55 protein-coding genes, 3 tRNA genes and 1 pseudogene (1 of these 59 cut by a window edge) are annotated in these 56413 nt (G+C 60.9%); 39 read left to right on the forward strand and 20 right to left on the reverse strand.

Annotation, left to right across the window (positions count from 1 at the left end; all coding sequences use genetic code 11):
* Both EQG66_RS15630 and EQG66_RS15765 read left to right on the forward strand, forming a co-directional pair.
* A pseudogene (locus EQG66_RS15630) lies at positions 1–131 on the forward strand (electron transfer flavoprotein subunit alpha/FixB family protein); the annotation flags it as partial.
* A gap of 162 nt (positions 132–293) precedes the next feature.
* The gene (locus tag EQG66_RS15765; protein WP_129404995.1) at positions 294–638 is read left to right on the forward strand and encodes an NIPSNAP family protein; all 345 of its coding nucleotides are present in this window, start codon (positions 294–296) and stop codon (positions 636–638) included.
* 477 nt (positions 639–1115) lie between these two features.
* Here EQG66_RS15765 and EQG66_RS12815 read toward each other — a convergent pair.
* Both EQG66_RS12815 and recJ read right to left on the reverse strand, forming a co-directional pair.
* A tRNA-Glu gene (locus EQG66_RS12815) sits at positions 1116–1190 on the reverse strand.
* Positions 1191–1292: 102 nt separating this feature from the next.
* Positions 1293–3062 (reverse strand): single-stranded-DNA-specific exonuclease RecJ, encoded by a 1770-nt coding sequence (recJ, locus tag EQG66_RS12820; RefSeq protein WP_129404996.1) that lies wholly within the window; start codon positions 3060–3062, stop codon positions 1293–1295.
* Between the two features lie 93 nt (positions 3063–3155).
* Between recJ and EQG66_RS12825 the strand changes: the two genes are divergently transcribed.
* Both EQG66_RS12825 and EQG66_RS12830 read left to right on the forward strand, forming a co-directional pair.
* Complete coding sequence (locus tag EQG66_RS12825) at positions 3156–4118, forward strand: ABC transporter ATP-binding protein (protein WP_129404997.1); 963 nt, start codon at positions 3156–3158, stop codon at positions 4116–4118.
* Positions 4115–4888, forward strand: a complete 774-nt coding sequence (locus tag EQG66_RS12830) for an ABC transporter permease (RefSeq protein WP_129404998.1) — start codon at positions 4115–4117, stop codon at positions 4886–4888. Before EQG66_RS12825 ends, EQG66_RS12830 begins: the two co-directional genes overlap by 4 nt.
* 49 nt (positions 4889–4937) lie before the next feature.
* On the opposite strand, the gene glpX is transcribed toward EQG66_RS12830, so the two are convergent.
* A complete protein-coding gene (gene glpX, locus EQG66_RS12835) occupies positions 4938–5918 on the reverse strand; it encodes a class II fructose-bisphosphatase (RefSeq protein WP_129404999.1) in 981 nt (326 codons plus the stop codon).
* A gap of 144 nt (positions 5919–6062) precedes the next feature.
* Between glpX and EQG66_RS12840 the strand changes: the two genes are divergently transcribed.
* Positions 6063–6722, forward strand: coding sequence for a DUF4919 domain-containing protein (locus EQG66_RS12840; RefSeq protein WP_129405000.1), 660 nt, complete (start codon positions 6063–6065; stop codon positions 6720–6722).
* 153 nt (positions 6723–6875) lie between these two features.
* On the opposite strand, the gene EQG66_RS12845 is transcribed toward EQG66_RS12840, so the two are convergent.
* Positions 6876–8171, reverse strand: coding sequence for a homoserine dehydrogenase (locus EQG66_RS12845; RefSeq protein WP_425470252.1), 1296 nt, complete (start codon positions 8169–8171; stop codon positions 6876–6878).
* Between the two features lie 35 nt (positions 8172–8206).
* On the reverse strand, positions 8207–8929 hold the full coding sequence (locus EQG66_RS12850; RefSeq protein WP_129405001.1) for a hypothetical protein: 723 nt from the start codon (positions 8927–8929) through the stop codon (positions 8207–8209).
* A 378-nt stretch (positions 8930–9307) separates the two neighbouring features.
* Here EQG66_RS12850 and EQG66_RS12855 point away from each other — a divergent pair, with 378 nt between their 5' ends.
* The 5 genes from EQG66_RS12855 to EQG66_RS12875 all read left to right on the forward strand — a co-directional run bounded on the left by EQG66_RS12855 (position 9308) and on the right by EQG66_RS12875 (position 12333).
* On the forward strand, positions 9308–9952 hold the full coding sequence (locus tag EQG66_RS12855; protein WP_129405002.1) for an energy transducer TonB: 645 nt from the start codon (positions 9308–9310) through the stop codon (positions 9950–9952).
* Positions 9953–10038: 86 nt separating this feature from the next.
* Entirely contained in the window at positions 10039–10797 is a 759-nt protein-coding gene (locus tag EQG66_RS12860; RefSeq protein WP_129405003.1) for a MotA/TolQ/ExbB proton channel family protein, read from the forward strand.
* Positions 10798–10901: 104 nt separating this feature from the next.
* A complete protein-coding gene (locus tag EQG66_RS12865) occupies positions 10902–11393 on the forward strand; it encodes an ExbD/TolR family protein (protein ID WP_129405004.1) in 492 nt (163 codons plus the stop codon).
* Between the two features lie 21 nt (positions 11394–11414).
* Positions 11415–11840: an ExbD/TolR family protein gene (locus tag EQG66_RS12870; protein WP_129405005.1), complete on the forward strand. Its 426-nt coding sequence runs from the start codon at positions 11415–11417 to the stop codon at positions 11838–11840.
* Positions 11841–11997: 157 nt separating this feature from the next.
* The gene (locus tag EQG66_RS12875; protein WP_245988085.1) at positions 11998–12333 is read left to right on the forward strand and encodes a PilZ domain-containing protein; all 336 of its coding nucleotides are present in this window, start codon (positions 11998–12000) and stop codon (positions 12331–12333) included.
* Between the two features lie 66 nt (positions 12334–12399).
* Here the strand turns inward: EQG66_RS12875 and EQG66_RS12880 are convergent, their stop codons facing one another.
* Complete coding sequence (locus EQG66_RS12880) at positions 12400–13317, reverse strand: LysR family transcriptional regulator (protein ID WP_129405006.1); 918 nt, start codon at positions 13315–13317, stop codon at positions 12400–12402.
* Positions 13318–13412: 95 nt separating this feature from the next.
* Between EQG66_RS12880 and EQG66_RS12885 the strand changes: the two genes are divergently transcribed.
* Positions 13413–15494, forward strand: a complete 2082-nt coding sequence (locus EQG66_RS12885; RefSeq protein WP_129405007.1) for a malate synthase G — start codon at positions 13413–13415, stop codon at positions 15492–15494.
* 31 nt (positions 15495–15525) lie between these two features.
* Here EQG66_RS12885 and ispZ read toward each other — a convergent pair whose 3' ends face one another.
* The 5 genes from ispZ to EQG66_RS12910 all read right to left on the reverse strand — a co-directional run bounded on the left by ispZ (position 15526) and on the right by EQG66_RS12910 (position 20140).
* Positions 15526–16158, reverse strand: a complete 633-nt coding sequence (gene ispZ, locus EQG66_RS12890) for a septation protein IspZ (protein WP_129405008.1) — start codon at positions 16156–16158, stop codon at positions 15526–15528.
* Positions 16151–17083: a signal recognition particle-docking protein FtsY gene (ftsY, locus tag EQG66_RS12895; RefSeq protein ID WP_129405009.1), complete on the reverse strand. Its 933-nt coding sequence runs from the start codon at positions 17081–17083 to the stop codon at positions 16151–16153. The genes ispZ and ftsY overlap by 8 nt, the downstream gene beginning before the upstream one ends.
* Positions 17080–18324, reverse strand: coding sequence for a tRNA (N(6)-L-threonylcarbamoyladenosine(37)-C(2))-methylthiotransferase MtaB (gene mtaB, locus EQG66_RS12900; protein ID WP_129405010.1), 1245 nt, complete (start codon positions 18322–18324; stop codon positions 17080–17082). The genes ftsY and mtaB overlap by 4 nt, the downstream gene beginning before the upstream one ends.
* Positions 18324–19124 (reverse strand): diaminopimelate epimerase, encoded by an 801-nt coding sequence (gene dapF / locus EQG66_RS12905; RefSeq protein ID WP_129405011.1) that lies wholly within the window; start codon positions 19122–19124, stop codon positions 18324–18326. Before dapF ends, mtaB begins: the two co-directional genes overlap by 1 nt.
* A 62-nt stretch (positions 19125–19186) precedes the next feature.
* Positions 19187–20140 carry a PAS domain-containing protein gene (locus EQG66_RS12910; protein ID WP_129405012.1) on the reverse strand — a complete coding sequence of 318 codons (954 nt, stop codon included), beginning with the start codon at positions 20138–20140 and terminating at the stop codon, positions 19187–19189.
* A gap of 529 nt (positions 20141–20669) precedes the next feature.
* Between EQG66_RS12910 and ffh the strand changes: the two genes are divergently transcribed.
* The 9 genes from ffh (at position 20670) to rplS (ending at position 26181) form a co-directional block, all read left to right on the forward strand.
* The gene (gene ffh / locus EQG66_RS12915) at positions 20670–22142 is read left to right on the forward strand and encodes a signal recognition particle protein (RefSeq protein ID WP_129405013.1); all 1473 of its coding nucleotides are present in this window, start codon (positions 20670–20672) and stop codon (positions 22140–22142) included.
* Between the two features lie 45 nt (positions 22143–22187).
* Complete coding sequence (gene rpsP, locus EQG66_RS12920; RefSeq protein ID WP_129405014.1) at positions 22188–22673, forward strand: 30S ribosomal protein S16; 486 nt, start codon at positions 22188–22190, stop codon at positions 22671–22673.
* Between the two features lie 3 nt (positions 22674–22676).
* The gene (gene rimM / locus EQG66_RS12925) at positions 22677–23159 is read left to right on the forward strand and encodes a ribosome maturation factor RimM (RefSeq protein WP_129405015.1); all 483 of its coding nucleotides are present in this window, start codon (positions 22677–22679) and stop codon (positions 23157–23159) included.
* Between the two features lie 39 nt (positions 23160–23198).
* The gene (locus EQG66_RS12930; protein WP_129405016.1) at positions 23199–23540 is read left to right on the forward strand and encodes an ArsR/SmtB family transcription factor; all 342 of its coding nucleotides are present in this window, start codon (positions 23199–23201) and stop codon (positions 23538–23540) included.
* On the forward strand, positions 23533–24033 hold the full coding sequence (locus EQG66_RS12935; RefSeq protein ID WP_164975686.1) for an SRPBCC family protein: 501 nt from the start codon (positions 23533–23535) through the stop codon (positions 24031–24033). The genes EQG66_RS12930 and EQG66_RS12935 overlap by 8 nt, the downstream gene beginning before the upstream one ends.
* Positions 24034–24080: 47 nt before the next feature.
* Complete coding sequence (locus tag EQG66_RS12940; RefSeq protein WP_129405018.1) at positions 24081–24353, forward strand: AbrB/MazE/SpoVT family DNA-binding domain-containing protein; 273 nt, start codon at positions 24081–24083, stop codon at positions 24351–24353.
* A 2-nt stretch (positions 24354–24355) separates the two neighbouring features.
* Positions 24356–24745: a type II toxin-antitoxin system VapC family toxin gene (locus EQG66_RS12945; RefSeq protein WP_245988086.1), complete on the forward strand. Its 390-nt coding sequence runs from the start codon at positions 24356–24358 to the stop codon at positions 24743–24745.
* A gap of 319 nt (positions 24746–25064) precedes the next feature.
* Positions 25065–25769 (forward strand): tRNA (guanosine(37)-N1)-methyltransferase TrmD, encoded by a 705-nt coding sequence (gene trmD / locus EQG66_RS12950; protein ID WP_129405020.1) that lies wholly within the window; start codon positions 25065–25067, stop codon positions 25767–25769.
* Between the two features lie 40 nt (positions 25770–25809).
* Entirely contained in the window at positions 25810–26181 is a 372-nt protein-coding gene (gene rplS / locus EQG66_RS12955) for a 50S ribosomal protein L19 (protein ID WP_129405021.1), read from the forward strand.
* Positions 26182–26238: 57 nt separating this feature from the next.
* On the opposite strand, the gene EQG66_RS12960 is transcribed toward rplS, so the two are convergent.
* Positions 26239–26826 carry a nitroreductase family protein gene (locus EQG66_RS12960; RefSeq protein ID WP_129405047.1) on the reverse strand — a complete coding sequence of 196 codons (588 nt, stop codon included), beginning with the start codon at positions 26824–26826 and terminating at the stop codon, positions 26239–26241.
* A 133-nt stretch (positions 26827–26959) separates the two neighbouring features.
* On the opposite strand from EQG66_RS12960, the gene EQG66_RS12965 reads away from it, so the two are divergent.
* The 6 genes from EQG66_RS12965 (at position 26960) to EQG66_RS12990 (ending at position 32976) form a co-directional block, all read left to right on the forward strand.
* Positions 26960–28537 (forward strand): peptide MFS transporter, encoded by a 1578-nt coding sequence (locus tag EQG66_RS12965; RefSeq protein WP_425470251.1) that lies wholly within the window; start codon positions 26960–26962, stop codon positions 28535–28537.
* Positions 28538–28605: 68 nt separating this feature from the next.
* The gene (glmM, locus tag EQG66_RS12970) at positions 28606–29946 is read left to right on the forward strand and encodes a phosphoglucosamine mutase (protein ID WP_129405022.1); all 1341 of its coding nucleotides are present in this window, start codon (positions 28606–28608) and stop codon (positions 29944–29946) included.
* Positions 29946–30170, forward strand: a complete 225-nt coding sequence (locus EQG66_RS12975; RefSeq protein ID WP_129405023.1) for a DUF1272 domain-containing protein — start codon at positions 29946–29948, stop codon at positions 30168–30170. Before glmM ends, EQG66_RS12975 begins: the two co-directional genes overlap by 1 nt.
* A 142-nt stretch (positions 30171–30312) precedes the next feature.
* On the forward strand, positions 30313–31068 hold the full coding sequence (thiD, locus tag EQG66_RS12980; RefSeq protein ID WP_129405024.1) for a bifunctional hydroxymethylpyrimidine kinase/phosphomethylpyrimidine kinase: 756 nt from the start codon (positions 30313–30315) through the stop codon (positions 31066–31068).
* Positions 31065–31628, forward strand: coding sequence for a ribonuclease HII (gene rnhB, locus EQG66_RS12985; protein ID WP_129405025.1), 564 nt, complete (start codon positions 31065–31067; stop codon positions 31626–31628). The genes thiD and rnhB overlap by 4 nt, the downstream gene beginning before the upstream one ends.
* A gap of 211 nt (positions 31629–31839) precedes the next feature.
* Positions 31840–32976 carry a site-specific DNA-methyltransferase gene (locus EQG66_RS12990; RefSeq protein WP_129405026.1) on the forward strand — a complete coding sequence of 379 codons (1137 nt, stop codon included), beginning with the start codon at positions 31840–31842 and terminating at the stop codon, positions 32974–32976.
* Positions 32977–33155: 179 nt separating this feature from the next.
* Here EQG66_RS12990 and EQG66_RS12995 read toward each other — a convergent pair.
* The 5 genes from EQG66_RS12995 to EQG66_RS13015 form a co-directional block, all read right to left on the reverse strand.
* Positions 33156–33232, reverse strand: a tRNA-Asp gene (locus EQG66_RS12995).
* A gap of 79 nt (positions 33233–33311) precedes the next feature.
* The gene (locus EQG66_RS13000) at positions 33312–33536 is read right to left on the reverse strand and encodes a DUF2842 domain-containing protein (RefSeq protein ID WP_129405027.1); all 225 of its coding nucleotides are present in this window, start codon (positions 33534–33536) and stop codon (positions 33312–33314) included.
* A complete protein-coding gene (locus EQG66_RS13005) occupies positions 33533–34108 on the reverse strand; it encodes a 5-formyltetrahydrofolate cyclo-ligase (RefSeq protein WP_129405028.1) in 576 nt (191 codons plus the stop codon). The genes EQG66_RS13000 and EQG66_RS13005 overlap by 4 nt, the downstream gene beginning before the upstream one ends.
* 317 nt (positions 34109–34425) lie before the next feature.
* The gene (locus EQG66_RS13010; RefSeq protein WP_129405029.1) at positions 34426–34773 is read right to left on the reverse strand and encodes a cell division protein ZapA; all 348 of its coding nucleotides are present in this window, start codon (positions 34771–34773) and stop codon (positions 34426–34428) included.
* On the reverse strand, positions 34766–34954 hold the full coding sequence (locus tag EQG66_RS13015) for a hypothetical protein (RefSeq protein WP_129405030.1): 189 nt from the start codon (positions 34952–34954) through the stop codon (positions 34766–34768). Before EQG66_RS13015 ends, EQG66_RS13010 begins: the two co-directional genes overlap by 8 nt.
* A gap of 202 nt (positions 34955–35156) precedes the next feature.
* Between EQG66_RS13015 and tkt the strand changes: the two genes are divergently transcribed.
* From tkt to EQG66_RS13035, 4 genes are all read left to right on the forward strand, one after another.
* Entirely contained in the window at positions 35157–37127 is a 1971-nt protein-coding gene (gene tkt, locus EQG66_RS13020) for a transketolase (RefSeq protein ID WP_129405031.1), read from the forward strand.
* A 33-nt stretch (positions 37128–37160) separates the two neighbouring features.
* Complete coding sequence (gene gap / locus EQG66_RS13025; RefSeq protein ID WP_129405032.1) at positions 37161–38171, forward strand: type I glyceraldehyde-3-phosphate dehydrogenase; 1011 nt, start codon at positions 37161–37163, stop codon at positions 38169–38171.
* Positions 38172–38265: 94 nt separating this feature from the next.
* Entirely contained in the window at positions 38266–39429 is a 1164-nt protein-coding gene (locus EQG66_RS13030) for a phosphoglycerate kinase (protein WP_245988090.1), read from the forward strand.
* Between the two features lie 58 nt (positions 39430–39487).
* Positions 39488–40393, forward strand: coding sequence for a fructose bisphosphate aldolase (locus tag EQG66_RS13035; RefSeq protein ID WP_129405034.1), 906 nt, complete (start codon positions 39488–39490; stop codon positions 40391–40393).
* 93 nt (positions 40394–40486) lie between these two features.
* On the opposite strand, the gene EQG66_RS13040 is transcribed toward EQG66_RS13035, so the two are convergent.
* Positions 40487–40576 (reverse strand) — tRNA-Ser (locus tag EQG66_RS13040).
* 216 nt (positions 40577–40792) lie between these two features.
* Between EQG66_RS13040 and EQG66_RS13045 the strand changes: the two genes are divergently transcribed.
* Positions 40793–44134, forward strand: a complete 3342-nt coding sequence (locus tag EQG66_RS13045) for a PAS domain-containing hybrid sensor histidine kinase/response regulator (protein WP_129405035.1) — start codon at positions 40793–40795, stop codon at positions 44132–44134.
* Positions 44135–44249: 115 nt separating this feature from the next.
* On the opposite strand, the gene EQG66_RS13050 is transcribed toward EQG66_RS13045, so the two are convergent.
* Complete coding sequence (locus EQG66_RS13050) at positions 44250–44876, reverse strand: response regulator transcription factor (protein WP_129405036.1); 627 nt, start codon at positions 44874–44876, stop codon at positions 44250–44252.
* 9 nt (positions 44877–44885) lie between these two features.
* Positions 44886–46823, reverse strand: coding sequence for an acetate--CoA ligase (gene acs / locus EQG66_RS13055; protein WP_129405037.1), 1938 nt, complete (start codon positions 46821–46823; stop codon positions 44886–44888).
* A gap of 186 nt (positions 46824–47009) precedes the next feature.
* Here acs and EQG66_RS13060 point away from each other — a divergent pair, with 186 nt between their 5' ends.
* The 8 genes from EQG66_RS13060 to metG all read left to right on the forward strand — a co-directional run.
* Positions 47010–48470, forward strand: coding sequence for a DcaP family trimeric outer membrane transporter (locus EQG66_RS13060; RefSeq protein ID WP_245988087.1), 1461 nt, complete (start codon positions 47010–47012; stop codon positions 48468–48470).
* 30 nt (positions 48471–48500) lie between these two features.
* The gene (locus tag EQG66_RS13065; protein WP_129405038.1) at positions 48501–50168 is read left to right on the forward strand and encodes an MFS transporter; all 1668 of its coding nucleotides are present in this window, start codon (positions 48501–48503) and stop codon (positions 50166–50168) included.
* A 127-nt stretch (positions 50169–50295) separates the two neighbouring features.
* On the forward strand, positions 50296–51381 hold the full coding sequence (locus tag EQG66_RS13070; protein ID WP_129405039.1) for a lytic murein transglycosylase: 1086 nt from the start codon (positions 50296–50298) through the stop codon (positions 51379–51381).
* On the forward strand, positions 51365–52360 hold the full coding sequence (locus EQG66_RS13075; protein ID WP_245988088.1) for a septal ring lytic transglycosylase RlpA family protein: 996 nt from the start codon (positions 51365–51367) through the stop codon (positions 52358–52360). Before EQG66_RS13070 ends, EQG66_RS13075 begins: the two co-directional genes overlap by 17 nt.
* A 51-nt stretch (positions 52361–52411) precedes the next feature.
* Positions 52412–53575, forward strand: a complete 1164-nt coding sequence (locus tag EQG66_RS13080) for a D-alanyl-D-alanine carboxypeptidase family protein (protein ID WP_129405040.1) — start codon at positions 52412–52414, stop codon at positions 53573–53575.
* Entirely contained in the window at positions 53575–54216 is a 642-nt protein-coding gene (gene tmk / locus EQG66_RS13085) for a dTMP kinase (RefSeq protein ID WP_129405051.1), read from the forward strand. The genes EQG66_RS13080 and tmk overlap by 1 nt, the downstream gene beginning before the upstream one ends.
* A complete protein-coding gene (locus EQG66_RS13090) occupies positions 54213–55187 on the forward strand; it encodes an AAA family ATPase (protein ID WP_129405041.1) in 975 nt (324 codons plus the stop codon). Before tmk ends, EQG66_RS13090 begins: the two co-directional genes overlap by 4 nt.
* A gap of 44 nt (positions 55188–55231) precedes the next feature.
* Positions 55232–56413: the 5' portion of a methionine--tRNA ligase gene (gene metG / locus EQG66_RS13095; protein ID WP_129405052.1), read on the forward strand. It continues 408 nt past the right edge of the window; the window shows 1182 of its 1590 coding nt (coding positions 1–1182); it begins with the start codon at positions 55232–55234; the stop codon falls past the right edge of the window.

Raw genomic sequence — 56413 nt, forward strand, 5'->3', positions numbered from 1 at the left:
CCGGCATGAAGGACAGCAAAACCATCATCGCCATCAACAAGGACGAGGATGCTCCCATCTTCCAGGTAGCCGACATCGGCCTCGTCGGGGATCTCTTCAAGATCGTCCCGGAACTCACAGAAAAACTCTGAGCGGCACGCGCTATTATCTTTCAAGCCAAAGGCGCGCTCAATTGGTCGCACTGCAATCTGTGGCAGAGATATCTTCGGACACCCATGCACCAGATCGTAACCGGCAAGATACACCGGTCTACGCCTGCGGCCATCCCACTTATGGTATAAGGGAATATAGGAATGTTACATGAGCTACGTATCTATGAGGCAATGCCTGGGCGGCTGGGCGACCTCCACCGTCGCTTTACAGACGTAACTCTTAGCATCTGGGAACGGCTGGGCGTTCGTCCGCTTGGCTTCTGGAATTGCTTGGTGGGTCCATCGAGCAATAGTCTCTACTATCTGCTTGAATGGACTGATCTTACCGAACGCGATGAAAAGTGGGGCAAGTTCGTCACCGACCCGGAATGGATAACACGCCGGATCGAAAGTGAGCGCAATGGCGCTCTGATCACAAAAGTCCAAAATATATTGCTTACACCGACTAGCTTTTTCGTGGCGCCTGGAAGCGCTTCCTTGATATAACGCTATTCAATGTGCTGAAAAGCAGTTTAGACTAGAGCAGTGGGTGCCCAGCCACTGTGCAATGTATGAATGCGCTAGGTATCTCCGAGGACACTTCCGACAGGGGCTGAAGCGATGGCGTTATTTAGCTGGCGCTTGCGAAGTATTATCGCGATAATATTATTCGTCGTTATTCGAGCCCTTGCTACTATAACTAGAGACAGTGAATTAATTCGTAAAATTAATCAAATATAATTAAAAATTTATTTTATTTTTGATTCAGGCGAGGCTGAAAGGCCAAAATATTACTGGCAATGATATCCCATGTTGCTCACATCAAAAACAATAAGCAGTCAATGCAATCATGGAAACGGAGTTATGCCGTTCAGGTCCAACATAATCCCTACGGGCCTATACAAAAATGTGGGAAAAAGGGTGGTGCCGTTTTGGACTGAGTATATTTTACAGTTTAAAGTCAATACAATAAAATTGCTCAACTGGTGACCCCTACGGGAATCGAACCCGTGTTTCAGCCGTGAAAGGGCCGCGTCCTAACCGCTAGACGAAGGGGCCATGCCGGTGCCGAAGCAACTGCTCGTTCCGAGGCGAGGGCGGCATTAGGGGGAAGCCGCCGCCGGGTCAAGCCGGATAGCGGACTATTTTAACGTAGCCGGATTATTCGGCCCATGCGGCGTCTTCAATATGCAGCTCCGCACTTTTGGCGCCACCCCACTCGTCTGTTTTTATACGCCCGGCAAGCCAGAGCGTGCGCCCCTTCGATCCGCCCAGCAGTTGCTGCCCCAACAGTGTATCAGCCTGACGGAAAGCGACTGCCTTGAGCGATGCACCATCCTGCCCTGACAGGATCAGGCGGACATGGCCGCCGCTGCCGACGACATCAGCCTTGATAATCCGCATCGGCCCGGTGGCTATGCGGGGGGCGGGCCAGCCCACGCCGAATGGCCCGGCCGCTTCCATATCGTTGACGAGCTGGGGGCTGAGACCGCGCGGGCTAAGCAGGCAATCGACGGGCAGGGAGCGCTCAGCCCCTGCCTGCGCTATGCTGGCGCTGAGATGCTCATCAAGAAAATCATGCAATTCCGCAATGCGTCCTTGCGTGACGGTCAAGCCTGCGGCCATTGCATGCCCGCCGCCCGCAACCAGCAGGCCGTGTTCTTTCGCCGCCAGAATTGCAGCGCCAAGATCAACGCCTGTGATCGAGCGACCTGAGCCCTTGCCGGTTCCCGCTTCATCGGTGGCAATGACTATGGCTGGTCTGGCGAATTTTTCCTTGAGCCGCCCGGCTACTATCCCGATGACACCGGGATGCCAGCCCTCGCCGCTGACCAGCAGCACGGAGCGGTTGCCTTGGTGCTCGGCCAGGTGTGTTGCCTGCTCTTGCACGCTAGCCTCGATGGCGCGGCGCTCTTCGTTGAGCCGATCCAGTTCCGCCGCGATGGCGCGGGCTTCCTCCTCGTCCTGCGTAATAAGGAGGCGGACTCCCAGATCGGACTTGCCGACCCGACCGCCAGCATTGATGCGCGGGCCAAGCGCGAAGCCGAGGTCATGGCACAGCGGCGCGCGTGTCAGGCGGCTGACTGAGGCAAGAGTGGCAAGGCCGAGGTTGCGCCGGCGCGCCATCACTTTAAGCCCCTGTGCCACGAAGGCGCGGTTGAGGCCGCGCAGTTGCGCCACGTCCGCCACCGTTCCGAGGGCCACCAGATCAAGCAGATCGAGCAATGCAGGCTCTGTCCGTGCGGAGAAATATCCGCGCGTGCGCAGTTCCCTCACCAGCGCCGCGCCGAGCAGGAAAGCGACGCCGACGGCGGCCAGATGCCCATGCGCGGCTGCTTCAGCGTTCTCATCAAGGCGGTTGGGGTTCACCAGCGCAAGGGCAGGGGGCAGCGCCGTGGCGCACTGGTGATGATCGACGACAATAACGTCAACACCTGCCGCCCGCGCCATCTCCAGCGCTTCGAATGCCTGCGCCCCGCAATCGACCGTGACGATCAGGTTCGCTCCCCCATGCGCAAGCGCCACGAGCGCCGTGCCGGAAGGGCCATAGCCCTCCATCAGCCGATCAGGAATATAATAACCCGCCTCAAGCCCCAGCGCGCGCAGCAGCAAGATTAGCAGCGCCGCACTGCTCGCGCCATCAACGTCATAATCGCCGAAAATAGTGACCTTTTCCTGCTGTTCGATTGCATCGGCAAGGCGGCGGGCGGCTGTGTCCATATCGCGAAAGAGCGATGGGTCAGGCATGAAATGCCGCAACGTAGGCGCTCGCTGTATCTCCAGATCCTCTCGCGGACAGCCCCGTGCCAGCAACAGTTGCGTAACGAGATCGTCGCGCGAGAAGGCGCCATCGTCTGAACCCGCATAGTTCCCGCGCCAGCACCATGTCTGACCCGTGATCGAAGCTGGGATGTTGGCGATGGGGCGCATGAATATGCTCTACGGGCTCAGGCTTGCCTTGTCACGCGCTGCGAATACATTATGTCAGAAGCGCAATAGCGTGTGACCGAGAGTGTCCTTTTCATGAATTCCATCATATCCGTTTCTGGCTTGGGCAAGTCCTATGCCTCTGGCCATGTTGCGCTCCATTCGGTGGATCTCGACATTCGCGAAGGCGAGATTTTTGCGCTGCTCGGCCCGAATGGTGCGGGCAAGACCACGCTCATCAGCATCATCTGTGGCATCGTTTCGCCCAGCGTGGGGCAGGTGTTGGTAAACGGTCGCGATATCATCAGCGATTATCGTCAGACCCGGACTGACATCGGCCTGGTGCCGCAGGAGCTGCATACCGATGCGTTCGAGACGGTGCTCGACACCGTGCGCTTTAGCCGAGGCCTTTTCGGCAAGGCGCGGAACGACGTGTACATTGAAAAACTGCTGCGAGACCTGTCCTTGTGGGACAAGCGCAATGCCAAGATCATGGAACTGTCTGGCGGAATGAAGCGCCGGGTCATGATCGCCAAGGCGCTATCCCACGAGCCGCGCATCCTGTTTCTGGACGAGCCGACCGCCGGTGTGGACGTGGAGCTGCGCAAGGATATGTGGAATATGGTGCGTCATTTGCGTGACACAGGCGTCACGATCATCCTCACCACCCATTATATCGAGGAGGCGGAGGAAATGGCGGACCGGGTTGGCGTCATCACCAAGGGCCGTCTCTTGCTGGTCGAGGAGAACGATGCGCTGATGCGCAAGCTGGGCACCAAGACGCTGACGGTGCATCTGAACGCCCCTCTTGCTGCGCTTCCTGAGGCTTTACGCTCTTGGGATTTGACGATTAGCGAAGACCAGCATGATCTCGACTATCGCTTTGATGCGAGAGGGGGGCAAGGCAGTGTCCCGGCGCTGATGGCGGCTCTGGGCGAAGCTGGTGTCGGCTATCATGACCTCTCGACCCGACAAAGCTCGTTGGAGGATATTTTTGTGGGGCTGGTGCACTCCGGGGATGCGGCCGATGCGCTGACGACACAGGGAGCGGACGCATGAGCGGCAGAATGAACTGGCGCGGCATTGCCGCCATATACATATTTGAGCTGCACCGCTTCCGCCGCACGATCTGGACCAGCCTGATGACGCCGGTGATTACCACGTCGCTCTATTTCATCGTCTTCGGCTCGGCTATCGGCTCGCGGATGACCGAGATCGATGGCACAGACTATGGCGCGTTCATCGTGCCTGGCCTCATCATGCTCTCGATGTTTCAGGAAAGCATTTTTAACGCCAGCTTCGGGATTTATATGCCCAAGTGGACCGGCACGATTTACGAGTTGCTCTCCGCACCGCTTTCACCGCTCGAAACAGTGATCGCCTATGTCGGTGCTGCGGCGAGCAAATCGATGATGATCGGTCTGGTGATATTTGCCACCGCGCATCTTTTTGTCGATGTCTCAGTGGCATATCCGCTGGCGATGCTGGCTTTTATGGCGGTGATTGCCATAAGTTTCTGCATGTTTGGCTTCATCCTTGGCATCTGGGCACAGAGTTTTGAGCAGTTACAGGTCGTTCCGATGCTCATCATCATGCCGATGACCTTCCTCGGTGGCGCCTTTTATTCCATCTCGATGCTGCCGGAACCATGGCGGACGATAACCTTGTTCAACCCGGTGATCTATCTCATCAGCGGCTTCCGCTGGACCTTCTTCGGCAAGGGGGATGTGGACATTGGCATCAGCCTGACGTTTGTAGCAGCTTTGGTGCTGCTGTGCATGGCCGTGATAGGATGGATGTTCAAAACCGGATACCGGCTCAAGAAATAAGGGGCGCCGTTTCCAGCGCCTCCAATAGCCTTAAATGGAATATGACCGCCTACTTGTCCTTGCGGTCGGCGTGATGCTCGCCCTTGATCCAGCGCACCGTGCCGGAGGACGCGCGCATCACGACGCTATCGGTGGTCATCAGGCCTCCGGGCAGGCGCTTCACGCCCTTCAACAGTGATCCGTCGGTCACGCCCGTTGCGGCGAAGATGCAATCGCCGATCGCCAGCTCCTTGAGGTCGTAGATCTTGTCGAGATCGGTGATGCCCCATTTGCGCGCACGCGCTTTCTCATCATCGTTGCGGAACAGGAGGCGGCCCTTGAACTGCCCGCCGACGCAGCGCAGAGCCGCACAGGCCAGCACGCCCTCTGGCGCGCCGCCGCTGCCCATGTACATATCGATCGTGGTTTCGGGGTTGGTGGTTGCGATCACGCCAGCCACATCGCCATCTGGAATCAGCATGATGCCGCATCCCAATGCGCGCAGCTCCGCGATGATCTTTTCGTGGCGCGGGCGATCGAGCACGCAGACGATAATCTCGCTGGGCGATACTCCCTTTGCCGCTGCAACGGCCTTAACATTCTCGGTTGGGGTTTTGGCGAGGTCGATGATGCCTTCTGGGTAGCCGGGGCCGACTGCCAGTTTGTCCATATATACATCCGGCGCGTTCAGAAGACCACCTTCTTCCGAGATCGCAAGAACGGCGAGCGCGTTCGGCCCGGCCTTGGCAGTGATCGTAGTCCCTTCAAGCGGATCGAGCGCGATGTCGATTCGTGGCCCCGTTCCGATTGCGCTGCCCACTTTCTCGCCGATATAGAGCATAGGCGCCTCGTCGCGCTCACCCTCGCCGATGACGACGGTGCCGTCCATATAGAGGTCGTTGAAGGCCAGGCGCATCGCCTCGACAGCAGCAGCGTCAGCGGCCTTTTCATCACCCCGTCCGATGAGCCGCGACGCAGCGATAGCCGCTGCCTCGGTCACGCGGACCATCTCCAAAACCAATACGCGGTCGAGAACCGAACTGGGCTGCATTTTTTCTCTCTTTCCTGGCAAATCATCGAAACGATACTGGCGGGCGATAAGCGCAGAAGATGAAATTGTCGAGTATAGTATTGGTTGTCATTCCGTAGCGGATATGGTCTCAGGCAGACTGAACAAGAATTGAGGGGTGAATGTATGAGGCTGGTGTCAGGATTGATTGTTGGTCTGTCGTTACTCGTTGCACCCGCGGTAGCACTGGCGGATGACAAGCCTGCAACAAGTGATCTACCGTCGCTTGTTCTAAAGCCCGTCGATCCCGCCTTCAAAGCGGCCTATGATGCAGACGTGGCGAAGCTGCGCGCCGGAGAGACGGTTGATATGGCTAGCTTGCGCGCCCGTCATGCCAAAATATTCGGCGGTTATGCGGACGGCGGTGACTGGAAAGGAGCGGTCCTCCAAGCCTTCCAGGCGCAGGAGTGGGGCAAGGGGCTGGAACTGGCGCGGAAACGTCTTGATACGGATTACCTCGATCTCGATGCCCATTTCATGGCGCGATATGCGGCTTCCAAAGCCAATGACGAGAAAAGTGCGAAGGCGCATGACGGCGTAATCAAGCAGTCCCTCAACGCGATAACCGGTGGGCGTACAGGGCGCAGCGCCGATCAGGCATGGGCTGTCATAAGCGTTCGAGAGGAATATCTGATGCTACAGGCATTGGGGCTGGAGCTAAGAAACCAGTCACTCGTGCATAAAGATGGCCATAGCTATGATGTCATGGCAGCATGGAACCCGGCGATAGGGACTGCTGATGAGCTATGGTTCAACATAGATGCCTTCTTTGGGAAGGGCTTTTAGGAGCGCGGCCTAGGGGCTGTTGGGATTCAGCCCATATGGGCCTGCAAAGCGCTATTTTCTGCGCTTCGGTGCTCACGTACCTTTGAGTACGCTGCGCTCCGATGCTCGAAAATCCCCCTTTTCGGCTCCATCTGAACTGAATCCCCACAGCCCCTAACCCAATATCGGCATCACCACTGGCTCAGCGATAAGGTTATCTGAGCCAGCCAATTGATCAAGAGTCTCGCGGATTGCGCGTTCGGCAGTGTCATGCGTGACCACGACGAGGAGAACGGCGCCGTCCTCGTGAGCGCCCCGCTGGATCACGCTTTCGATGGACACGCCGGCATCGCGCATGGCGGCGGCGATTTCGGCCAGCACGCCGGGCTTGTCCTGCACCAGAAAACGCAGATAGACACGGCCGATAGTATCGCCGCTGTTTGCTTTGGGGCGTTTGGCGAGTTGCTCCACCTGCATGGCGAAGGGATCGCCATATTCATCGCGGGCGATGTCGATAAGGTCTGCCACCACGGCAGACGCGGTCGGCCCTTCGCCCGCCCCCCGGCCAGAGAAGAACAGGCTGCCGACAAAATTGCCCTCGGCCAGCACGGCGTTCAAAGACCCTTCTACACTCGCGAGGGGATGATGCATTGGCACCAGCACCGCATGCACACGCTGGAACAGGCCATCCGCACGATTTTCCGCCACGCCGACCAGGCGAATACGATAGCCCAGCGCCGCCGCCTCGCGGATGTCTGCCGCAGAGACGCTGCGGATGCCGCCGATATCCACCGCGCCAAAGTCAATCTGCGTGCCAAACGCGAGGCTGGCGAGGATCGAGAGCTTGTGCGCGGCATCGATGCCGTCCGCGTCAAAGCTGGGGTCCGCTTCGGCATAGCCCAGTTCCTGCGCTTCCTTCAGCACCTCGTTGAAATCGCGCCCCTCACGCTCCATCGTGGTGAGGATGTAATTGCAGGTGCCGTTCAATATGCCATAGACGCTGCTGATCTCGTTGGCCGCAGCCCCCTCTCTCAGCCCCTTGATAACTGGGATACCGCCCGCCACCGCCGCCTCATATTTGAGCGGTATGCCGGATTGTTCGGCCAGCTTGGCCAGCGAAAGGCCATGATGCGCCAGCATCGCCTTGTTGGCGGTAACAAGCGGCTTGCCAGCGCTCAGTACCGCGCGCGCAAGGGCGAGGGCAGGGCCGTCGGACCCGCCGATCAACTCCACCACCACGTCTATGTCGTCGCGCCGGGCCAGCTCCATCATGTCATCTGCCCAGTCGAACCGGGCTATATCGACGCCGCGATCCCGGCTGCGATCCCGCGCGTTGACCGCGCGCACCTCTATAGGACGACCCGCGCGGCGGGCGATCAGCTCTCTGTTCGCATCCAGAAGGCGGATCACCCCGGTGCCCACCGTGCCCAGCCCCACCAGCGCCACGCGCATCGGTCGTTGATCCTGCATCGTCATCCCGTTTCAAATCCAACTGCCAAGGCCAGCTACAATGTGCGGCCGCACCTGCCAAGGCTTTCCATTACGAATCTGTAGTCCCGTCGCGTTGCCTCTGCATCGAGGACGGCAAGTCCGCGTGTTGAGCTGGCTGGCAATGTGTCAGGCAAGCCGCAGGCCAGGCGATACCAGAGCAGCGTGTTGCGCGCAGGAGGAACGGCCGCGTCGTCTACGATCTCGCCAAGCGAGACGCCCCATCGCGTCGCTTCGGCGGGGCGATGGACGATCGAGAGCGAAACGGGCGCGCCGGTTGTGGTTTTCAGGAATATTTGTGTCTCGCTCTCGCCCTCGACCGTGCCGGGTACATGAAATGCGTCTCCCACGGCGAGTATGGCGGGGGCGGGGTTGGCGCTCAGAACCTCGCTTGTGACAGCGCGGGTAACGGTTTCCAGTTCGACACTCCATGGCTGGAGCGCATGTAGCGATATAAGCTGTACGTGGTTTGATTGCTTGCCTGGCCTTGCATACAGCAGAACGGTTGTTCCACTGCGCGGGCGCTGTGAACCTGCGACTGCGAGAAAGCTCACACGCGGGGCGAGGCCGCCCTCGCCGCGAATCAGCGAATCGATCCTGACCGTAATGTTGTGGTAACTTCGGGTTGGGAGGGAGGGAGTATCGCCCTTGATTTCCACACTTTTCACGCTTGCTATTCGCGCCTTGGCAATGATGGGTGCCTCGGTCGCGAGGTCTGCCACGTCTGCATATGACACCATAGCCGCCGCCGGAGCCTTGGCCTTGCCCGGTGCCTGAGAAGGGAGAGAAAAAGCCACCAATATGGACATAAATCTGATTATTTTCATAAGCTTGCGTCCAATTCGGGTGGTATGTAATCTGGCATGGTCAGTCGCCATGTAATCTGCTTTCGATCCGTTCTGTACAGGCCTTTGCAGCCGGTAGTCACAAATTCTCAATCTGTCGCTGCGCAAAGGCGCACAAAGCGTTTGCTTCCGTCCGTATGCCACGATAGGAAGCGGAGGAATAATAGTAAACAAGGGGGTGGGGCTTGAGGCATGTGCGCGCATGTGCTTTGTGCCCCTTATCTGAGTGTCGCAGTTTTAATTACAAGTTGAGTTAAGGAGTGTCGTTGCTGAATGGCCTACGCAGATCACTCGGAGGCATCGAGTAGAACAATCTCGATTATTATCGTCGCCTTGATTCACGTTGTTCTCGGATATGCTTTCGTTACCGGACTTGGCATGAAATATGTCAAGAAAGCCGCAGAACAGCTGAACGTGATCGACGTCAAGGATGAGCCGCCGCCGCCAGACGAACCGCCGCCACCTCCGCCCAAGCCGGCGGATGTGCCACCACCGCCTGTCGTTGCGCCACCTGCCATAGTGCAGACTCCCGCGCCCGCCCCGCAGGTTACGAGTGTGGCGACACCGCCGCCGCCTGCGCCGGTCATATCTGTCCCGACGCCGGCTCCAGCTCCCCCGCGTCCTGTCGCGCGGGCAACGCCTAAGGGTAAACCCGGTGACTGGGTGACGTCTGACGATTATCCCAGTCGCGCTCTGCGCGAGGGCCGCTCCGGCGTTGTCGGCCTGAGGCTTGATGTGGGAGTGGACGGCAGGGTCGCGAATTGCTCGGTTACTTCATCGAGCGGTCATTCCGATCTTGACGCAACGGCCTGTCAGCTTGTGACGCGCCGTGGCCGCTTCAAGCCTGCTACGGGATCGGATGGCAACCCCATGTCCGATAGCTGGTCTAGCCGGTTTGTATGGCGGATACCGGAATAAGGTTTATTTGAAGGGCGGTTGAAGCCGGTTTGGCCATCGCCGCCCATCTTCTTTGGCATTATATTTTGAGAGGGAAGTAGCTAACAATGTTCATTTCTATTGCAGCCGCTGCCGCTGGGGCCGCGCAGGAAAATCCATATGGTCTGAAGGCCGCGCTCGAAGAGGGCGGTATCATTGCTCAGTCCACGTTCGTCATTCTGGTGGGTATGTCGATTTTCTCCTTCTACATCCTGTTCACCAAGCTGATCGAGCAGCAGAAGATCATCAGCCAGGGCAAGAAGGTGAAGCAGACCTTCTGGCGCGCCGCCAGCCTCAAGGAGGCCGCTGGCAAGCTGGAGAAGAACACTGCCTACAAGCAGCTCGTCGATGATGGCCTCGCCGCTCAGGAGCAGCACAGCAAGCTGACCGATCCGGTCGAGGCGCATGACTGGATGCATGGTTCGCTGGATCGCTCGGAAGCTGCGATCAACACCAAGTTGAGCGGTGGTCTCGCGTTTCTCGCAACTGTTGGCGCGACTGCACCGTTCGTCGGCCTGTTCGGCACGGTGGTCGGTATCTATCGCGCACTGATCAAGATCGGTTCTTCCGGTCAGGCGTCGATCGACGCGGTTGCCGGTCCGGTTGGTGAAGCACTCATCATGACCGCGCTCGGCCTCGTCGTCGCGGTGCCTGCGGTGCTTGCGTTCAACTGGCTGCAGAGCCGCAACAAGGCGATCGCCAAGGACCTTAACGGTTTCTCGGTCGATCTGCTGGGCTATCTGATGTCCAACGGTCAGGTTCGCCCGACCGTTGCTGCCGCGCCGACCGCCGCTGCGCGTCCGGCTGCTGCTCCGACCAAGGCCTGACCTGATTGCCGGGTGGTTGTTTCCCCTTGCGGGGAGACAGCCACCGGCTCGCACCGGGCTTTATCAAGCCCATGAGAATGATACGAAAAGTAGGATACTGATCGATGGCAATTAGTGCTGGATCTGGCGGCGGCGATGACAAGCCGATGGCCGACATCAACACGACCCCGCTTGTCGACGTCATGCTGGTGCTGCTCATCATCTTCCTGATCGCGGTGCCGGTCGTGGTCCAGACGATTGAGCTGAATTTGCCCAAGGTGCCGTTTGAACCGACGACGACCAAGCCGGAGAATGTTTCCCTCTCCATTAACTCTGGGGCTGACGGTTCATGCCAGGTGTACTGGAACATGACGAAGGTCAATTCGGATGAGCTGCTCAATCGCGCGGTCGCCAAGCTCAAGAAGGACATTGAGAAGGCCGGGGGTATTGCCAATATGACGGCGGAAGATCTGCCGGAAGTGCATATCCGTGGCGATATCAACACGCCTTGGCGCTGCATTGGCGGCACCATCTATACCATGCAGTTGGCCGGTTTCCCGAAGGTGGGCTTCATATCCCAGCCTGATCCGGGTTCTATCCGCGTTCAGCGTCTCTAAGCGTTTGCAGGAGTATTTCCCATGGCTATGAGTGCCGGTTCAGACGATGGTGAGCCGATGATGGATATGAACACGACGCCGTTGATCGACGTCATGCTCGTGCTCCTCATCATGTTCATCATCACCATTCCGATCCAGACCCACGCGGTGAAGATCGACCTTCCCAATAATAACAACCCGCCGCCGCCAGATGTGATTGACTCGGTCAAGAACAAGGTTGCGATTGATGCCGCCGGAACCATCACCTGGAACGGCAGCCCGATCGACAAGCTGACTCTGCGCCAGTATCTGCGCGCGGCGATGGCGCTGCCGGTTGAGCCGGAGCTTCAGTTCGAGCCGGATCGTCAGACCCGCTATGTGACGGTGGACGAGGTTCTCGCGATCATCAAGGCGTCAAAGGTAACGAAGCTCGGCTTCGTTGGCAACGAGCGCTATTACAACTTCTGATGACGGTTTGGGAGGCTTGAGCCTCCTGCCGCATCACGGATGAGAGGGAGGCTTCGGCCTCCCTTTTTTTGTGATCGACGGTCATGGAAGAAAGGTCTTGTTCGCGCATCTCTTAACGAAATGCTTACGCTGATCTGCGATAGCAGCCCATTGGAGGATGCGCGAGCCAGCGATGACCTATATCGACCAGACATCACTCAGCCCTGAGGATGCGCCCCGCAAGGCGCGCCACACGGTGCTGATCGGCGTCAAGCTGCGCAGGCCGGGCGAGACCTGGTTCACCAGCCGCGTCTCCAATCTTTCTGAGACCGGCTTTCGCCTGCACAGCTTCGTCAATCTCAAGCCGGGCATGACGATTTGGGTAATGTTCTCAGGCTTTGACGGTCGCCGCGCCACGGTTATGTGGACCAAAGGCTCAGAGGCCGGGTGCATGTTTGAGGCGCCACTGCACAAGGCGATCTATGAGCATATCATGCGGGTTAGCACACACTGACATCTATACAGGTTACGGGAAGCGCATGGCCTCTGTGGGATAGTCATCTCACGGTTTATGGTGTTGTCATGCACTCAACGTGCTCTCGGCTTTGTATTCCATATCTTCTATGTCGCCGAACTGCTCCCGCAGATGGGCAAGCAAAGCGCGGATGTTGGCGGATATGTGGGGCGTAGGGGCATGGACTAGATAGATGGCCGCTTGTCGCGCTCCTTCGTAGTGCGGCAGGACTTGCACCAGTTTTCCGCAATCCAGCAGTTCTGCTACATCCCAGAGCGAACGCAATGCGATTCCGCACCCCCCGGTCGCCAACTCGCGCGCCACTTCGCTGGAGTTAGTTTTGACGGCGCTGCGTCCATGAAAGGCAATCTGTCCCTCTGGTCCTTCGATCTGCCAGGGCAGTTGCCCCTCGGCTGCAAGCAAGACGTGGCGCTCCAGATCGGCAAGGCTTTCCGGTTGCCCCATCCGCGCAAGATAAGCGGGCGACGCGCACAACACGCGGCGGCTGCCCATCAGCCTGTGGCCGATCAGTCCGGACCCGACATCTACCGCAATTCGGATGGCAGCATCATAGGGGCTGGTCAGTAAATCGACGAAGCTGTCGGAAAGGTCTATCGTCAATTCTATGTCGGGATAGGCCTCGGTAAAGCGGGCCAGACAGGGTGCAAGGTGCATACGGCCAAACGATGTCGGCGCGGTAAGGCGCAGATCGCCCCTGATCAGTTCATGCCTTCCGCTGATCCGCTCTTCGACCGCCGCAAGCGAAGAACGCAGCGGCAAGAGGGTTTCATACAGGTCCTGCCCGGCAGGGGTAAGGGCTAGGCGCCGTGTCGTACGATTGACGAGGCGTGCCGAGAGACGCTGCTCCAGGCGTGCCAGGCACTTTGACACTGCCGCCGTGGTGAGCCCGCGCGCACGGGCAGCGGCCGATATGGTCCCTGCCTCTATGATGGAAAGAAACAGCTCATAGTCAGGATCGAACATTGTTAACTCATTGGATAGGGTGCGTTAAATTATTTCCTACTACCGCACTTTCGCACAACGCGGTAGGCGGTAAACTAGCTATATCAGGAGGAAGTATGATGACGGCGATGACCACGCGCGCAGGGTTGCAGATAGCACAGGAATTGGCCGACTTCATCGAGCAGAAGGCGCTGCCGGGTACTGGTCTGGCGCCGGAAGGATTTTGGGCGGGCATGGCGGACATTCTTGCCCGTTTCGCGCCGGAGAATGCGGCGCTGCTGGCGAAGCGCGAGGATTTACAGGCTAAGATTGACGCGTGGCATCTGGCCCGCGCGGGAAAGCCGCTGGATCAGACCGAGTATCAGGCCTTCCTGCGCGAGATCGGGTATCTGGTGCCAGAACCCGCGCCGTTCGAGGTGACGAGCGCCAATATTGACGACGAACTCGCCACCATGGCGGGTCCTCAGCTCGTCGTGCCGATCCTGAACGCGCGCTTCCTGCTTAACGCAGCCAACGCTCGCTGGGGCAGCTTGTACGACGCGCTGTATGGCACGGACGCAATCCCCGGCAGTGCCCAGGGCAAAGGCTATGACGCCGAGCGGGGGGCGCAGGTCATCGCCTGGGCGCGCAATTTCCTGAACAGCGCCGTGCCGGGTTGGGAAAAGGCGCTGAGCGGTGAGGAGGGCGCGCCACCATGCGCCCGCTCCGAGAAGGGCTTTCTGTTCAAGCACAATGGCCTCCACATCGAAGTGGTGGTGGACCGCAACCACCCCATCGGCGCGAGCGATCCGGTGGGAGTTGCCGATGTGATCCTCGAATCCGCACTCACCACGATCTGCGACCTTGAGGACTCGGTCGCCGCTGTCGATGGCGAAGACAAGACGCTGGCCTATTCCAACTGGCTGGGCCTGATGAAGGGTGATCTGGAGGACACGTTCGAGAAGAATGGCGCGATGATGACGCGGCGCATGAATACGGACCGCGCCTACACCGCTGCGGATGGCAGCACCTTCACCCTGCCGGGCCGCAGCCTGCTGTTCGTGCGCAATGTGGGCCATCTGATGACCACGCCCGCCGTGCTCCTGCCCGATGGCAGCGAAGCGCCGGAAGGGATCATCGACGGCATCGTCACCTCGATGATCGCGCTGCATGACCTCAACGGCACTGGCGCATACAAAAACAGCCGCACGGGCAGCGTCTATATCGTCAAGCCCAAGATGCACGGGCCGGAGGAGGCCGCGTTCGCCAACCGTCTGTTCGACGCGATCGAGGACATGCTTGGGCTAGCGCGCCATACGCTGAAGATCGGCGTGATGGACGAGGAACGCCGCACCTCCGCCAACCTTGCCGCCTGTATCGAGGCGGTGAAGCATCGCATCATGTTCATCAACACCGGCTTCCTTGATCGCACCGGCGACGAGATGCACACCAGCATGCGCGCCGGGCCGATGATCCGCAAGGGCGACATGAAGACCTCTAGCTGGATCATGGCCTATGAGGATCGCAATGTGCAGATCGGCCTTGCCTGCGGGCTTTCGGGCAAGGCGCAGATCGGGAAAGGCATGTGGGCCGCGCCGGACCGGATGGCGGACATGCTGGATCAGAAAATCGGTCACCCAAAGACCGGGGCGAACACCGCCTGGGTGCCGTCTCCCACCGCCGCCGTGCTGCACTCGACGCATTATCACGCCGTCGATGTGTTTGCCCGCCAGGCCGAGCGCAAGGCCGAGGGCGTGACGGGTCTCGATCCGCTGCTCAGCATCCCGGTCGCGGCGGGCGTAAACTGGTCAGACGAGGAAATCCGCGCCGAGCTGGACAACAATGCGCAGGGCATATTGGGCTATGTCGTGCGCTGGGTCGATCAGGGCGTAGGCTGCTCCAAGGTGCCGGACATCAACGACATCGGCCTGATGGAAGACCGCGCGACGTTGCGCATCAGCTCGCAGCATATGGCGAACTGGCTGCTTCACGGCGTGGTGAGCGCGGCCGACATTGACGCCGCGTTCGCGCGCATGGCCAAGAAGGTCGATGCGCAGAATGCAGGCGATCCGCTGTATCGGCCGATGTCAGGAAATGAGGCCACCAGCCTTGCCTACGGGGCGGCGCGCGACCTCGTGTTCAAGGGCATCGAGCAGCCATCAGGATACACCGAGCCGTTGCTGCATGCCTATCGGTTGAAGCTGAAAGCCGCGGCGTAAAGCTGGAGCAGCGCGCCGCAGCGGGTGAGCGTCACCCCTGCGGCGGCTCGCCTTGCGCGATGGCCTTTTCGGCCTCGGCGGGTGCGCTCTTGTCCAGCACCAGCCCATGCTTCAACAGCATCGGCACATTCGCTGCGGCGAACAGAAACGAGACGATCGTCACGCCCCAGACCTTGAGCGACAGCCAACTGTCGAAGCTGAGGCTGGCGCGCATGATCTCGTTCGCGACGGCCATGACGATGAAGAAGATCGCCCAGTTGCGCGAAAGCTTGGCCCAGCCTTCCTCGCTGAGGCCGTCGTAAGCCGCCTGCAGCAGATACTTGAGCAGCGGCTTGCCCCGCGCCAGCCCGCCGAGCAGCATCAATGCGAAGAAGCTGTAGATGATCGTCGGCTTGATCTGAATGAAGCGCTGATCGTTGAACCAGATCGTCAGCCCACCGAAGAACACCACCAGGACGGCGGAAAGCCAGAGCATGGGCGAGACCTTGCCCAGCTTGACCTTGGAAACAAGCACGGCGAGGCTGATCGCGACCATGAAGGCCGCCGTGCCGGCGACCATGCCCAGAAACTTGTAGCCCAGAAAGAAGACCAGCAACGGCCCAAAATCCAGCGCAAGCGAAAGATTGGGATTGTGGGCGGGCTTGGTCGGTGTAGCTTCAGGCATAGGCGCTTCCTGCTATGGCTCTTGCCATGTCTGCCGGATCAAACGGCCTCAGGTCATCAATGGTTTCTCCGACGCCGATGGCGTGAATGGGCAGGCCGTATTTCTCGGCCGCCGCCACCAGCATGCCGCCGCGCGCGGTGCCATCGAGCTTGGTCATCACGAGGCCCGTCACCTGCGCGACATCGCGGAACACCTCAATCTGAGAGAGGACATTGTTGCCCGATGTTGCATCCAGCACCAGCACCACATCATGCGGGGAGGCGGGGTCCAGCCTGCCTAAGACACGGCGGATTTTGGCCAGCTCGTCCATCAGCTCTGTGCGGTTCTGCAAGCGGCCTGCTGTGTCGACAATCAGTATGTCTATGCCCTGCTCGGTCGCCTGTTGCACGGCAGAAAAGGCGAGGCCCGCCGCATCGCCACCCTCCTTGCCAGAGACGATAGGCACCCCGATGCGCTCAGCCCAGACCTTCAGTTGCCCAATAGCGGCGGCGCGGAACGTGTCGCCAGCGGCCAGCATCACGCTGCGCCCCTGCTCCTGAAAGCGCTTGGCGAGCTTCGCGATGGTCGTGGTCTTGCCAGAGCCGTTGACACCTATAACGAGGATGACCTGCGGACGGGCGGCCTTGAACTCCAGCGGCTTGGCCACTGGTTTCAGCACCTTCTCCACCTCGTCGGCGATCACCTCGCGCACATATTCTTCCGTTATCGGTCGACTGTGGCGGGTGTCCTCCAGCCGATCACGGATGCGCATCGCCATCGCGGGGCCGAGGTCCGAGACGATCAGCGCCTCCTCAATCTCGTCCAGCGTCTGCGCATCCAGCGGCTTGGCAAAAAGGCCGGTGAGGTTTTCGCCCAGCTTTTCCGACGTGCGCTTGAGGCCGCCGAACAGCTTTTCGCGCCAGCTTTTGGGAGGAGTTTCGCTCATGCAGCAATCTCTTGCGCGATAAGAGTGCCATTCTCAACCCCGATGACGCGCGTTGTTACGATTTTGCCGCGCGGGTGCGGGGTGGTGAGGCGCACGGGTGCGAAATTTTCAGCGTGGCCCGATGTGCCGTCACCCTCGGCCAGCACATTCTGCGTCGTGCCGACCAGCGAGCCGAGCCAACGGGCGCGATTGTCGGCGCAGGCCTCGCGCAACCGGGCGGCACGCGCTTTGATCGTTGCGCGCTCGACCTGCGGCATCAAGGCGGCGGGGGTGCCGGTGCGCGGGGAATAGGGGAAGATGTGGCCGTGGACGATCTGGCACTCTTTCACCAGCGCGAGGCTGTTGGCGAACATCGCGTCCGTCTCGGTCGGGAATCCGGCAATGATGTCCGCGCCGATGCTGATCTCTGGACGCGCGGAGAGCAGCCGCTCGACAATGCGAACGGCTTCGGCGCGATCGTGGCGGCGCTTCATGCGTTTCAGTATCATGTTGTCGCCCGATTGCAGCGAGAGGTGCACATGCGGCATCACGCGCGGCTCTTGCGTGAGCAGCGTAATCAGCCGCTCGTCTATCTCCACGCTGTCGATGGAGGAGAGGCGCAGGCGGGGCAGGGCGGGGACGCGGGCGAGGATGCGCTCGACGAGGCTCCCCAATGTGGGGTTGCCGGGCAGGTCCGCGCCATAGCTCGTCACATCGACGCCGGTGAGCACCACTTCCCTGTAGCCCTCGTCAACCAGCGCGCTGATCCGCTCGATCACGGCGCCTGCGGGAACGGAGCGGCTGTTGCCCCGGCCAAAGGGGATGATGCAGAAGGTGCAGCGATGATCGCAGCCATTTTGCACCTCCACGAAAGCGCGGGCATGGTCTGAAAAGCTCGAAATGAGGTGCGGGGCGGTTTCGCGCACCGCCATGATGTCTGAGACGCGGACCTTTTCGGGGGTGGGCGCAAAGGAGCGCGGCTCCATCTTCTCGGCATTGCCAATTACGCGGTCGACCTCAGGCATGGCGGCGAAGAGGGCAGGGTCGGTTTGCGCCGCGCAGCCAGTGACGACAATGCGCGCGTCTGGGCGCGCCCGCTTCGCCCGCCGGATTGCCTGCCGCGCCTGGCGCACCGCCTCGCCAGTCACGACACAGCTGTTGACGATGATGAGGTTCGTGTCATCGCCCGCAAGGCCGCGCATCGCCTCGCTTTCAGCGATGTTGAGGCGACAGCCGAAGGTGATGACCTCTGGTGCGGTCATCAGAACCTTTCCCAGTCTGCCTCGCCAGAGAAAACGAACGTGGCGGGGCCGGTCATCTGGATGTGGCCACCGGCGCGCCAGTCGATCTCAAGGTCGCCGCCGGGCAGAGACACCGTGACTGGGCCAGTTGCCAGCCCCTGCCTGATCGCCGCAACCGCTGTGGCGCAGGCGCCGGTGCCGCAGGCCTGCGTCAGCCCTGCGCCGCGCTCCCACACGATGAGACGGATATGCTGATCGCTCAATATTTGCGCGAAGTTTACGTTGATGCGCGCCGGAAACAGCGGATCATGCTCGATCAGGGGTCCGAGGCGGTCCGTCTCGACCGACACCAGATCATCGACGAAGAAGATCACATGCGGGTTGCCGACATTGACGGCGGCGGGCGCGGGGAGGTCCTCCCAGCTTGTGGGCATGGAGTATGTGTCCATCGCATAGGCAAGCGGTATCGCGTCCCACTCAAATCGGGGCGCGCCCATATCGACGCTGGCGCCATCGCCTGCAAGCCGCGCATCGAGCAGCCCGGCCTTCGTCTCGATCGTCACATCGCGGCCCAGAAACAGCGGAATACAGCGGGTGGCGTTGCCGCAGGCTTCCACCTCAGAGCCATCGGCGTTGAAGATGCGCATTGAGACGTCGGCCTTGCCAGACGTACCCACGAGAATGAGCTGATCACAGCCGATGCCGGTGTGCCGGTCGGCAATGGCGCGCGCGCGCGGCGCGCTGATATCGACCGGACCTTCCCTCCCGTCGATGACCACGAAATCATTGCCAAGGCCGTGCATTTTGGCGAACTTGCTCATAGGCAGCGCATGTAGGGGGGGGCGCGGGAAATGTCCACACGCGGCATAATCGCGCGCGCTGCTTAGGCGTTAGGAAGGGTCAATAAGGCTGTTAGCCCGCTCTGCCTCCATGCCATGTCGAACGAGCCGCGCCGTGCCTGCGTTATGCGATCCATTAATGTGAGGCCTTGTCCGCCCCTCCGCGAATGGTCGCGTACGTCCTGCACACATTCTTCTTCCCACTCGACCTGTATAGTCTCTGTATTGCGGACCCTGATGTTGATTGTGCCGCCATGTGCAAATGCGCCATGTTTCGTCGAATTGACCGACAGCTCTCCGACAACGAGGGCGATAGTATCGGCTGCTGACTGGCTGATCGGGTTGGGTGCATCTATATCGACATGGACTTCGCAATTGTCGCGCCGAAAGGGGTCGACCAGCGCGGGTATGAGCGCATCGAGCCGACAAGAGGCTTGGCCATCGTTAAACAAGGTCTGCGCGTGTGCGAGTGCGGAGATCCGATCCGTCATTTCCCGCGAAAATGCTTCCAGTTCAGTTGACCCTTTTGCATGGGAAAACATGAGGCCACAGATGATGGCATAGCTGTTGCCAAGACGATGGCGCATTTCGGACGCCGCGATGCTCAAGGCCTGTCGTGCCAGCTCAGAGTCGGTAATGTCGCGGGAGATGGACAAAAATCCTGAGAAAAGTCCGTCCGGGCCGGACAGCGCCGTCACGCTCACGTCCCACCATCTGTCCTTGCCCTTGGCCGTGGGGCAATAAGCCTGGAATCTTTGCGGTGTCCCATTTCTTGCTGATATGCAGGCAGATTGTATTTGCGGCTGAGTGGCTTCCGGCCAGAAGCTAGACCATGATTGCCCCTCAATCGTGCCGAAATCATCGATCTCCATACTGCACAGGCCGTTCGGGTTCATCCACATCAACGCGCCGTGCTCATCGATCAGCTTCACGCAATCGCTGCTTTGCGCCAAGACGTTCGCCAGTGCTTCGGTAGATATCGATGCTTTTCTAAGCATGAGGCATTATTCCAAGTTCAATTATCGCTATTCGGCATTGTGCTGAACAAGAAATCAAATAGAGAAAGCCATGTAAAACGTCCAGTCTGAATGAAGGCGCCATAGCTGGCGATCTTGGTAGACAGTGCATTGGCTGCGCTGAACTCACCATGCCGTATAGTTCTACAAAAACGGATCATAGGCCGATCTAAGCAAGCTTTGCCACTGGCGCTATGAGCGCATGGCTTTAGCGGCCTGCATGTTGTTTACCGTGATGATGCGATGCATGGTGATTACAGCATTGGATAAGCGGTACGTGTGTCGAGGGAGTGGGGACAGCCGCACTTGCCATTTCCCACGCTTTCGCCTATGTGCGCTCTCAGTCAGCGGGCTTTCGGGCCTGTCTGGCGCCCTGATGACATCCCTGGCTTGGGCGGTTTGCCCCTATGGTCCAAGGATCGACGCTGGTCGGCGAGGTTTCGCCCACCGGCGTGTTTGTCGTTTCGGGTTATGAGGTTTTCGGCGGTTTTGCCGCGCATAAGAGGTGTCGATGTTTGACTCATTGAGCGATCGCCTTACCGGGGTGTTCGACAAGCTGCGCGGGCGCGGTGCGCTGAGCGAGGATGATGTCCGCACCGCGATGCGCGAGGTGCGAATCGCGCTGCTGGAGGCGGACGTCGCGCTTCCCGTGGTGCGCGAATTCGTGGATCGCGCGACGGACCGGGCCGTGGGTGGCGATGTGCTGCGCTCGGTCACGCCGGGGCAGATGGTCGTCAAGATCGTCTCTGATACGCTGACGGAGTTCCTTGGGTCAGACAGCTCTGACCTGATGCTTGATGTCACGCCGCCCGCCGTCATCATGATGGTGGGCTTGCAGGGATCGGGCAAGACCACCACTACCGCGAAGATCGCAAAGCGCCTGAAGGAAAAAGAGCGCAAGAAGGTGATGATGGCGTCATTGGACGTCAATCGCCCGGCGGCGCAGGAGCAGTTGGCGGTGCTGGGCCAGCAGGCCGATGTCGCCACGCTGCCTATCGTCGCTGGCCAGCAGCCGGTCGATATTGCCCGCCGCGCGCTTCAGGCAGCCAAGCTGCAGGGCTATGACGTGGTGATGCTCGATACCGCGGGCCGCCTCCATGTCGATCAGGCGCTGATGGACGAGATGAAGGCGGTGGCGGATGTCGCCACCCCGCAGGAAATCCTGCTGGTCGTCGATAGCCTCACGGGGCAGGATGCCGTCAACGTTGCGAAGAATTTCACTGAGCAGGTGCCGCTGACCGGCGTCGTGCTGACCCGGATGGATGGCGATGCGCGTGGTGGCGCGGCGCTCTCCATGCGCTTTGTCACTGGCGCGCCGATCAAGTTTGCGGGCACTGGCGAAAAACTCGACGCGATCGAGCCGTTTCACCCCGCGCGCGTGGCGCAACGCATCCTCGGCATGGGCGACGTCGTTTCGCTGGTCGAGAAGGCCGCGGAGGCGATCGACGCCGAGGAGGCGGACAAGCTCGCCAAGAAGATGGCGAAGGGCCAGTTCGACCTCAACGACATGCGCATGCAGCTGAAACAGGTGCAGCAGATGGGAGGGCTGGGCGCGATGGCGGGGATGATCCCCGGCCTCAAGAAAGCGCAGGCGGCGATGGCGCAGAGCGGCGCGAACGACAAGGCGCTGGTGCATCTGGACGCCATCATCGGATCGATGACGCCCAAGGAGCGCGAGCGCCCGGCGATCATCAACGCCAAGCGCAAGATCCGCATCGCCAAGGGTGCGGGCCGCACGGTGCAGGAGGTGAACAAACTCCTCAAGATGCATCAGGAAATGGAAACCGCGATGAAGAAAATCCGCAAGATGGGCGGCTTCGGCGCGCTCGCGAAGATGTTCATGGGCGGCAAGGGCGGTCTTGGGGGCGGCGGCATGGGTGACATGCTCGGTGGTCTGGGTGGAGGCGCGGGCGGCCTGCCGGGCCTCGGCGGCGGTGCGCCGGGCGGGCTTCCGCCCAATTTTCAGAAGTTTCTAAAAAAATAGAATTCCATTTATTTTCAATATTTCAGAAAGGTAAGGTTAGATTTTATGGCAACATCAATTCGTCTGTCGCGTGGCGGCTCCAAGAAGCGTCCTTATTACCGCATCGTAGTCGCGGACGTTCGCGCCCCGCGCGACGGCAAGTTCATCGAGCGGATCGGCAGCTATAACCCGCTGCTCGCCAAGACCGACGAAAAGCGCGTGGTGCTGGATACCGAGCGCGCGAAATACTGGGTCGCGAACGGCGCGCAGCCGACCGACCGCGTCGCCCGCTTCCTTGACGCCGCTGGGGTGAAGGAGCGCGCTCCGCGCAACAACCCGAACAAGGGCGTCCCCGGCGAGAAGGCCAAGGATCGCGCCGAGGAGAAGGCCGCGAAGATCGCCGAGGCTGAGGAAGCTGCCAAGGCCGCTGCCGAAGAGGCCACCGCTGCTGCTGCCGCGCCTGCGGTTGAGGAAGAAGCGCCGGTAGCCGAGGAAGCCGCCGCTGAGGAAGCGCCCGCTGCTGAGGCTGGCGAAGAGCAGGCTCAGGGCTGATCCTTGACCGCCGACCGCCCCGTCACCCTCGCCGCCGTCGTTGGCGCGCATGGTGTGACGGGCGAGGTGCGATTGAAGCTGTTTTGCGAGGGGCCGGAAAGCCTCAAGCATTACAAAACGTTCGATGGGGGTGGGCGGACGCTCACCCTCTCATCCATCCGGGCCGGTTCGAACTGCGCCGTCGCCCGCTTTGCGGAGGTGAAGGACCGGAATACGGCGGAGGCTTTGCGCGGCGTCGCGCTCACCGTGCCGCGATCCGCCTTGCCGCCGCTGGGCGAGGGCGAATTTTATCATCATGACCTGATTGGCTTGCCCTGCGTTACCGATAGTGGCGAGGCGCTGGGGCATATCATCGCGGTCGAGAATTTCGGCGCGGGCGACCTGATTGAAGTCCAAAGGCCGAATGGCAAGCGTTTCATGGTCCCTATTCATTCCGCGACCATCGATGTCGAGCGGGCTGTGATAGACGCTCGCTTCGTCGACTAGCGACTTTACATAACAGAATAGTTATATAATCAATGAGCGATGAACGAGTCGCTCGACAAGACCTTTGGGGCATTGGCCGATCCCGTCAGGCGGGCTATCCTCATGCGGCTGGCGCAGGGCGAGGCCAGTGTGGCAGAGTTGGCGAGACCATTCGAGATCAGCCAGCCTGCCATTTCCAAACATCTGAAAGTGCTCGAAGGTGCTGGCCTGATCGAAACCGGTCGCTCCGCGCAAGCGCGCCCGCGCCGACTCAAACCCGCCGGGCTAGACGCCGCAAACCGTTTTCTGGAGGCTATGCGCACCCATTGGCCCGACAAGTTCGACCGGCTTGATGCGTATCTCAAATCATTTCCCAAAGAGCAGGAAGGTGCCGATGACTGATCTTTCCACTATGCCGCAATTCGTTATCTCTCGCCACTTCGATGCCCCCATAGAACGGGTGTTTGATGCCTGGGCCGACATCGAGCGCTATGCCGACTGGTCTGGCCCGAAGGGATCGAAGGTGGAAACAATCTCCGGCGCGATTGCTGTGGGCAGCCATCTCCACAGTACGGTCAGCCACCCCGATATGCCGCCCATGTACACCTGGTGCGTCTATCGCGAAATCGATCGCCCGCGCCGCATCGTCTGGGAGCAGAGTTTTGCCGATGCGGACGGAAACATCACATCGCCGCCATTTTTCGAGCATTGGCCGCGCGTGTTGCTGACCGAGATCGACTTCGTAGAGAAGGATGGAGGGACCGAACTGACGCTGCGGTGGACACCGATTGAAGCGACACCCGAAGCGCTTGAAATGTTCGTCTCGCAGATGGCGTCGATGACCGGCGGCTGGAGCGGCAGCTTCGATGAGCTGGCGGAGTATCTGGCCGATTGACCTGAGCCGGGTCTTTGTATATACACGAAGTATATACGGAGCGTGTGATGACCGAGGAATATAAGGCGAAGGTGTTCAAATCGGGTAACTCGGTGGCGCTGCGCCTGCCAAAGGCGCTGGGCATCGCCGAAGGTGACGACATCGTGATTGCGCCTCATGCCGACGGCAGTTTCACCTTCTGGAAAGAAGACGATGGGTTGAAAGTGCTGATGGGCCTTTATGGCTCCTTTTCGCCCGGTTTCATGTCTGAGGGGCGTGGGGATATCGAGCAAGAGGAGCGGGACTGGTCCCCTCGAAAACCTAAAGGCAAGGCTGCCTGAGTTTGTTCCTGCTGGACACAAATGTCTGTATCGATTTCGCACTGGGCCGAAGTGATCTGGTGCGCGATCGCATTTACACCTCCTATGCGCGGGGTCTCGGCATCTCTGCGATAACATTGGCGGAATTGAGGGTAGGCGCGCGGCACCAGCGAACGGAACCCGCCGACGAGCAAAAGCTTGACACCTTGGTGCGCACCCTGAAACTCCACCCATTCGACGAAGCCGCTGCGGCAACTTATGGCGCCCTCGTGCGCCAGATCGGCGTCAGGGGCCAGAGCTTCGACCGGCTGATCGCGGCGCATGCACTTTCGCTTGGATTGACGCTGGTGACGCGTAACGAGGCGGACTTTGCCGACGTGCCGGGGCTGAAGACAGAGAATTGGGCGGGGTGATCGAAATGTTGCTCATTTATGGGGCGGCAGTCTTGATTGCGGCCGTTCTGTTGTCGGTCTTCGCAAACTGGCTTTGGCCTAAAGCCTCCGTGAAATCACTTGCAGCCGTCTGTGGATGTGCAATCCCTTGGGTGCTCTTATCATTACTCCCACTCTCATTACTGTTGAAGTGGGTTTGGCCAGATGATCATGCACCGTCTGACATGGAAGGTTTGATCCTGATCTTTGTCGGCGTGGGGGTGTTGCAGTGTCTGTTTTTAAGTATTTGTGTTGGTGTCCCTGGTGCACTGCTCACTTTACAGTTTCTGCGGCGTAGACCATGACCTTCGCCGCCCAAATCCTCACCCTCTACCCGGAGATGTTCCCCGGCCCGCTCGGTGTCTCGCTCGCTGGCCGCGCGCTAAGCCAAGGCATATGGTCCTGCGATCCGATCCAGATCCGCGATTTCGCAGCGGATAAACATCGCACCGTTGATGATACGCCCGCTGGTGGCGGGGCGGGGATGGTGTTGCGGTGTGATGTGCTGGCGGCAGCGGTGGATCACGCCAGTGCGCTGCGCCCGGAAAGCCCCGTCCTCGCCATGACGCCGCGCGGCACACCCATCACGCAGCAAAGGATAAGGGAGCTGGCAGCGGGGCCGGGGCTGACGATCCTCTGCGGTCGGTTCGAGGGGTTTGACGAGCGCCTGTTCGAGGCCCGCCCGCATATCGAGCAAGTCTCGCTGACGGACATCATCCTCTCCGGCGGAGAGATGGCTGCGCTTACCATCCTCGATGCTTGCATTCGCCTGCTTCCTGGCGTAATGGGCGCCCCTTCGAGTGGAATCGAGGAAAGCTTTGAAAGCGGCCTCCTCGAATATCCGCATTATACCCGACCACCTGAGTGGGAGGGGCGCGCGATCCCTGAAGTGTTGCGATCGGGGGATCACGCGAAGATCGCCGCCTGGCGGAAACAACGGGCGGAGGATGATACACGGTTACGCAGGCCGGACCTTTGGGAGCGCCACAGGGGCGTTCGGGACTGACCTGCCTCTGGCGCGCGACGACAGACGAAGGAATAGAGGCATGAACCTCATACAGCAGATCGAAGCCGAGGAAATCGCCAAGGCATCCAAGGACATCCCGGAATTCCGCGCGGGAGACACGCTGCGCGTTGGCGTGAAGGTCGTCGAAGGCGAGCGCACCCGTATTCAGAACTATGAAGGCGTATGCATCGCCCGCTCCAACAAGGGCATGGGCAGCAACTTCACCGTGCGCAAGATGAGCTTTGGCGAGGGTGTCGAGCGCGTCTTCCCGCTCTATTCGCCCAATGTCGAGAGCATCACCGTGGTGCGCAAGGGCGTCGTGCGTCGCGCCAAGCTCTATTATCTGCGTGGCCGCACCGGCAAGCGCGCCCGCATCGCCGAGCGCCGCGACAATCGCCCTACCGAGGGCTGATCGCGCAAACGGAATTGCGTTTAAAAGGGCTCGCTCCTCCGCTGGAGCGGGCCTTTTTTATGGTGCGGGTGGCTGCCAGGTGGATACTACCGCGTCATAGTCCGGGCGGGGGCGCTCATCCTGCGGTTTGCCCAGCGTGCCGATGAACACAAAGCCTGCAATCTTCTCCGGCGCGGAACCGAAGGCATCACGCACCGCATTGGAGTAAGCTGGCCATGCAGTGAGCCAGCCGCCGGCAAAGCCGCTGGCGTGGACCGCATGGAGGAGGTTCATCGCCGCCGCGCCGGCCGATAGTTCCTGCTCCCACAGCGGGATATGGCTGTCTGGCCGTGGGCTGTACATGACCACGACGAGGCACGGTGCCTGATGCGCGAACTCGTGCATTGCCGCAATCTCAAGCCTGCCCGCATCGGGCTTTTCGGCGAGATAGGCGCTCTCCAGCAGTGTGGCGAGCGCATCGCGCTGATCGGGCTGCACGATCACGAAGCGCCACGGAAAGAGCTTTCCATGATCGGGGGTGCGCCCCGCGATCTCAAGAATCGTGCGCAGTTGCGCGTCATCCGGGCCGGGGGCAACAAGATCGCGCGGCTTGCCAGAGCGGCGGGTTTTCAGAAGGGCGAGCGGGGAGGAGGTGTCGTTGAACATCGCGTCATAGCTAAGGAATTGATAGCGAATATACAATGAGGCTTGGCTTTCAAATTTTGACGGCTAGGCTTGGCAAACACAGCGGGCGAGCGATCCTGCCCGCGCGCAACATACATAACAGGAACGATGGCCGATGGAGATCAAGGAACTGGCGCTCTGGAATGAGGGTGACTGGATTGCGGCCATCGCCGCTGTCGCGCTATTCGGGGTGCTGGCGTTCGGCCTGTCGCTGAGCAGGCGCAAATCCGCCGAGGTTCTGGGCCACCCCAGCGGGCTCTTTGTGCTGTTCTACGCCGAGATGTGGGAGCGCTTTTCCTATTATGGCATGCGCGCGCTGCTGATCCTCTATCTCACACAGTTCTGGCTGTTCACCGATGGCAAATCGGCGCTGATTTATGGCACTTATACCAGCCTCGTTTACATCACGCCTGTGCTGGGTGGGTATCTGGCGGATCGCTATCTCGGCCAGCGCAAGGCGGTGCTGTTTGGCGGTATCATCCTCGCGCTGGGACATGGGTTCATGGCGGTGGAAGGCATGCACGGCATAACCGACCCGGCGGTGAAGCAGGCCGATCCCGCCATCAATATCTTCTGGCTGGCGCTTGCGCTTATCATCGTCGGCTCCGGCTTCCTTAAGGCCAATATCTCGGTCATCGTCGGCCAGCTCTATCGCCTGACGGATGCGCGGCGCGATGGCGCCTATACGATCTTCTATATGGGCGTGAACGCGGGCGCGGCATTGGGCACGATATTGGTTGGCTATCTGGGCCAGACGATCGGCTGGTCATATGGCTTCGGGCTGGCTGGCATTGGCATGGTGATCGGCCTCATCATATTCGTGATGGGCAAGCCCGCGCTGATGGGCAAGGGCGAAGCACCCGCCCCGCTGGCGCGCACGCAGGAGTGGACGCTCTATGGGCTGGGCGCGCTCGCTGTGGTCGTAATATGGGCGCTGATTCAGTATCAGGATGTGATCCAGAGCCTGCTGATCGTCGCCGGCGTGGCAATGCTGGTCTATACGCTTTATGAAGCGCTCAAGCTGCCCAAGGAGCCGCGCGAGCGTATGTTCGCCATCCTGTTTCTGATCGCACTCAATCCGATATTCTGGGGGTTGTTCGAGCAGGCAGGCGGCAGCCTCAGCCTCTACACCGACAAGTTTGTCGACAAAGGCGGCGTGCCTACCAGCCTGTTTCAGTCGATCAACCCGATCTATATCGTGCTGCTCGGCCCTGTGTTTGCGGCATTATGGGTCTGGCTGGCGAAGCGGGGGTGGGAGCCATCCGCCCCGGCCAAGTTTGGTTATGCGCTGTTGCAGGTGGGGCTGGGTTTCCTTGTGTTCGTATGGGGTGCGCAAGGGGTTGGGGCAGGCGTGGCGACGCCGGTAGTGTTCGTGTTTCTGATCTTCCTCTTGCACACCATGGGTGAGCTGTGCCTCTCCCCCGTCGGGCTTTCGGCGATGAACCGGCTCGCGCCTGCGCACCTCGCCAGCTTCATTATGGGCGCTTGGTTTTATATGAGCGCTGTGGGCAATTTCATCGCGGGCAAGATCGGAGAGGCGACGGGCGGCGACAGCGGCGAAATGACCAAGGAGGCAACGCTCGCCATCTATGCGCAGATCGGCTGGATCAGCATCGGGGTTGCGGCGGGCGTGCTGGCGCTCGCGCCTGTAGTGCGGCGCTGGATGCATCTTGACGCGCTGCAAGATCGTTGACCCTTTCAGCTCCGCCTGCTTTTGGCTAAGCGGGGGAGGCGGCTTTTACGGCAGGAACAGCACAGCATATGAGCAGGACATATTTCGGAACCGACGGCATCAGAGGGCGAACCAACCAGTGGCCGATGACCGCCGAACTGGCTATGAAAGTCGGCATGGCGGCGGGCCAGCATTTCCTGCGCGGCAGCCATCGTCACCGGGTCGTGATCGGCAAGGATACGCGGCTTTCGGGCTATATGGTGGAAAACGCGCTGGTGGCCGGGTTTACGTCCGTTGGCATGGATGTGGTGCAGTTCGGCCCGATCCCGACGCCCGCCGTGGCGCTGCTGGCGCAATCCATGCGCGCGGACCTGGGCGTGATGATCTCCGCCAGTCACAATCCGTTTCAGGATAATGGCATCAAGCTGTTCGGCCCGGATGGGTACAAGCTATCTGACGAAGACGAGACGAAGATCGAGGCGCTGATCGAGGCGGAGATTGCGCTGGCTGCGCCGCAGGATATTGGCCGGGCGCGGCGGGTGGAGGATGCGCGCGGACGCTATATCCACGCCGTGAAATCGAGCTTTCCGGCTGATCTGCGGCTGGATGGCCTGCGGATCGTGGTCGATTGCGCCAATGGGGCAGCCTATCAGGTCGCGCCTTCGGCTTTGTGGGAGTTGGGGGCGGAAGTCATCGCCATCGGCGTGACGCCCAATGGCATGAACATCAATGATGGCTGCGGCTCTACGTCGCCCTTGCTGTTGCAGGAGACGGTGGTGTCGGCAGGCGCGGACATCGGGATCGCGCTCGATGGCGACGCGGACCGGCTCATCATCGTCGACGAGAAAGGCCAGATTGTCGATGGCGACCAGATCATGGCGCTGATCGCTTCGCGCTGGGCGGAGGAGGGGCGGCTCGCGGGCGGCGGCCTTGTCGCCACGGTGATGTCTAACCTGGGGTTGGAGCGGTTTTTGAAGGCGCGAGGCATTGACCTCGTGCGTGCGAAAGTAGGGGACCGTTATGTGCTGGAGGCCATGCGCGCGGGCGGATATAATGTCGGCGGCGAGCAATCCGGCCATATGATCCTCACCGATTATGCGACGACTGGCGACGGCACCATCGCCGCGCTTCAGGTGCTGGCCGCACTGGTCCGCTCTGGCAAGCGGGCGAGCGAGCTGATGCACCAGTTCGACACTGTGCCGCAGCTTTTGAAGAATGTGCGCTTTTCGGGCGGAAAGCCGCTTGATCACGCCGATGTTCAGCGGGTGATCGCGCAGGCTGAAGCGGAGCTGAACGGCACGGGCCGCCTCGTCATCCGTCCTTCGGGCACGGAGCCGGTCATCCGAGTGATGGCCGAGGGGGATAGCGCCGATCAGGTTAAGGACGTGGTGGAACGCATCTGCGCTGAGGTTGCGCGGGTGGCCGCCTGATGCTGGAGATGCGGCCTGATTGCGAGCGATGCGGGCTTGAGCTTCCGGCTGATGCTGGCGGCGCGTTCATCTGTTCGTTCGAATGTACCTTTTGCGCCGAATGTGCCGAGGCGCTGGACGATCGCTGCGCGAATTGCGGCGGCGAGTTGCTCGATCGGCCGACGCGGCGCGGCAAGGCTCTGAAAGAGAATCCGGCCTCCGCAGTACGTTACTACAAGGGATGAGTATCGTCTTCCCCATGCCCCTGCCATCCCCGCGCATGCGGGGAGGCAATAATTTTCGAGTTTCGCGCAGAGACCGCAAAGGATGCAGAGATGTCGCTCAGTGTCTCTGTGTTCTCTGCGCCTCTGCGCGAATAATTTATAGATGATTGCCCGCGTCCTCATCATCGCCGGGTCTGACAGTGGTGGCGGTGCAGGCATACAGGCGGACATCAAGGCCGTCTCCGCGCTCGGCGGCCATGCGATGACCGCGATCACCGCGATTACCGCGCAAAATACGTGCGGCGTGAGCGGCGTGCATCCTGTGCCCACCGATATGGTTATCGCGCAGATTGACGCCGTGCTGTCTGACATCGGCACGGATGCGGTGAAGATCGGTATGATCGGCTCTGCTGAAACTGCGCATGCGGTGGCGGATCGGCTGGAGGGGCTGTCTGGCATCCCCATCGTGTTCGACCCTGTTATGGTGGCGACGAGTGGCTCTGCGTTGGCGGATGAAGCTACAGTCGCCGCTTTCGGCCGACTGATGCGCATCGTGACGCTGACGACGCCCAATCTGCCGGAGCTGGCGGCGCTAGGCGGAGAAAGCGCCGTACTTGCGTACGGCTGCGCGCTGCTTGTGAAGGGCGGGCATGGGGCGGGCGATCTGCTTACCGACCGGCTGATCGAGGCCGATGGCACGGAAACGATCTGGCAGGATGCGCGCATAGACACGCCGCATACACATGGCACAGGCTGCACATTGGCGAGCGCAATCGCGGCGGGGTTGGCTCAGGGGATGCGCCTGCCCGATGCCGTATCGCGCGCGCGCATGTATGTCCGCGCGGCCTTATCCTGTGCGCCGGGGCTGGGGCAGGGGCATGGCCCGATGGGGTTTCCTGTCGTGCCGTTCTCTGCATGATCGCCGGGGTTGACGAGGCCGGGAGAGGGCCGCTGGCTGGCCCGGTGGTCGCCGCGGCCGTCATCCTCAATCCTGCGGACCCCATCATCGGGCTGGATGACAGCAAGAAGCTCACCTCCCGCCGCCGCGCCACGCTCGAAGCAGAGATCCGCGCCCGTGCGCTGCATATCGGTGTGGGGCAAGCGAGCGTGGAGGAGATCGACGCGCTCAATATCCTGCAGGCGACCTTCCTCGCCATGACCCGCGCGGTTCAGGCGCTGGGGCGCGAGCCTGCGCATATCCTCGTGGATGGCAACCGCCTACCGAAATGGCGATACAAGGCCGAGGCGGTGGTGGGGGGCGATGCGCTGCACCCGTGCATCTCCGCTGCGTCGATCATAGCCAAGGAAACGCGCGATCGGATCATGAAGCAAGCGGCGCTGGCGCATCCGCACTACGGGTGGGATCGCAATATGGGCTATGGCAGCGCGGCGCATATGGCGGCATTGGAGCGGCATGGGCCATGTGCGTTGCATCGCACGAGTTTTGCCCCGGTCAGGGATCTGCTGGCAAAACAATAATAAATTTGCGGCGGGCTTTACCACTGAGTCTTTTGTGCCACACCCCCATATATTGAGTCCCGTCGAATCCCGGTGACTCAATATCTGTCCCTGTTCCCGTTTCGGACCTCAGGCCTGCATCAGATAACCGAAAATTAACGATGTTTACCGAACTTGACGCGCGGATTCCGAGGATTCATGCCGGGCGTTCGAACAGTTCGGGGGAAATATCATGGGTGTGTTGGAACGGGTAGACAGGCGCAAGGCGAAGGCAGTGGCAATCGCTGTGCCGGAGGTCGCGCTCGAGACGGATCGGTTGATCCGTGGCGATTGCATCGCCGCTATGCGAGCGCTTCCCGATGCCTGCGTCGACATGATCTTTGCCGATCCGCCCTATAACCTCCAGCTTGGCGGCGACCTCTCCCGCCCCGATGGCAGCCATGTCGATGCCGTGACCGACGCGTGGGACAAGTTCGACAGCTTTGCCGCCTATGACGCCTTTACGCGCGATTGGCTGCGCGAAGCGCGGCGCATATTGAAGCCCACAGGCACGCTCTGGGTGATCGGCAGCTATCACAATATCTTCCGCGTCGGTGCCAGTCTGCAGGATCAGGGCTTCTGGATCCTCAACGACATTATCTGGCGCAAGGCGAACCCGATGCCCAATTTCAAAGGCACCCGCTTCACTAATGCGCATGAGACGCTCATCTGGGCGAGCCAGAGCGAGAAGGCGAAATATACCTTCAACTATCGCGCGATGAAGACGCTGAACGATGAGCTGCAGATGCGCTCTGACTGGGTGCTGCCCATCTGCGGCGGGCAGGAGCGGTTGAAAAAGGGTGGCACCAAGGTTCACCCGACGCAGAAACCGGAAAGCCTGCTGTATCGCGTCATGCTCGCCTGCACCAAGCCGGGCGATGTGGTACTCGATCCCTTCTTCGGCACCGGGACGACCGGCGCGGTCGCCAAGCGGCTTGGCCGCAAGTGGATCGGCATCGAGCGCGAGGAGAGCTATATCGAGGCGGCGCTGGAACGGATCGAGGCGGCGCTACCGCTCGATGAGAGCGCGGTCGCGATCATGCAGACGCCGCGCCAGGCGCCCAAGGTCGCGTTCGGCACTCTGGTAGAGACGGGCCTGCTTAGCCCCGGCGCGACGCTATGCGATACAAAGCGCCGCTGGAAGGCTGTGGTGCGCGCGGATGGTTCGCTGGAATGTGAAGGCGAGACCGGCTCTATCCATGGCCTTGGCGCCAAGCTGCAAGGCGCACCGAGTTGCAATGGCTGGACATTCTGGCAGGTGGATAGCGCGGACGGCCTCAAGCCGCTCGATACGCTGCGCCAGAACTATCTGTTGGCGACGGAACCTTGAGCTAGAGCATCGTGCGCAAAAGTGGGAACCGGTTTTGCCTTAAAACGATGCAACAAAACAATAACCGAGAGCGCGCTGACTGATCCAGATGTAACGCAGCGCGCTCTATCAGCCGCGCACATTTTTCATATTTTTGAGGAAGGCGGCTTTTCTGCCTGATAGGGCAAAACCGCAAGAAATGGCGCGAGTGACGGGGCTCGAACCCGCGACCTCCGGCGTGACAGGCCGGCGCTCTAACCAACTGAGCTACACCCGCGCATCAGGTGTGGAGGGGCCAGCTATCGGATGGGGAGGGTGCTGTCAACACCCGCCGCGTAATTAATGCTGAAAGGCTTTCAAGCCCTCCATCGCCCTGTCTCCATCCACTGCAAGAGCGGCTTTAGCGGCATGATCCAGATGATGCCGCTCACCACATAAACCGGGATCTGCGCCCAGCCGGGCAGGCGGGCCAAAGGCTCGGACAGGCTGCCGATGATGAACGCCCAAAGCGCGATAAGACCCAATATGGCAAACATGCCCGCAGGCTTGCGCCAGCTTGGCGGGGGAGGGGCGCCGATCATGCGGAAGCCTCTATCAGGCTGCGCTCGGTGATGACAAGGTGCAGCGGCATATCCCACGGATCGGCGGGTACGGTGTCAACCTCTTGCACCGACCATGCGAGGCCGATGCGCAACGCATGCTCATAGCGGGCGAAGGCGCGGTCATAATAGCCGCCGCCTTGCCCCAGCCGCATCAGCCGCGCGTCAAACGCCAGCAGCGGCGCAATGATAGCATCAGGGTGGCATAGCGACGCTTCTTGTGAGGGATTGCGGGTGCCGAAGGGGCCGTCCTCCAGTGGTTCACCCGGTGACCACGCACGAAACTCCATCGTGCCCATCCGATCCACCGCGCGCGGCAAGCACAGAGTCTTGCCCTCCGCAATCAGCGATTCGGCAAGGCGCAGAGCGGGGGCTTCGTCGTTCACTGGGGCGTAAAGAGCTATCGTCTGCCGGCCCGCCAGCAGCGCACGCACCGGGCTAGGCAGCGCATGAAAGGCGAGGCGGTGGGCCATCTGGTCCAGCCCCTCCACAAACGCCGCGCGCGTAGCACGAGCGGACAGGCGCAGGGCGGACTTGTTCTGTTGGTCGTTCAAAATGTGCCCCGGCGAAATGTTGGTATTCTGTTCAGACGGAGCCGAAAAGTGTGATGTTCGAGCACCGGAGCGCAGCGTGCTCAAATGCACGTGAGCACCGGAGCGCAGAAGATCGCGCTTTGCAGGCCCGTATCAACGGAATGGCGGTTGGCGGGACCGCCGTGGTCGTTTGCCGGAATATCCTCTGACGCCTCAACGTCAGGTGGGGACCATATATGTCGGGCCAGGACCCGCACAGGGACAGCCCCCTAGGAAGTGATATCGCCTCAGGGATGTTCGCAAAGGCTCGTGCCGGGCAGTACCCGCCGCTGCCCTATCTAGGGTAAGGCAGGCGTTCCCGCAAGCTTTTGCGCTAAAGTTTCGATGCGCGCCGCAATGGCATCGAGCTTTGCGGCGGCACCCTGTTCGTCGGCATGAGCCGATGCAAGCGGCAGATCGAGCGCGCCCTGCGCCATGCCCTGCGCGTGCAGATCGTTCAGCTCGTCTGCCAGCAGGATAGCCGCGAACAACAGCTGCCGAACTTCGGTGAGGCCGGGAGAGGCCCGGCGCGCCACGCTCGTCTTTTCATCGATGATCGCGGCAAGGCGGCGCAGCTGGGCTTCCTCGCCGTCGCGGCAATGCACATCATAATGGCGGCCAGCAATATCGAGCGTGACTTCAGCCATTGCGCCCTCCATTGAGCGCTGCGATCAGACCGTCCAGCTCTTCGAGTGCCTCACGAACAGCGGCGTCTTTCCGTGCGGCCAGCGCAAGCGTCTGTGCATCGCGCCCGGCAAGGGCTGTTTCAGCGGATGCAACTGCGCGGTCTAGTCGGTCGATGGCGTCATGAAGGGAGCTGTTTGGCATGGGCTGGTCATAGCAACATCTACGAAGCCCGCACAAGCACCCAGATTTCGTCGATTTCGGCTGGACAAAGCCGGAATGAAGCCCGGAATGATGGTTGCCGTGGTTGACGACTCACGGATAGCGGGACAAAGGAACCGCGCAAGCAGCGACTCGCGCAAGCGCGAACGCATCCGCCAACCCGCGAAGATAAGGCACCCGTCCGATGAGCATTTCCGAACAGACGATGGCCAACGCGATCCGGGCGCTCGCTATGGATGCGGTGCAGGCGGCAAACAGCGGCCACCCCGGCATGCCGATGGGCATGGCTGATGTTGCTACAGTCCTGTTTCGTGATTTCCTGAAGTTCGATGCCACCGCGCCGCACTGGGCGGACCGGGACCGCTTCGTACTTTCCGCCGGCCATGGCTCGATGCTGATCTACGCGCTGCTGCACCTATCCGGCTATGCGCGCCCGACGATGGACGACATCCGCAACTTTCGCCAGTTGCACAGCCCTTGCGCGGGCCATCCTGAAAATTTCGAGCTGCCGGGCGTGGAATGCACCACCGGGCCACTGGGGCAGGGGCTGGCGATGGCGGTCGGCATGGCGATGGCCGAGCGGCATCTGAACGGGGTATTCGGTGACGATCTGGTCGATCACAAGACATGGGTGATCGCGGGTGACGGCTGCCTGATGGAGGGCATCAACCATGAGGCGATCGGCCTTGCCGGGCATCTGAAGCTCGGCCGCCTGAACGTGTTGTGGGACGACAACCGCATCACCATTGACGGTGATGTGAATATGTCGTCGAGCGAGGATATCAAGGCGCGCTATGTCGCGACCGACTGGCATGTGGTGAGCTGTGACGGGCATGATTTTGCGGACATCCGCCGCGCGCTTTCTGAAGCCGCCGCCGATCCCCGCCCGTCGCTGGTGGCCTGCCGCACGATCATCGGCAAAGGTGCGCCCAACAAGCAAGGCGGCCACAGCGTGCATGGTTCGCCGCTCGGCGGAGACGAGATTGCCGCTGCGCGCGCCGAGCTGGGCTGGGCGCATGCGCCGTTCGAGATTCCGGCAGACATCAAGGCCGAGTGGGAGCTTGCGGGCAAGCGTGGCGATGCGGCCCGTGCCGAATGGGAAGCGCGGCTTGCTGCTTCCGCCAACAAGGCGGAGTTTGAGCGCCGCATGGCGGGCGAATTGCCCGATGGTGATCTGGGCCTCAAGAGCTATATCGACGGCCTGCTGGCGGACCCCAAGAAAGTCGCCACCCGCAAGGCATCGGAAATGGCGCTGGAAGTGCTGACCGCCGCTGTGCCGGAGATGGTCGGCGGTTCGGCGGACCTAACCGGCTCCAACAATACCAAGACCAAGGCGACCACGCCGTTCGGGCCGGAGAGCTACGACGGCCGCTATGTCTATTACGGCATCCGCGAGTTCGGCATGGCCGCCGCGATGAACGGCATGGCGCTGCACGGCGGCATCATTCCCTATGGCGGCACCTTCCTGGTGTTCTCAGACTATTGCCGCAACGCGATCCGCATGTCCGCGCTTCAGCGTCAGCGGGTTGTATATGTGCTGACGCATGACAGCATCGGCCTCGGCGAAGATGGCCCGACGCACCAGCCGATCGAGCATATCATGTCGTTGCGTATGATCCCCAATCTGGAGGTGTTCCGCCCGGCCGACGTGATCGAGACGGCGGAGTGCTGGGAGCTGGCGCTACGCAACGAAAACACGCCCTCGGTGCTGGCTCTGACCCGACAGAACCTGCCCCAGTTGCGCACGGAAGCAGCAGAAAACCGCTGCGCGCGTGGTGCATACCGGTTGTTCGCGTCCGGTGAAGACCGCAAGGTCGTGATCATCGCCACGGGCTCCGAAGTCGAAATCGCGATGGCTGTAGCGCTCAACCTTGAGACGCACGGCATCGGCGCGGATGTTGTCTCGATGCCGTCATGGAACCGCTTTATGGCGCAGCCTGCCAGCTATCGTGACGAGATATTGCCGCACAATGTGCTGCGCGTCTCGATCGAGGCAGGAACCACTTTCGGCTGGGAAGCGATCACCGGGATCAACGGCTTGCGTTTCGGCATTGACACTTTCGGCGCATCCGCGCCCATAGAGGCGCTGTACGACCATTTCGGCCTGACGGCGGACAAGATCACGCCGCAGATCGTTGCGGCACTGAACGATTAAACGGATAGTGAATAACAAGCAGGAGCTAGAACAGTGGCTGTCAAAGTAGCAATCAATGGTTTTGGCCGCATCGGCCGTCTCGTCGCCCGCGCGATCCTCTCGCGCACGGATCATGACCTGGAACTGGTCAGCATCAACGATCTGGGCGATGCCAAGACCAACGCACTGCTGTTCAAGCGTGACAGCGTGCACGGTAATTTCGCCGGCACGGTCGAGGTCGACGGCACCGACCTTATCATCAACGGCAAGCGTATTCAGGTGACCGCAGAGCGCGATCCCGCGAACCTGCCCCATGCCGCCAATGGTGTGCAGATCGCTCTGGAATGTACCGGCATCTTTGCCGACAAGGCGAAGGCATCGGCCCACCTCACCGCTGGCGCCAAGCGCGTGGTCATCTCTGCCCCCGCAACCGGCGTGGACAAGACCATCGTGTTCGGCGTCAACCACGACGCGCTGACCGCAGACGATATCGTGATCTCGAACGCGAGCTGCACCACCAACTGCCTCGCCCCGCTGGCGAAGGTTCTGCATGACGCCGTGGGCATCGAAAAGGGCTTCATGACCACGATCCACAGTTACACCAACGATCAGAACACGCTGGATCAGCTGCACAAGGATATGCGCCGCGCTCGTGCCGCCGCTGTCTCGATGATCCCGACCACCACTGGCGCAGCCCGCGCCGTGGGTGAGGTTCTGCCTGAACTGAAGGGCAAGCTCGATGGCTCGTCTGTCCGTGTGCCGACGCCGAACGTCTCGGTGGTGGACCTGAAGTTCATCTCCAAGCGCGCAACGACTGTTGACGAGGTAAACGGCCTGCTGAAGGCGGCTTCAGAGAATGGCCCGCTGAAGGGCGTGCTCGGCTATTCGGATGAGCCGCTGGTTTCGATCGATTACAACACCGATCCGCGCAGCTCGACCGTGGACAGCCTCGAAACGGCGGTGATCGATGGCAACCTCGTTCGCGTCCTCTCCTGGTATGACAATGAATGGGGCTTCTCCAACCGCATGATCGACACATCAGGCGTGGTGGCGAAGTTCCTCTGATCTGAATACTCAACCGCCCGCTCGTCACCAGACCGGCGGGCGGTTTCGCATGATAGGGAAGTGTAACGTGAAACCCTTCAAGACCCTCGATGATATGGGCGATATTCGCGGCAAGCGGGTGCTGGTGCGTGAAGACCTTAATGTACCTATGCAGGACGGCAAGGTCAGTGACGACACCCGCCTGCGTGCTGCCATGCCGACGATCAACGAACTGTCTGACCGGGGTGCGACCGTGCTGGTGCTCGCGCATTTCGGTCGTCCGAAGGGGCAGCCAAGCGCAGAGTTTTCGCTGGCGCAGGTAGTAAAGCCCTTGTCGGATGTTCTGGGCCGCCCAGTCCAGTATGTGGATTGGGAGGGTGACGCTGCTGCGGTTGCCGCCCTTCAGCCCGGTGACATTGCGGTTCTGGAAAATACCCGCTTCTTCGGGGGCGAGGAAAAGAATGATCCGGCGGTGGTCAGCCGTTTTGCTGCGCTGGGCGATCTCTATGTCAACGATGCTTTTTCCGCCGCGCACCGCGCCCATGCCTCTACCGAGGGGCTGGCGCATGTGCTGCCTGCCTTCGCCGGTCGTTCGATGGAGAAAGAACTGGACGCGCTTGCCGCCGCACTGGGCAGCCCGGTGAAGCCGGTGGCCGCTGTCGTCGGCGGGGCGAAGGTGTCCTCGAAGCTCGACGTGCTGACCAACCTGATGACCAAGGTCGATCATCTCATCATTGGCGGCGGCATGGCGAACACGTTTCTCGCCGCGCGCGGGGTCGATGTCGGCAAGTCCTTGTGCGAGCATGATCTTGCCGAGACGGCGGAGAAGATCATGGACGCGGCGGATGCCGCCGGGTGCACGATCCATCTGCCCTATGATGTGGTGGTTGCAAAGGAATTCGCGGCCAATCCGCCTTCGGTCCGCACCTGCAACGTGCATGAAGTCGGGGCAGACGAGATGATCCTCGATGTCGGCCCCGCGGCGGTCGAGGCGCTGGCCGATGTGCTGAAGACATGCCGCACTCTGGTGTGGAACGGGCCGATGGGCGCGTTCGAGATGGCACCGTTTGACACGGCGACGGTCGCGCTCGCCCGCACGGCGGCGGCGTTGACCAAGGAAGGCTCGCTGGTTTCGGTCGCGGGTGGCGGGGATACCGTTGCCGCGCTCAACCATGCTGGCGTGGGCGCCGATTTCAGCTTTGTCTCAACAGCAGGCGGCGCCTTCCTTGAGTGGATGGAAGGCAAGGAGCTGCCGGGTGTCAAAGCTTTAATGAACTGATTCTAATGGGGACATTTCGCTGGCTATAGGCCGGCACAGCAAAGCGGAGCATGTGCAGATGCAAACACACGATATGACCAAGAAAATCGCCGATGGTAACGGCTTTATCGCCGCGCTTGACCAGAGCGGCGGATCGACCCCCAAGGCGCTACTGGGCTATGGCATCGAGGAAAGCGCCTATTCGGGCGACGAAGAGATGTTCGGCCTGATTCACGCCATGCGCAGCCGGATCATCACCGCACCGTGCTTCAATGGCGACAAGGTGATCGGCGCGATCCTGTTTGAGCGCACAATGGATGGCCAGGTTGACGGCAAGCCCACCCCGCAGGCACTGATCGAGCGTGGCGTTGTGCCCTTCATCAAGATTGACAAGGGTCTGGAAGACGAAGCCAACGGCGTTCAGATGATGAAGCCGATGCCAGAGCTGGATGCGCTGCTCGCCCGCGCCAAGGGCTTGGGCGTGTTCGGCACCAAGGAGCGTTCGGTCATCAACCTCGCGAACCGCGAGGGCATTGCTGCCATCGTGCGCCAGCAGATCGAGGTTGGGCAACAGGTTCTCGCGGGCGGCCTCGTGCCGATGCTGGAGCCGGAGATCAACATCAAGAGCCCTGAGCGCGCCGAGGCCGATGCGATCCTGCTTGATGAACTGACCAGGCAGCTGAGCGCCATGCCGGGCGACGCCAAGGTGATGCTGAAGGTCAGCCTGCCGGTGATGCCGGGTCATTTCGATGCGCTGGTCGATCATCCGCGCGTGCTACGCGTCGTGGCGCTATCGGGCGGCTACAAACGCCCTGAGGCCTGTGTCGAGTTGTCCAAGAATCGCGGCATCATCGCGAGCTTCAGCCGCGCGTTGCTAGAAGATCTGCGCCACCAGATGTCTGACGCCGAGTTCAACGCTTCGCTTGGCGGCGCGATCGACGAGATCCATGCGGCCTCGACGGCCAAGGCGCTTAGCCCGGCATAAGAGCACGGCTATAACGAACGCAAGACGGGAGGGAGGCAACTCCCGCCCATTATTTTTGCGGCTATAGTGCTGCTATTCCTGGAATATAGGAGATGGCGGACAGGGTGGGATTCGAACCCACGGTGAGCTTACACCCACGGCGGTTTTCAAGACCGCTGCCTTAAACCACTCGGCCACCTGTCCTTGCGACACCAGAGGCAAGAGCTGCCCGGCGCGCGCCTTCATATCGGCGGGTGGAGAAAAACCCAAGCAGATTTCTCGGCATTTTTGCGGGATCATGTAACCGGGGTGGCTGTGCCGCGTTCCTGCGCTCGGTTTCGCTATCAAGCGCCCTTTGCGCGTCGCTATGTTCGTGCTAGCCTCGCACTGTTAACAGGCGATAACAGAAAAAGAGGGTGCATGGAGGCTGTGCTGCCACTGGCGGTCGCGCTGGTTTACGCATTGCTTCTGTTCGCCTTCGCATCCTGGGCCGAAGGGACGGATAATGCCCGGCTAAAGAGGCGCTTGCGCCCTCCGGCCTATGCCCTCGCGCTGGCGGTTTATTGCACGAGCTGGACCTATTATGGCGCCGTGGGCAGCGCGGTGACCGATGGATGGTCCTATCTTCCGATCTATCTGGGGCCGATGCTTCTCTTCCTGTTCGGTCACCGGTTTTTGCGCCGCCTGATCGATGCTGTGAAGGCGGACGGGGCGAGCACGATATCCGAATTTATCGGCGGGCGTTTCGGCAATAGCCGTGGCGTTGCAGCGCTGGTAACGGTTCTTGCGCTGTTGGGCAGCATCCCTTATCTCGCGCTTCAGCTAAGGTCGCTCGGCACAAGCTATGCCCTCGTATCCGGGTCATCGGTCAATGCGATCGCGATAGCGATTGCCGCAGCCGGCCTTGCTCTGTTTGCGATGATATACGGCACACGCCGCTATGAAGCCGCCAGCCGCAATGACTCAATCCTGTTTGCAGTGGGATTTGAATCGTTGATGAAGCTCAGTGGGCTGATCGTCGCGGGTTTTGCAGCGCTCATCATGCTGCTGGACGCACCTCTTCCGGTGATAGAAGATGGGCTGGGGCGGCTATCCGCGAATTTCGCTCCCTCGCTGATCGGGGCGGATTTCTTCATCCTCACCGCCCTCTCAATGGCGGCGATCATCTGTTTGCCGCGCCAGTTCTATGTCACGGTGATAGAGGCGCAATCGAGCATGGATCTGGAGCGCGCGCGCTGGCCGTTTATCGGCTATATGCTTGTGACGTTGCTCGTCGTGCTGCCGATTTCGGCAGCGGGCCTGACGATGCTGCCTGATAGTGTGCGACCAGACCTTTATGTGCTTCAGCTACCCTTGTCTCAGGGCAGCAGGATTATCGCGCTGCTGGTGTTCCTCGGTGGCTTTTCGGCGGCGACGGCGATGGTGCTGGTCGAGACGATAGCGCTATCGACCATGGTGTCGAACGATCTGGTGGCGCCATTTCTCTTGCGTAGCCGCAAACTGGGCGGAGAGGGGGAGCTGGGGCGCGCCCTGCTCCATGTTCGTCGGGCGCTGATCGCGCTCATTATGGCGGGCGCAGTAGGGTGGGCGCTTGGCATCAGAGAAAATGAGCGCCTGGCGTCCATCGGCCTTGTCGCTTTTACTGCGATGGCGCAGTTTGCGCCTGTGCTGGTGATGGCGGTTCTCAGTGGCAACCGCGATGCACAGGCGGCGAAGGCCGGGTTAGGCGTGGGGCTGACGCTATGGCTCTATACGCTGGCGTTGCCAGAACTGGCTGACGAGGCAGTACTCGCGTATCTGGCCCAAACGCCGTTCAATCCTACCGGGCTGTTGGGAACGAGCGGGCTTAGCCCGGTGGGGCATGGGGCGCTTTGGAGCCTTGGCGGCAACATGGCTGCATTTCTGCTGATGAGAATGAGGCGGATTCAGCCCACCGCACTGCCGGGCTTCCTCCACAAGCCAAACGCCTCGGCCGGGACTGTCTTGAGCGTGGGAGACCTGAAGCGCCTTGTGTCGCGCTTTGTCGGCCCGGAGGCGGTAGATGAGGCCTTCCAGGGGCGAGAGGAAAGCAAACCGCTTGATCGCACCGATCGTCGGCAGGCAGAGCGCATGATTGCCAGCGTGGTCGGCATGCCTTCTGCCCGTGCGTTCATCAGTTCCGCCCTGCATGGATCGAACCTCACGCACAGAGAGGTGGAGCGCATCCTCGACGATACCGGGCAGTCGCTGCGCTTCTCGAAAGGGCTACTGGCGGCGACGCTGGAAAATATAGACCCCGGCGTTAGCGTGGTGGACCGGGATCTCAACCTCGTTGCATGGAACCGGCGCTATCTGGAATTGTTCGATTATCCGCCGGGCATGGTGCGAGTTGGCGCCCCGATCGCGGACATGATCCGCTATAACGCCGTGCGCGGCGAATGTGGGCCGGGCGAGGTTGAAGATCATGTCGAAAAGCGCCTCGGCCATATGCGGCGCGGCAACCAGCACAGCTTCAAGCGTATCCGGCCCGATGGCCGGGTGTTGAAGACTGTAGGCGGCCCTATGCCAAGCGGCGGCTATGTGATGTGCTACACCGATGTGACGGCCGAGGACGAGGCGCTGCGCGCGCTTGATTCTGCGCGCAGCGATCTGGAGGCGCGCGTCGAAGAGCGCACCAGCGCACTGCGTGCGGCGAACGACGCACTCGCGCAGGCCGATGCCGAAAAGACCCGCTTCCTTGCCGCAGCCAGCCATGATCTGTTGCAGCCGCTGCACGCTGCGCGGCTGTTTTCGGCGGTGCTGGGGCGGGATTTGTCTGACGCCAAGCAGGAAATACTCAGCCGCCTCGACCGATCGATCCAGTCTGCAGAGTCACTGCTGCGGGCTTTGCTGGACATCTCGAAGCTGGATGCAGGTGGCGTGCGCCCGGATGTTCAGCCTGTTCGGCTGCGCCCGTTGCTCGTCGATCTGGCAGAGACGATGATGCCGTTGGCGCGTGAAAAGGGGCTGGAGCTGCGTATCGGGCCGGGCGATGCGATGGTTGAAAGTGATCCCGGCCTGCTACGTTCGATCATGCAAAACTTTCTCTCCAACGCGATCCGATATACCGAGCGGGGTGGCATCATCGTCGGGGTGCGTCATCGCTCGCGCCGCGCGCGCATCGATGTGATTGATACTGGGCCAGGCATTCCTGAGCACAAGCGTACCATCATCTTTCGTGAGTTTGAGCGGCTGGAAAATACGAACGAGGGCGGCGTCGGGCTGGGGCTGGCGATCGTAGAGCGCACGGCGCGTGTCCTGGGCGCGCGGGTGTCTTTGAACAGCTCTGAAGGGAAGGGCAGCCGGTTTAGTGTATCGCTGCCGGTGTCCTTGCTTCAGCCTGAAGATATGAACGAGGCCATGCCACGGCAGGCAAAAAACAGTCGAATGATGACGACGCTGGTTGTGGATGACGACGCAGAAAACCGCGCTGCGTTGGGCGGTTATATGCGGGCGCTGGGGCATGAGGTGATTGTGGCCGGGGCGCCGGAGGCAGCGCTTGCTATCACCAGCCCGTTCGATGCCGCGTTTGTGGATTTCAATCTCAACAGCAGCATGGACGGAATAGACCTGATCCGTTCCTTGCGAGAGCGGGTGCCCGATGCGCGTTATGCTCTGGTTACAGCGGCGCGGGAGCAGGATTATGCGCGACGCGCCCGCGCCACGGGCATCAGCGTGTTGCGCAAGCCCTTGGCTCCGTCCGATCTCGATGCGTGGCTGACAGAGGCAGGTTCTGTACTATAGCGGCCTTAAGGGCTTGGAGCAGTTTTTGATCTGATCGAAGCAGATCGACTGCGCGAATTCTTTATTTTACTGCAGTTTTTGAATCGTCAGATGATGCCATTTGACTGGAAATGTTTTAGTGATGCACGATGGAGAGGCCGAGTGCTTTGGCCGCGAGCACTGCCTGTGTACGGTTATGCACATCCAGCTTTTTCAGGATGGCTGTCATGTGCGCCTTTACGGTCGCCTCGCTGATGCCAAGGTCATAAGCAATTTGCTTGTTCAGCCTGCCCTCCATAACGCCCAGCAGCACCTTGAGCTGGGTCGGCGTGAGCGAGGCTATCTGCGCCGCGACAGGATCGACGGCGGCGTCCTTTGGCGCATCCATGCGTTTTCCCGCCAGCGCATCGCGGATCGCATCCTCAATAGCAGAAAGGTCGGCGTCCTTGCCGATAAATCCGACTGCACCGAAGCGCACGGCTTCCCGCGCAGCTTGCGCCGCATCTGCGCTGGAAACGACGAGGATCGGCACGCCGGGCTTCTCGGCATGGAGCAGCGCCACACCCGAATATCCCTCGGCGCCAGGCATTTTCAAATCCAGTAAAATCAGGATCAGGTCATCGGCGGCAATCGCCTCGTTCAATGCCGATGACAGATTGCCGCTTTCGGCGATCCGGGCATCTGGTTTTGCCCCCTGTGCCGCCATGGCAAGTGCCTGGCGGAACAGGGGGTGATCATCCGCGATGAGGATCGTGCCGGTCACGGCATAAGCCTATGCCGGAACCGAGCGTGAGGTTACTAAGCTCTCCACCACGGAGGGATCGGCAAGGGTGGAGATGTCGCCAAGGTTGGATGTGTCTCCCTCCGCAATCTTGCGCAGGATGCGGCGCATGATCTTGCCGGAACGTGTCTTGGGCAGGCCGGGCGCGAAGTGGATCACGTCTGGCGTGGCAATCGGTCCTATTTCCTGCCGCACCCATTTCACCAGCTCGGCGCGCACTTCGGCGCTCTCGGTCTCATTGGCGTTCAATGTTACATAGGCGTAGATGCCTTGGCCCTTGATGTCATGCGGATAGCCGACCACGGCGGCCTCCGCGACTTTGGCGTGGGCGACGAGCGCGCTTTCGACCTCCGCCGTGCCCATGCGGTGGCCAGAAACGTTGATGACGTCATCCACGCGCCCGGTGATCCAGTAATAGCCGTCTTCGTCGCGGCGGCAACCATCGCCGGTGAAATATTTGCCGGGATAGGTGGTGAAATAGGTCTGGAAGAAGCGTTCATGATCGCCCCAGACGGTGCGCATCTGGCCGGGCCAGCTGTCCGTGATGCACAGATTGCCGTCGGTCGGCCCTTCCAGCACCTTGCCCTCGGCATCCACGATCACGGGCTTCACGCCGAACATCGGCTTGGAAGCGGCGCCCGGTTTGAGTGCATGCGCTCCGGGCAGGGGGGTCATCATGCAGGCGCCGGTCTCGGTCTGCCAATAGGTATCGACAATCGGGCAGCGCTCATCGCCTACCACGCGATAATACCATTCCCACGCTTCGGGGTTGATTGGCTCGCCCACACTGCCGAGCAGGCGGAGCGATTTGCGGCTTGTCTTCTTCACCCATTCCTCGCCCTCACGCATCAACGCGCGGATCGCTGTGGGGGCGCCATAGAAGATATCGACCTCATATTTGTCGACGATCTGCCAGAAACGACTGAAATCAGGGTGATTGGGTACACCTTCATACATTAGTGTCGTCGCGCCGTTGGCGAGCGCGCCATAGACGACATAGGTATGGCCAGTGACCCAGCCCACATCCGCCGCGCACCAGAAAATGTCGCCGGGGCGATAGTCGAACACATATTCATGCGTCATCGACGCCCAGACGAGATAGCCGCCGCTGGTGTGGAGAACGCCCTTTGGCTTGCCGGTCGAGCCTGAGGTGTAGAGTATGAACAGAGGGTCTTCCGCGCTCATCGCCTCTGCAGGGCATTCGGCAGAGGCTTTGGCTACCGCCTCATGATACCAGACGTCGCGCCCGTCCTTCATCAGGATGTCGCCACCAGTGCGGCGGACGACCAACACCCGCGAGACACTGGAGCACTGGGCAAGAGCCTCGTCGACATTGGCTTTCAGCGGCACTTTCTTGCCGCCGCGCAGCCCTTCGTCCGCCGTGATGACCAGCGTAGAGTCGCAATCCTGAATACGGCCAGAGAGACTATCTGGGGAGAAACCCCCGAATACGACAGAGTGAATCGCGCCAACACGCGCGCAGGCGAGCATCGAGAACGCTGCCTCAGGAATCATAGGCAGATAGATTGTCACCCGGTCGCCCTTGCGCACACCATTGGCTTTCAGCGCATTGGCGAGGCGGCAAACCTCCTCATGAAGCTCGCGGTAGGTGATGCGGCGATCCTCGCCCGGTGAGTCGCCTTCCCAGAGGATGGCGACTGCATCGCCGCGCTCAGCTAGGTGACGGTCGATGCAATTGGCCGCGACATTGAGCGCGCCATCCTCGAACCATTTGATGCCGAAGTCCGCCTCGTGGAACGATGTGTTCTTTATCTTGGTGAAGGGCGTCATCCAGTCCAGCCGCATCGCCTCCTTGCGCCAGAACGCGTCCGGGTCGTTCGCCGCCGCGGCATACATCGACTCATAGCGCTCTGCGTTGATCTTGGCGTTGGCGGCCCACTCTGCCGGAACGGGATGGACGCTGCTCATGACTATGCTCTCCTTCAAGTCGCAATACTTATCATCACATTTTACCGCCGTGCATGCGGACCTTCATCCCAGACTAAAGTCTAACCTTGCTTCCACCAAGGTCTAAGTATGCACGGGTGATACTTTGCGCGACATTATTCCCAGAAAAAAGGTTTGGATACATTCAAAACCGTGAGGGAGAGGGTCATGTCAGTGAAGCGTCTTTATGCAGGGCTGATGACGGGTGCGGCGCTGTTCGCGTTGTCAGCACCGAGTGCCTATGCAGACACCAAAAAGGAAAAGGAGCTGGAGGCGCGCATCGAGGCGCTGGAGAAAGCCTTCGGGTCGCTAACCGGGCAGCTCCAGTCCAGCCAGGCGGAGAATGTGCAATTGCGCGCGGCCGTGGCGCAGGCTCAGGCGAACTCAGCTGATGCGCAGGCTAAGGCCAGTGAGGCAGCGAAGAGCCTGGAGGCCGCCAAGCCCGCACTCGCCGCAGCCAAGCAGGATGGCTTTTCCGTCGGCAATGGCGCCACGCGTATCAAGATCGGCGGTTTCCTGAAAACAGTCGTGACCATGAGCAAATGGGACGACGGCAGCGTCGCAGCCAATTCACTGGGGCGTGACTTCTATCTGCCGTCCACTATTCCTGTGCGGACAGCGGTTCCCGCCCGCTCCACCACCAACAACGACTATTCCGCCAAGCACACGCGCCTCTGGCTCAATCTGGACTCCAACGTAGCCGGGCATGTGCTGAAGGGCTATCTGGAGACTGATTTCCAGACATCAGCTGGTACGCAAGGCTCTGAGCGCACGACCAACGGCTACAACCTCGCGTTGCGCCGGGCCTATGTTCAGTTCGACAGTCTGACAGTTGGGCAGGACTGGAGCACGTTCCAGAACGTCGCCACTCTGCCCGAATCGACGGACTTCGTTGGCACCACCGAAGGTACGGTATTCGTCCGTCAACCGCTGGTGCGTTATTCCAAGAAGCTGAGCAACAAGGCAACGCTGCATGTGGCGCTGGAAAATGGCGAGACGCAGTCGGCAGTTATGGCCCCGGTTGGAACACCGCCGGCCCTGACAATAGTTGCAACCGAGAACGATCAGGACAAGCTTCCCGACATTGCCGCGCGGCTTAATGTGACCACGCCGGTTGGCGAGTTCGCGCTTGCGGGCTTAGGAAGGCAGCTTCGGGTCGATAGTGGCGCGGTGGAGGATACAGCCTTCGGTTGGGGCGTCAGCGGCTCCGGCAAGCTGGTGTTCGGAGGCAAGAAGCAGCATGATCTGCGCTTCATGGCAACCTATGGCGAGGGGCTTGGACGCTATGTCGGCCTCAATTTCTCACCGGACGCGATCATAAGCGCAGCAGGGCGGCTTGAAACGCCACGCCTGTTTGCCGGCTTTGCGGCGTTGCGCATTGGTCTGACTCCCAGCGTGCGGACAAACCTGATGGCCAGTTATCAGGATGTCTCCTACCCTGGTGGATTTGCGGCGGGGTATTTCAATGGTTTCAACGAGACGGCTTACAGCTTTGCGGGGAACATTTTCTGGACGCCCGCTAAGGGCTTCGATGTCGGCGCGGAATATCGCCACGGCGTGAGAGAACTGGTCAGCGGCGCAACAGGCCAGCTCGACAGGCTGGAATTCGCGGCGAAATACTCATTCTAGGTACGGGATTTACAAGAAAGGAGAGGGCACATGGCTACGGTCTATGACGGACTGCCGAAGCACCACAAGGCGACCCAGAACGAAAAGCTGGTTATCGCCGCGTCGTCGCTTGGCACGGTATTTGAGTGGTATGATTTCTACCTTTACGGGCTTTTGGCCACCTACATCTCGGCGCAGTTCTTCTCCGGCGTGAACGAAACCACAGGTTTCATCTTCGCGCTGGCGGCGTTTGCGGCTGGCTTTGCCGTGAGGCCGTTCGGCGCACTGGTGTTTGGGCGGATCGGCGATCTCGTCGGTCGCAAGAATACTTTTCTCGTTACGATGGGCATTATGGGCCTGTCGACCTTCGCGGTCGGCTTGCTGCCCAGCTATGCCAGCATCGGCGTGGCGGCGCCGCTCATCCTGCTCGCAATGCGCCTGCTACAAGGGCTTGCGCTGGGTGGTGAATATGGCGGCGCGGCGACCTATGTGGCGGAGCACGCGCCTAACAACAAGCGTGGCCTCTACACCAGCTGGATCCAGACAACGGCAACCTTCGGCCTGTTTGCCGCGCTGCTCGTGGTGATCGGCCTGCGCACATTTATGGGCGAGGAAGCGTTTGCAGAATGGGGCTGGCGCGTGCCGTTCCTGATCTCGATCGTGCTGCTGGCTGTCTCGATGTGGATCCGCATGCAGCTCAATGAAAGCCCGGTCTTCCAGAAAATGAAGGATGAGGGCACTACCTCCAAGGCGCCGCTGACCGAGGCGTTTGCGAAGTGGGGCAACCTGCGCTGGGTGATCATCGCGCTGTTGGGTGCAGTCGCAGGGCAGGCGGTCGTCTGGTACACCGGCCAGTTCTATGCACTGTTCTTCCTCGAAAAGATGATGAAGGTGGATGGTGCGACCGCAAACATCCTCATCGCCATCTCGCTGGCTATGGGCACACCGTTCTTCGTGTTCTTCGGCTGGCTGAGCGACAAGATCGGTCGCAAGCCGATCATCCTAACCGGATGCGCAATCGCGGCATTGGCCTATTTCCCGCTGTTCGCAGCGCTGACGACTGCGGCAAACCCGCAGCTGGCTGAGGCTCAGGCGGTGGCTCCGGTCTCCATCGTCGCCCATCAGGATGAGTGTTCGTTCCAGTTCGATCCTGTCGGCAAGAACAAGTTCGATACCAATAGCTGCGACATCGCCAAATCCTTCATGGCGAAGACCGGTATCAGCTATTCGAACAGCGAAGCCGCAGCAGGCAGTGGTGCGCAGGTCAAGGTCGGCAACGCGGTGTTTACCGCGCCCAACCCGGTCGGCTTGTCGAAGGACGACAAGAAGGCCGCCATCACCAAATTCCAGGACGAACTGAAGGCCGGTCTTGCCGATGCGGGCTATCCCGCCAAGGCGGACCCGGACCAGATCAACAAGCCTGCGGTGATCGCGATCCTGTTCGTCCTCGTACTGCTGGTGACGGCGGTTTACGGCCCCATCGCGGCGATGCTGGTCGAGCTTTTTCCCAGCAATATACGTTACACCTCGATGTCGCTGCCCTATCACATCGGCAATGGCTGGTTCGGCGGGTTCCTGCCTACCACGGCCTTCGCGATGGTCGCGGCGACAGGGGATATCTATTACGGCCTTTGGTATCCGGTCGTGGTAGCAGCGCTGACGGTGGTGGTCGGCCTGATGTTCCTGCCGGAGACCTTCCGTCGCGACATCGATCAATAATCTCCTCCCCACAGGAGAGGGTGGAGGGCGGGGCGAAAGGCCCGCCCTCCATTTTTTACGATACGACGAACAGCCTCAGGGATGAACGGGGTTAACGGCGCGCGGCAATTCTGCCATCATACCGCCCATGAAACCGATATTCCCGTCCCGTTATCTGATCTCTTTACTGTCGATAGTGTCTTTCGGCGTCAGCCTGCCGACCCTGACTCTAGCACAGGAAACCTCAGTGGGCACAGCGGTTGAGATCGGGGCTCAGGTCGGCGAGTCCGGATTCCAGACTTATTTGGCGAGCCTGCGTGGGAAGGCCCAGATCATGGGCATCCGCACAGAAACGCTCGATGCCCTCGCTCCCACACTCAGCTTCAATCCGCGCGTCATCCAGCTCGATCAGGCACAGCCGGGCGGCTCGTTCGACAGCCCGATCCCACCGTTCGAGCCCTACCGGCTCAAGCATGTTACACCATCGCTGATTGCACGCGGACGCACAGAATGGCTGTCGAATCGCGGGATGCTGGAGCGGATCGAACGGGAAACCGGCGTGCCGGAGGCAATCATGGTCGCGATATACGGACATGAGACGAGTTACGGGACCTTCACCGGCGATTTTGACCTTCTGCGCTCGCTTGCCACGCTTGCTTATGAGGGGCGCAGGCGTGATCTGTTCGAGCCGGAATTTCTGGCAGCGGTCAAGATGATAGACAGTGGTGTCCCGCGCAGCAAGCTGGTGGGCAGTTGGGCAGGCGCGACTGGCTATCCCCAATTTCTTCCGTCCGTTTACCTGCGCGTCGCCGCCGATGGCGATGGCGACGGCAAGGCGGACATCTGGTCGAGTGAGCCGGATGCGCTTGCCTCTATCGCCCGCTATTTCGTCGACGCGGGATGGCGCAAGGGGCAGGCCTGGGGCATGGCGGTGAGCGTTCCCGCAACGCTAGACCGCGCATCCATAGCCAACCGCACGACGCCCACCCGTTGCCCGCGTGTGTTCGAGCGGTTCAGCCGCTGGATGACAGTGGGCGAGTGGAAAAGATTGGGTGTTTCGCCCGCTTCTGCGACCGCGCTCTCAGACGATACGCTCACGGTGCTGCTTGAGCCAGACGGGCCTGGCAAGACCGGCTATCTGCTGACAAGCAATTATCAAGCAATTCTGGATTATAACTGCTCCAACTTTTATGCCTTGTCAGTTGGGTTGTTGGCGGATGCAGTGGGTAGATAGACAGAATTGGCTGGGGTATGCGGCGGCTCTGGCGCTTACCGGTTGCGGGATGGTGGATGGTAGATCAGACAGCCAGCCGCGCTTGAGCGCCCCGGTTTCGGCGGCTCTGTCGGACGTCGTGAGTGATACGCCGGTCAAGATCGGCGATCCGTATCGGGTGAATGGTGTAACTTACACGCCACTGGACGATCCCGCTTATGACGAGACCGGCTATGCAAGCTGGTATGGCGAGGAGCGTTCCGGTAACACCACCGCGAATGGCGAGCCCTTCCGTCCACTGGCAATTGCCGCGGCGCATCGCACGCTGCCGTTGCCGAGTTATGTCGAGGTAACGGCGCTCGATACCGGGCGGACAATCCTCGTGCGCGTCAACGATCGTGGGCCGTTTGCCGGCAACCGGGTGATAGACCTCTCACGCGGAGCGGCAGAGCAACTGGGAGTTTCTGGAGCCGGCATGGCTGGGGTGCGGGTGCGTCGTGTAAACCCCTCGGAGCCTGAGAAGGGCCAACTGCGCAGTGGCATGCGCGTACCCGCTCGAATGGACACGCCTGAAACTGTGCTGGCCGAGCTGAGAAAGCGGTTGCCGGCAGTTGCTGCTCCTGTGTCAACTCCGGCTGCAGCCCCAACCCCTGAACCGATAGCGGCCACGCCAACGCCCTCTGTCAAACCGCCAGTAAGGCCAATCCCCGCCGTCAATACGCCATCTCCAGCGCCGATCAAGGTTGAGAAGCCACTCTCATCTGCTGTCAAAGCTTCGCCCCAGGCTTCCGCACGACCCATATTGGTGCAGATCGGCGCCTATTCCACCAAGCAGCGCGCAGAAGACGCAGCAAAGCGCCTTGGCGGTGTCGTCTCTCCGGCTGGCAAACTCTGGCGGGTGCGCACAGGCCCATATGCCAATACCGCTGCGGCCCGCAACAGTATCGAAAAGGCGTCAGCATCGGGCTTCCCAGGCGCGCGGATCGTGGTAAACGACTGAGGCAGAACCATCCCCATCGCGGGGATTCGGTCTCATCGTTTCGAGAGTTTGATGCGCACCCTATTCGCCGCCACCCTTGCCATTTCCCTGACCGCCACACCGCTCGCCGCCGGCGCACCGCGCTATGACAGCGCCGCCAAGATCGCCTATATGCAGGATATGTCTTCTGGCGCGGTGCTGTATGACAAGGGCGGCAGCACCCGGATGCCGCCCGCCTCGATGGCGAAGATGATGACGGCGCATGTCGCCTTCCGCCTGATCCAGCAGGGCAAGCTCAAGCTCAACCAGAAGTTCGTCGTGAAACCTGAGACATGGGAAAAGTGGCACGGGCCAAAGGCGGGGTCGACGATGTTCCTTTCGCCCAACGAGCAGGTTTCTGTCGATGACCTGCTTCACGGCATCGTTACCTTGTCAGGCAATGACGCCTGCGTGGTGCTGGCCGAAGGTATCGCGGGCACAGAGGAAGCGTTCACCGATCTGATGAACGCCGAAGCCGCGCGGCTTGGGATGAAGGACAGCCATTTCGGCACCAGCAACGGCTGGCCAGACGAAGGCCGCACCTATGTCACCGCGCGTGATCTCGTTACCCTCTCTCGCTCGACAATTGAGGAAACGCCAGACCTCTACAAGCGGTTTTACTCGGTGCGTTCGTTCACCTGGGGGCAGACTATGGGCGGCTCCGCCATACGGCAGGACAATCGCAACCCGATATTGGGGCGCATTGCGGGTGCCGATGGCTTGAAGACCGGACATACCGAGGAGGCGGGCTATGGCTTTGCCGGCTCCGCGATCCAGAATGGGCGGCGCCTTGTTATGGTGGTGGCCGGGCTGGATAGCTTCAACGGGCGCATCGAGGAGTCCGTGCGTTTTATGGACTGGGGCTTCAAGGCATGGCGCGCGATGCCGCTGTTCCGCAAAGGCGCGACGGTGGAGCAGGCCGAAGTGCAGTTGGGCTGGGCGGGAACCGTACCTCTGGTCGCCCCGCGCGATCTGGCGGTAACGCTGCCTGCGGCGTCTTCAGGCGCGGTGTCCGTTCGCGTTGTTTATGACGGCCCCATCAAGGCGCCCATCGCCAAGGGGCAGGAGATAGCCCGTTTGGTCGTCTCCACGCGTGATGCGGGCGAGCAGGTGATGCCTCTCGTTGCAGGCGAGGCGGTGAGCGAGGCTGGCTTTTTTGGCCGCTTCTGGAACGGTTTGAAGAACTTCCTCGGGTGATCGGCGCGCCCCCCCCTCGCGGCAAATTCATAACGCTGGAAGGCGGGGAGGGGGTCGGCAAATCGACACAGATCCGCCTGCTAGGGGAGGCATTGCGCGCGCGCGGCCTCGATGTGGTCGAGACGCGCGAGCCCGGCGGCACCGAGGGGGCCGAGGCGATCCGCGCTCTGCTGCTGGGCGGAGCGGCGGATAGGTGGAACCCGCAGGCCGAGGCGCTGTTGTTCGCCGCCGCGCGGGCCGACCATGTCGCGCGGGTGATCCGCCCGGCTCTGGATCGCGGGGCATGGGTGCTGTGCGACAGGTTCATTGATAGCAATCGCGCCTATCAGGCAGGCGCGAGCGGGCTGGCGGATGATGACATCATGGCGGCGCACAGGATTGGTTCGGGTGGCCTGATGCCTGATCGCACATTGCTGCTCACTCTCCCGCTCGATGTGGCGGCAGAGCGCGCTATGCAGCGCGACGCGGGACGGGCAGATCGGTTCGGAGCGCGGGGCAGGGCGTTTCACGAGGCGGTCAACGCCGCCTTCATGGCGCAGGCCGCACAGGAGCCAGCTCGTATCCGTATCATTGACGCCACGGACGGCGCAGCAATCGTTTCGGCGCGCATCCAGACCGAAATCGAAGACCTGCTGCCATGACGCCGGTCTATGGCCACAGCGCGGCGCGCGGCGCGATACTGGAAGCGGCGCTTGGCGGGCGGCTGCATCATGCCTGGATACTCTCTGGCCCGCAGGGCATCGGCAAGGCCAGCCTTGCGCGCGAACTGGCGCTGATTCTGCTCGCTGGGGAAGAGATGGTCGGCAGGGTGTCGGATAACCACCCGGCCGCCCACCTGTTTTCAGCAGGAACGCACCCGGATTTTGCCGAGCTTGCTCGCCTCGAAAAGGAGGGCGGCGATCTCGCGAGGAATATCTCGGTGGATCAGGTGCGCGGCCTTTCCCGCCTGCTGTCCACAGCACCCTCAGTGTCTCAGCGCCGCGTGATCCTGATCGACGCCGCAGACGATATGGAGCGCGGAGCCGCCAACGCGCTGCTCAAGAGCCTTGAAGAGCCACCGCGGGACGTCGTGTTCCTGCTCATCAGCCATGCCCCGTCACGCTTGCTGCCGACGATCCGCTCGCGCTGCCGGTTGCTGAGACTGACGCCACTGGGCAGCACAGACATGGCCGCCGCGCTGCGCACCGCCGATGCCACGATGAGCGACTCTGCCGTGATGGAGCTGGTGACAATCGGCAACGGATCACCGGGGCGGGCGCTCGCGCTATCGGGCCTCGGCGTCAGCGACATGATCGGCGCGCTGGAGCGGATTGTGCGGGATGGCGACCGGCTCCACGCAGAGCGGCTCGCGCTCGCCAAAATGCTGGCGCCCAAGGCGGCGTGTCCACGGCTGGAAGCATTTCTGGAACTGGTTCCGGCTTTCCTTGCTGAGCAGGCGAAAAACCGCATGGGAAGCGCGCTTGAGGAGGCGATACACCGGTGGGAACAGGCGCGCGATCTGGCTGGGCAAGCAATCCCGCTCTCGCTCGATCCCGCCGCCACGGTGTTCGCGCTCTGCGCACAAGTCGCGGCACTGGCGGAGGAGGAACCGGAAGCGAGCCTTTTCGCCTGAATCTCCCCTTGGCCTGACGCATGCGCGCGGTTACAGGTGCGCGCATGACCAAGCCCTACACGATCACCACCGCGATATCCTACCCCAATGGCCGCCCCCATATCGGCCATGCCTATGAAGCGATTGCGACCGACGCGTTCGCTCGATTTCAGCGCATGATGGGCCGAGACGTGTTCTTCCAGACCGGTACGGATGAGCACGGCTTGAAGATGGCGCAGACGGCGCGGGGCAAAGGGGTAACGCCACAAGAGTTGGCAGATGAAATGTCTGCTTATTTCAAGCAAATGTGCGACAAACTTAATGTTTCGTACGATCGTTTCATTCGCACGAGCGAGCCGGATCACCACCGTGCGAGCCAGGCGCTCTGGCGGGCGATGGAGGCCAATGGCGACCTGTATTTGGATCGCTACGAAGGCTGGTATTCCGTCCGCGATGAGGCCTTTTACGACGAGAAGGAACTCAGCGACGGGGAGGGGGGCGTAAAGCTCTCGCCACAGGGTACGCCGGTTGAGTGGACGGTGGAGGAAAGCTGGTTTTTCCGGCTGTCGAAATATCAGGAGCCGCTGCTGGCGCTCTATCGCGATCATCCTGAATTCATCCAGCCCGAAAGCAGGCGCAACGAGGTGATGCGCTTTGTCGAGGGGGGGCTGTCGGACCTTAGCGTCTCGCGCACCAGCTTCGACTGGGGCGTGAAGGTTCCGGGGTCGGAAGGGCATGTGATGTATGTGTGGGTCGATGCGCTCACCAATTATCTGACCGGATGCGGCTATCCGGATGATGCGGAGCGCATGGCGCGCTATTGGGCGGATGGCGGGGACATTACCCACATCATCGGCAAGGATATCGTGCGGTTTCATGCGGTGTATTGGCCAGCCTTCCTGATGAGCGCGAAGCTGCCGCTGCCCAAGAAAGTGTTCGGCCATGGCTTTCTGCTCAACCGCGGCGAGAAAATGTCGAAATCACTCGGCAATGTCGCGGATCCGCTGGAGCTCGCCGAGAAGTTTGGCGTGGATCAGCTACGCTATTTCCTGCTGGCCGAGGTGAGCTTCGGCAATGACGGAAGCTATAGCGCGGAGGCGATTGTCCAGCGCGCGAACAGCGATCTTGCCAACAGCTTCGGCAATCTGGCGCAGCGGACGCTAAGCTTTATTGCGAAGAATTTGGATGGGCGTCTGCCTTGGGATCGAACTACAGTCGGAGAAGAAGACCCGGACGGAGAATTGCTG

The sequence above is a fragment of the Sphingobium fluviale genome, assembly GCF_004122115.1.
GTDB lineage: Bacteria > Pseudomonadota > Alphaproteobacteria > Sphingomonadales > Sphingomonadaceae > Sphingobium > Sphingobium fluviale.

Excerpts from the sequence above, each read along its gene's own strand:
- EQG66_RS15765 (WP_129404995.1), top strand. The coding sequence starts at position 294 with ATGTTACATGAGCTACGTATCTATGAGGCAATGCCTGGGCGGCTGGGC.
- recJ (WP_129404996.1), bottom strand. The coding sequence starts at position 3,062 with ATGCGCCCCATCGCCAACATCCCAGCTTCGATCACGGGTCAGACATGG.
- EQG66_RS12825 (WP_129404997.1), top strand. The coding sequence starts at position 3,156 with ATGAATTCCATCATATCCGTTTCTGGCTTGGGCAAGTCCTATGCCTCT.
- EQG66_RS12830 (WP_129404998.1), top strand. The coding sequence starts at position 4,115 with ATGAGCGGCAGAATGAACTGGCGCGGCATTGCCGCCATATACATATTT.
- glpX (WP_129404999.1), bottom strand. The coding sequence starts at position 5,918 with ATGCAGCCCAGTTCGGTTCTCGACCGCGTATTGGTTTTGGAGATGGTC.
- EQG66_RS12840 (WP_129405000.1), top strand. The coding sequence starts at position 6,063 with ATGAGGCTGGTGTCAGGATTGATTGTTGGTCTGTCGTTACTCGTTGCA.
- EQG66_RS12845 (WP_425470252.1), bottom strand. The coding sequence starts at position 8,171 with ATGCAGGATCAACGACCGATGCGCGTGGCGCTGGTGGGGCTGGGCACG.
- EQG66_RS12850 (WP_129405001.1), bottom strand. The coding sequence starts at position 8,929 with ATGGTGTCATATGCAGACGTGGCAGACCTCGCGACCGAGGCACCCATC.
- EQG66_RS12855 (WP_129405002.1), top strand. The coding sequence starts at position 9,308 with ATGGCCTACGCAGATCACTCGGAGGCATCGAGTAGAACAATCTCGATT.
- EQG66_RS12860 (WP_129405003.1), top strand. The coding sequence starts at position 10,039 with ATGTTCATTTCTATTGCAGCCGCTGCCGCTGGGGCCGCGCAGGAAAAT.
- EQG66_RS12865 (WP_129405004.1), top strand. The coding sequence starts at position 10,902 with ATGGCAATTAGTGCTGGATCTGGCGGCGGCGATGACAAGCCGATGGCC.
- EQG66_RS12870 (WP_129405005.1), top strand. The coding sequence starts at position 11,415 with ATGGCTATGAGTGCCGGTTCAGACGATGGTGAGCCGATGATGGATATG.
- EQG66_RS12875 (WP_245988085.1), top strand. The coding sequence starts at position 11,998 with ATGCGCGAGCCAGCGATGACCTATATCGACCAGACATCACTCAGCCCT.
- EQG66_RS12880 (WP_129405006.1), bottom strand. The coding sequence starts at position 13,317 with ATGTTCGATCCTGACTATGAGCTGTTTCTTTCCATCATAGAGGCAGGG.
- EQG66_RS12885 (WP_129405007.1), top strand. The coding sequence starts at position 13,413 with ATGATGACGGCGATGACCACGCGCGCAGGGTTGCAGATAGCACAGGAA.
- ispZ (WP_129405008.1), bottom strand. The coding sequence starts at position 16,158 with ATGCCTGAAGCTACACCGACCAAGCCCGCCCACAATCCCAATCTTTCG.
- ftsY (WP_129405009.1), bottom strand. The coding sequence starts at position 17,083 with ATGAGCGAAACTCCTCCCAAAAGCTGGCGCGAAAAGCTGTTCGGCGGC.
- mtaB (WP_129405010.1), bottom strand. The coding sequence starts at position 18,324 with ATGACCGCACCAGAGGTCATCACCTTCGGCTGTCGCCTCAACATCGCT.
- dapF (WP_129405011.1), bottom strand. The coding sequence starts at position 19,124 with ATGAGCAAGTTCGCCAAAATGCACGGCCTTGGCAATGATTTCGTGGTC.
- EQG66_RS12910 (WP_129405012.1), bottom strand. The coding sequence starts at position 20,140 with ATGCTTAGAAAAGCATCGATATCTACCGAAGCACTGGCGAACGTCTTG.
- ffh (WP_129405013.1), top strand. The coding sequence starts at position 20,670 with ATGTTTGACTCATTGAGCGATCGCCTTACCGGGGTGTTCGACAAGCTG.
- rpsP (WP_129405014.1), top strand. The coding sequence starts at position 22,188 with ATGGCAACATCAATTCGTCTGTCGCGTGGCGGCTCCAAGAAGCGTCCT.
- EQG66_RS12930 (WP_129405016.1), top strand. The coding sequence starts at position 23,199 with ATGAACGAGTCGCTCGACAAGACCTTTGGGGCATTGGCCGATCCCGTC.
- EQG66_RS12935 (WP_164975686.1), top strand. The coding sequence starts at position 23,533 with ATGACTGATCTTTCCACTATGCCGCAATTCGTTATCTCTCGCCACTTC.
- EQG66_RS12940 (WP_129405018.1), top strand. The coding sequence starts at position 24,081 with ATGACCGAGGAATATAAGGCGAAGGTGTTCAAATCGGGTAACTCGGTG.
- trmD (WP_129405020.1), top strand. The coding sequence starts at position 25,065 with ATGACCTTCGCCGCCCAAATCCTCACCCTCTACCCGGAGATGTTCCCC.
- rplS (WP_129405021.1), top strand. The coding sequence starts at position 25,810 with ATGAACCTCATACAGCAGATCGAAGCCGAGGAAATCGCCAAGGCATCC.
- EQG66_RS12960 (WP_129405047.1), bottom strand. The coding sequence starts at position 26,826 with ATGTTCAACGACACCTCCTCCCCGCTCGCCCTTCTGAAAACCCGCCGC.
- EQG66_RS12965 (WP_425470251.1), top strand. The coding sequence starts at position 26,960 with ATGGAGATCAAGGAACTGGCGCTCTGGAATGAGGGTGACTGGATTGCG.
- glmM (WP_129405022.1), top strand. The coding sequence starts at position 28,606 with ATGAGCAGGACATATTTCGGAACCGACGGCATCAGAGGGCGAACCAAC.
- EQG66_RS12975 (WP_129405023.1), top strand. The coding sequence starts at position 29,946 with ATGCTGGAGATGCGGCCTGATTGCGAGCGATGCGGGCTTGAGCTTCCG.
- thiD (WP_129405024.1), top strand. The coding sequence starts at position 30,313 with ATGATTGCCCGCGTCCTCATCATCGCCGGGTCTGACAGTGGTGGCGGT.
- rnhB (WP_129405025.1), top strand. The coding sequence starts at position 31,065 with ATGATCGCCGGGGTTGACGAGGCCGGGAGAGGGCCGCTGGCTGGCCCG.
- EQG66_RS12990 (WP_129405026.1), top strand. The coding sequence starts at position 31,840 with ATGGGTGTGTTGGAACGGGTAGACAGGCGCAAGGCGAAGGCAGTGGCA.
- EQG66_RS13000 (WP_129405027.1), bottom strand. The coding sequence starts at position 33,536 with ATGATCGGCGCCCCTCCCCCGCCAAGCTGGCGCAAGCCTGCGGGCATG.
- EQG66_RS13010 (WP_129405029.1), bottom strand. The coding sequence starts at position 34,773 with ATGGCTGAAGTCACGCTCGATATTGCTGGCCGCCATTATGATGTGCAT.
- EQG66_RS13015 (WP_129405030.1), bottom strand. The coding sequence starts at position 34,954 with ATGCCAAACAGCTCCCTTCATGACGCCATCGACCGACTAGACCGCGCA.
- tkt (WP_129405031.1), top strand. The coding sequence starts at position 35,157 with ATGAGCATTTCCGAACAGACGATGGCCAACGCGATCCGGGCGCTCGCT.
- EQG66_RS13030 (WP_245988090.1), top strand. The coding sequence starts at position 38,266 with ATGGGCGATATTCGCGGCAAGCGGGTGCTGGTGCGTGAAGACCTTAAT.
- EQG66_RS13035 (WP_129405034.1), top strand. The coding sequence starts at position 39,488 with ATGCAAACACACGATATGACCAAGAAAATCGCCGATGGTAACGGCTTT.
- EQG66_RS13045 (WP_129405035.1), top strand. The coding sequence starts at position 40,793 with ATGGAGGCTGTGCTGCCACTGGCGGTCGCGCTGGTTTACGCATTGCTT.
- acs (WP_129405037.1), bottom strand. The coding sequence starts at position 46,823 with ATGAGCAGCGTCCATCCCGTTCCGGCAGAGTGGGCCGCCAACGCCAAG.
- EQG66_RS13060 (WP_245988087.1), top strand. The coding sequence starts at position 47,010 with ATGTCAGTGAAGCGTCTTTATGCAGGGCTGATGACGGGTGCGGCGCTG.
- EQG66_RS13065 (WP_129405038.1), top strand. The coding sequence starts at position 48,501 with ATGGCTACGGTCTATGACGGACTGCCGAAGCACCACAAGGCGACCCAG.
- EQG66_RS13070 (WP_129405039.1), top strand. The coding sequence starts at position 50,296 with ATGAAACCGATATTCCCGTCCCGTTATCTGATCTCTTTACTGTCGATA.
- EQG66_RS13075 (WP_245988088.1), top strand. The coding sequence starts at position 51,365 with ATGCAGTGGGTAGATAGACAGAATTGGCTGGGGTATGCGGCGGCTCTG.
- EQG66_RS13080 (WP_129405040.1), top strand. The coding sequence starts at position 52,412 with ATGCGCACCCTATTCGCCGCCACCCTTGCCATTTCCCTGACCGCCACA.
- EQG66_RS13090 (WP_129405041.1), top strand. The coding sequence starts at position 54,213 with ATGACGCCGGTCTATGGCCACAGCGCGGCGCGCGGCGCGATACTGGAA.